Genomic DNA, 52,651 nt, shown 5'->3' with positions numbered 1-52,651 from the left:
AATAACTATATGTCTTCTAGATTAAGCTATTGCCGATTAAGTCTAGTGGATGTCTGAGGCAATAGCGGTTCCGTCTGTGTTGCGCGAAGCGCGAAGCGCTGCCTCTAAGGGTTGAAACCCTGCCTGTTTCAAGCTGCTGGCATAGGCATAGCCGAGGGAATTTTTGGGATAGCGCACCAATGCCTCTAAATCGTGAGGGGGAGTTACGTAGCGTTCTGCCAGGAGCGCGGCAACTTCTGGCGTTGCTTTCATGGCTACAACCGCCGCTTCAAAGGCATGGCTGTCAACCAGACTGTTGCTCAATTCCCAAACAGGCTCTAGAAGATTACCGCTCTCATCAAACAAGAGGGTGACAAAGGCTTTTATGCCTCTCATTGTTTGCACCACAGATTGCAGCGTTTTTCCTAGGAATTTGCTTAAGGGCGATAGCTGAGCAGGACGATCAGTAAATGGCATGAGATGACCTTCCGTGGGTGAAACTCAAGTAAAATACGAACATTGTTCATATTCATATCTATAAAATACGAACAACGTTCATGTTTTGTCAAGGAAGAGGGTGCAAACAGTGGCAAACGACCGCCAAAAAGCCTCAACGATGCGACGGCAACCCAAGCAGGCACGCAGTCAAGAGCGAGTACACCACATTCTCGATGTTGCCGAACAGCTTTTTATCGAGTCGGGGTATGAGCAAGCCACAACACGGGCGATCGCATCCCGTGCAAAGGTTCCAGTCGGGTCACTCTACCAGTTTTTTCCCGACAAAGAAGCGATCGTGCGGGCACTTGCCAATCGGTATTTTGAGCAGGAATATCACTTGTTTGTGCAACTCCATGCAGAACTGGCTAATACAGATATTGCAACCTATGTCGATCAGATGATAGATGCGTTTAAGCAGTTTGCCGATGATCATCCCGGTTATTGTGCGGTGATGAAACCGTTGATTGACCTAATGACTGTTGCTGATGCTAGTGCATTTGATGAGTACGACCAGTTAATTCTGACTGAACTTGCAAAGTTTCTATCGCAGCGAAATTCTCAACTAGGTTTCGCCCGGTGCGAAATGATTGCAACAACGGTACTCAAAGCCTCGAATGAAATACTGTGGCTGGCATTTAGCCGCGATGAACACGATCGACAACAACTGATAGCAGAAACTAAGACCTTGATTACGGCGTATCTACAAACTTACCGAATTTGAGCCTCTTTGTTCAATTCTTTTTGAAATGAGCGGAGCCGTTCGAGGAAATTGAATTCCCTATTTCCACAGGTCTAGTCCACTACTACCCAACTAATCAAATTCAGGGATTGGTTTACAACTGAGCGAGTTTCTGTCTAACCCAAGCTCGGAAATTGGATTCTGCTGCAATTTCGTCTTGCTGACAGGCTTCTAGAAAGTGATAGAGGTCTGTTTTCTCGACAATTGGAAACGTTGGCGGGAGATCGCACTCCACATAGGTTTGTCCTTGAAGCTGATAAATTCGCCATTCGCGACCGTTAAACCGCCAGAATTCAGGAACTCCCATGCTGGCATAAAATTCATTCTTATCGATGTCTGTGTTGGTAATATCGACTTCAACAATTAAATCTGGGGCTGGATCAGTCGCTAAATCGACCGTTCTACCTGCGACAATTTGCTGATTTTGAATGTAGAACCCTTTGTCAGGTTCCGCCCCCCTCTTCAGGTCTTCTCTGTCCAGCGTTGTCGATCCCATTGACTTGAGTTTTAAGCCCATCTCAGTCACCAGGACACGGACAAACAAGGCAATCATTTCTGAAGCAAATTCGTGTTCTTCAAGAGGCATGGTGATTTCTAGAGTGCCACGATCGTAGGTTAGGCGGGCATGAGTGCGATGCTCTAACAGCGATCGCAGTTGTTGATAGGCTGGCCAGTCTAAATTCCGAACCGTAACCCGTTTTTCGCCGATGGGCGGCGCGACTCGTTTAGTAATGAGCATAGTTTAGACACCGTAAGTTGAGACGGTAGGATTAATCGGGAAAGGCAAACCCAGTCATGGGATCGCGAATGTAGAGACCAAGAACCAGCGATCGCAGCACTTCATCCCAAACGGGGGTTAGTTTTTCAGCATCATCTACCCAATAGTCAAACGTAATTAAGCATTGAACGTTCGAGCCTAATCCGATGCAGATTCGAGAATAGGCCTCTCGCTGCTCCTGGTCGTCCAGAAACTTGATCTCAGCCCAAACAAGTCGTGCCGTCTGCCGTTTTTCAGTAAAGATCTCGCCTGTCGAGATCACATTCCGCTTTTCGTCAGCCAGAATTTGCTTCAGCATGTGCTTGAGGGGAAACATACTCCAATCGGCTTGCGGCAGCCGATTGAATGAGACTTCTAGGCGACAGTTATCGTCAGGCGGCTCAACGTCTAAGAATCGAAAGGATTTCGTGTCAGGTTCAAAGAACCAATTTTGAGGCACATCAAAGCGAACGGCTCCGCGATCGGCAACAAAGATTTTATAACCGGGCTTTGATTGCCAGCGATGATCGTCTTTGAGGTCGAGCGTTTCTTTGATCCATTCTGGTTTGCCTTTTTTGTGCTTTGCCATGATGTCTGATCGATAAGCTTATGTTTATGGTAAGCCATTAGAATTTTCTCGAAGACACCGCAGTTTGCCATTTTGCTGGATTGTTTTGAAGATGATTTGTGCAATGAAATCACGGGTATGAAACCGAACAACGATCGCGTCTAGTGAGCCTAATTCGTTAAACTCTTAGAATCAAGGTTGCGTAATTTAAATAGTTTCACCAGAAAAAGCATCTACTAAGGCAAGAGCAAGCATTCATTCTGTGATACCAATGGACACGTGGACTGGCAAAACCCTTCAAGATGGAAAATATATCTTGGGTGAAGAGTTAGGGCGAGGAGGCTTTGGTGTCACCTATCTAGCAACCCACTCCTACCTCAACCAAACTTTTGTCATCAAGACTCTAAACGCATCTTTGCGAAACACCTCCGCGTTTCCAGACTCCCAGCAAAAGTTTCAGGATGAAGCACGGCGGTTAGCTTTGTGTACCCATCCCAACATCGTCCGAATCAGTGACTTTTTCATCGAAGATGAGCAAGCCTACATTGTCATGGATTACATACCAGGGCAAACGCTGGATCGGGTGGTGTTGCCAAACAATCCTTTACCAGAAGCGATCGCAATTCATTACATTCGCCAGATTGGATTAGCGTTGCGAGTGGTTCACCATCATGGATTGCTTCACCGCGACATCAAGCCACAAAACATTATTTTGCACCAAGGGACTCAAACGGTCGTACTCATCGATTTCGGCATCGCCAGAGAGTTTGCTGCCGATATTATTCAAACTCACACCAGCATGATTTCGTCGGGATATGCACCGATTGAGCAATATTTGCCTCAAGCCAAGCGCACACCCGCTACCGATATCTATGCTCTGGCAGCAACCCTCTATGCGCTGCTGACTGCACACACTCCAATGGCTTCCATTTTGCGCTGCCAGATTGAAGCCCGTAACCAGAAAATCACAACCTCCGTTACCAATGCAACCGAGGTACTTTCAAGGGAGAACCAGCCGATGCTGTCTCTGCGGCAGTTGCGTCCAGAATTGAGTGAGGCGGTAGATCAAGCAGTGATGCAAGGCATGGCGTTAGAAGCGCACGATCGTCCTGCTGATGTGAATGAGTGGTTAGACCTCTTGCCTGGTGCTCAAGATGAAACCGTCCTCTGGACGCCGGTAGCAGGAATGGCAACAACGCGACCCATCACTGCGCCTGCTGCCTCAGAGGGAATGGCAAGCGATCGCGATTCGACTTCTGAGGGTTGGTTGAGCAGACGCAACACTCGTCGGCTAGGCGCGATCGCAGGTATAACGGGCGCAACTCTAGGTGCGATCGCCATCGGCTCCGCATCACTTAAAGAACCACAGCCTAAAGAATCACAACCACCAACTCCGATACAATCCACTCGTGCCGCTTCTCCTTCACCTAAACCATCCGTCTCTCCTTCACCACTGGCCAAACCCGCCACGGCTGCATCTCCCCCTGTCGAGCTGATTACACCTACTCCAGCCTCTTCTGCCCCTCCCTCTCCTATCCCAGCTTCTCCTGTTCCTCCATTGTCTGTCTCTCCCTCGTCTGCACCTGTTCGTACGCCGTCTGCCATTCCTTCTCCATCATCCGCACCCGCTTCGTCTGCCATTCAAACGGTTCCTGTACCCTTACCCAGCCAGCCAGCGGAGATGCCATCACAAGCCGTCCCTCAGGCAGAACCACAAGTGGTGCAAGAAAAGCCGCCTAAGGAAGACAAAGGTCATGGAAAAAAGAGAGGACAAGATAAAGGTGGAAAAGGACAGGATAAGGAAGATAAAGGTAATGGAAAAGGAAAAGGCAGGAAATAGAGTTGTGTTGAAAAACGTGTAGTGACAGATTTATCTCAATTGAGTTTTTCTTTCACAATTTTGTCAATAATTTTATGAACAGCTGACACTACTGATTCCACTAAGATTTCATTGACGCAAGTATCCCACTCAAACGGGCACTCACCGCTATACCAACACTCCTGCACAGTGAAATTCTCAATGCGTCGTTCTGAACAGTTTAGATAGCCTTGCAGGTTGATGTGAGGAACGGGCTGTCCATAGCGCTGATGCCAAGACGGGCCAAATAGCGTAATTGTTGGAACATTTACAGCAGCGGCAATTCGGGCAGGGCCTGTATCGGGAGCGATCATAACATCAGCTTGAGAGAGCATGGCAGCAAGCGATCGCAGGCTTCCCGGTTGCCAAAGTCGCGATCGCTCACCAATGCTCTCCACAATGCGGGTAGCTTGTTCTGCGTCCGAGCCAACCAAAACAACGATTGACGCCTCGTATTTCTCCTGCAACACTTGGCCCAACCGGACGAAATTCTGCTCTGACCAACGCTTGATCTGCATTCCAGCATCAGGACAGAGAACAACGATCGGCCGGTTTGGGTTGTCTAATTTGGCTTGAGCAAGTTGAATTTCTTCTAGCGTTGGATGTAGCGTTGGCGGTTTGATTGATTCTGGTGTGATGAGTTTTTCAGCGAGGAGAATTTCTAGAAAGCGATCGCTCACAAACTGCTCTGGAGGTGGAGAGCGCCATAAATTTGTAACAACCTGTTTAGCATTGCTAGTTTGAATGATTTTATCAATGCGATCGTAGTTGGTATCAGAAACAATTAAATTGAATGGTTGAGTATTCAATAGCTGCTGGACTGTGTGATCCGCCTTACCCTTTTCGGCATAAATGACTCGATCAATGAGTGGATCAGTTTCGAGCAGTTGTCCTCCTGGCGCAAAGGTAAGAACGGTGACACTTGCTTGAGGATGAGAGCGCGCTAACGCTTGAATAGCGGGCAATGCAATCAGTACATCACCAATGCCACCTAACAGTTCAACAAATAGAATATGCTGCATAGCTCTCATCAATCTTTTCATCTCTCTATTACCGGAATTTGGCGTGCTCTGTCATTCTTCTAAAGAAAGAGTGACTAACATTCCATCAATCTAAGAATCTGAAACGCGATCGCTGCACTAAGAAATGTGACAGTTGTTGTGACAATGTAAGAAATGGGTGATTTCAGCATTGTTTAGATCACAAGCGCGAGTAAAGTAAAACCTATCTTTACTGGTCGGTAGAATAACTACCTGGAGGCTGGAATGAACCCACCAGACCGCTTCACACTAGAACTTGATGCTGATCATCCTAATTTGCTGCGCGGGCTTGATGTATTGCTGGATCTTGGCTTGCTGACTCAGCAGCAAATCGAGCAGTTAAGCCGTCAGCATCTAACCTGCCTACTGCCTGAAGCCGTAGAGTCTCCTACCCGTCCGATCGCAGCGCTAGGGCGTTCCTCGTCTCCTGATTTTGTGACTTCCACTCCTGATTTTGTGACTTCTACCAGGGCCGAGCGCCCCGAACGAGTAGCGCCTTCAGAGAATGTGATTACTCGAATTCTGCGATCGCTGCAACAGGAACTCAGTGTTGTTTGGTTACTGGTGTTGGGTGTGTTTTTGGTGGTGGTTTCTTCGGCAGTGCTGGCAGCAAGCCAGTGGCAGGCTGTTTCACCAACCGGACAGTATCTTGTGCTGTTGGGCTACACGGTCAGCTTTTGGGGCGCTTCGTTTTGGGCGAATCGCCGACCAAATTTAAGGCTGACGGCAACAACATTACAAACGCTAACATTACTGCTGGTTCCGGTTAATTTTTGGGCGATCGATCGATTTCTTTTACAGTTTCCTCAGGTTCAATCCATCAGCATAGCTGCCGTTGCTGCGATAGTTCTAAGTGCGATCGCAGTTTTGTTGTTAAAAGCGTCCTCAAATTTTAATTCTCGATTCGTCTTAAGTTATCTAGGCTTGAGTTATCTTCAGTTAGGCTGGTCGGTTTCGGTGATTCCGCCTATCGCTATTTATTTAGGATCGCTGCTTCTGGTCATTGCTCCGATTCTGGCGTTGTCTCGATTTGCGCTTTTAGGAAGTGCGATCGCATTACTATTTTTACGAGCCGTCTTTGTGACCAATGTTGATGTCGCGCAGTTGGGGCTTGCGGTCGCGCTCTGCGGCGGTGGAGTGGCTAGACTTGCCCACCGTCGAACCGGATCAACGGGATGGAGATTGAGCGGCGCGTTGCTATTGCTGGGTTGGCTTGTGTCCGTTGGCTCGGTTCCATGGCAAGCCTTGGCCGCGAGTTGTATCGCAATTTTCGTAAGCTACCAAGCGTTGCAACGATTTTGGCGACGGTTTGATGTAGCTTTATTATTGGCAATTGAGTTACAAATGCTCTGGCTGGTTTGGAGACTCATTCCTGCCTCGCTTCAAACTCAAATCGTTGATAGTGTCACCCGCATTACAGATACCGAATTGTCCCCAATTGCGCTATTGGGAATTGCTTTATTTCCATACTTGATCGTCATTCTGGCGTTTTCACTGTGGTTGCAACGACGACAGCAACCACAGTTAGCGAACTTTTCAGAAGGTATTGCGCTAGGCTTTGGAGTGTTGCTGTTTGCGATCAGTGCGATCGCGCCTGCGACTCGAACGCTCAATCTCTTTGCATCTACCGTTACACTAGCCTGGTTGCTACGCCAACGCCGCTCGCGGCAGCAAGATATCGTATCTCTGGTTTATGCAACTCATTTAGGCGGATTAGCAACAATAATTTCAGCCATTCAATACCGATTTCCGGCGCTAAACAGTTCAACGTGGGCGCTTCTGTTTTTGAGTATTGCGATCGCGCAATGGATGATCAGCGCAATTGGGTCGCGATCGATTTGGCAGCGTAGCGCGTGGCATGTTGGGCCAGGATTTGCAACTTTATCCTATGTTCTGTGGGTTGAACCCCTTGGCTCTGCGCCGCCAATCGCTAGCAGCTGGCTCGCGGTTCCACTCGCATTAACGCTAATTGCAGCCAGGCGACCTGAGCAACAGCAAATCGCGGCTCAACTTAGCGCGATCGCGCTTGGCATGGCGCAACTGCTGACGCTCAACCGCCCTGAAACTGGATTACTAGGATTGGTGTGTGCCACCGTACTGATGGTGGGCAACACTCGCTTATTGCCGCACCCGCTATTTGCCAATCTCACGATTGGATACGGGTTGACAGCTTTGGGCTGGGGATTGTGGCATCAGTTGCCTGGAATGCGTCAGATTGATGTGTGGCTGCTTGTTGGCGCAACGGTACTTTTGCTGCTATGGCTGGGCACGCGTTGGGGACAGACACAATTAACCCAAGGGGAAACTGCGCAACAACCGTCTCGCTTAATCGCGCTTTTTGTCCAGGTGGCCAACCGTTGGGCGGCAGTGCTAAGTGCGCTCCTCTTATTCGGTTCTGGTCTCCAAGTGTTGAGAAAATACGCCGATATGCAGGCTCCAACGTTGATAGGGCTGGCTGCGATCGCGCTAACAACAGGTGTCTTAGCAGCGCGGGCTTGGCGAACGACTTCTATGAGTGCGGTGATCGGGTTAGGACTTGGAATCGAACTGTTGGTTGCTCACAGTTTGGCGTGGGGAGACCCTTCCATCATTCGGCTTAGCGTCGCAAATGTAGGATTGGGGTTAGCCACGCAGCTTGCAGATGAAATTCGACGCCGACAGGCTCCTTCAGAATCGATATTTGGAGGATGGTATGGCTTGCCATTGGCCTACGGAATCGGTGCGATCGGGCTTCGCCTGGGAACCTTTGAAGCGTGGACAGGGTGCATTTCTCTTGGTGTTGCATTGATCTTCATCGGTGTCGGACGGCAGCGATCCGCGTTCAGATCTCTCACGTTTTTAGGACTATTTGGACTGTCAATCGGACTGAGCGAATTAGTGTTATACCCTCTTCGCAACGAATCGCTCAGCAATCAGTTAATGGCGATCGCGGCATTAGGCACCGTGTTAACGCTAGTCTATCGCTATCTATTAATAGAAAAGCTAAATTATCTACATCTCAGTGCAGTAGAAATTAAATCTGTTGCTCATGGACATTGGGCAATCAGTAGCGTTGTTCTGAGCGTTGCCGCAAGTTTAACCCTACTGATTTCTGCTCCCGGAACATTAGCCTTGATCGGATTTATTACTGGAGTTGGCTTATCGCTGTATGCCATTTTTCAGGCACGTCGCCATCCAAACCTACGAAGCGCAGAAATTTGGCTTTACGCAGGGCTTCTAGAAGCGGCGGCTCTGGTTTGGTATCTCAGTACAAAACCGTGGTTTAGCGGAGTTTTTGCCCAATTGCGTCCGTATGCAGTGGCAATCGCCGCGATCGTAGCATTCGTGATATTTGTCCTACCGTGGGAACGGCTAGGCTGGATGCGTCGGCCTTGGCAACGGGTATCGATCGTTGTTCCACTGTTAGCTTTAGCTGGAACCGCTACGATCGTTCATGGGCTAAGTCTGATTGTTTTGGCTGTTTTCTACAGCTTAATCGCTTCTATTCGTCGAGAAATTCGCTGGACTTATCTCAGCATGGCGTTGCTGAATTGGGTTGTATTCAAGCAACTTGATCAACTCAACTTAAATATTTTATTTTGGCAAGTGTTGCCAGTCGGATTGTCAATTCTATACTTCGCAGCCGTTGAGCCGTCGCTTAAGCTGGCTCAGGCCCAATCATCAAAGCATTACGTTAGGCTGTGCGGAACGAGCTTAATTTGTATTACTGCATTGCTCACTCAAAATAACTACGGCATTCTACCAGGCCTAGTTAGTTTGATTGCAATTTTTGCTGGATTAGGATTAAAAATCCGAGCATTTTTATATGTGGGAACAATCGTTTTTTGTCTCAACGTCTTGTATCAACTCGTTGTTTTAGCAACTACTTATTCGCTCCTCAAGTGGGTCATTGGCTTGTGCATTGGCATTGTCCTGATTTGGATTGCCGCAAACTTTGAAACTCGTCGTGGGCAAGTAACGACGCTGATGCAAACCTGGCTAGAGCAACTGCAAGCGTGGGAGTAATCCAATGGGATGAGCAAATTAACGGCTTCCTTGGTCAGAAAGGGAGATTTTTGTAGTTTTTGCTACAGAATATAATATGATTATAGAGGTGAAATTTAGTTTCCCTCTTAGCAATACCGCTTGCAAAACCCGACTGTCATGGCAAACACATCTTATTCCTACAGCACGCTCGATCAGCATCTAAACAACATTCTGACTTCCCTTGCGCATCGTCTAGAAGCGGCCAAAGCTGCCAATAATGTTCAACTGATTAAGCTACTGGAACGAGAGAAGGAAGAAGTGACGGCCCCTATCGCTACGCAGAAAGCGACTTTGACTTGGCAAGCGCTGATCCAATCCTTTTTCAACCGTTCTGCTCAGTCTATCCATCGATTTGAGAATGGCAGCGATCGCTGGTGGTATACCATTGATCCCCAAACTGGACAAGAGATTTGTGCAGACTCTGAAGCGGAACTGAGGCTATGGATTCAACAGCATAGCAAGTAGAACTTCTCGCTAGTTATTTTTATACAATGACCCACAGCCCTGTTTAGATCAGGGCTATTTTTATGATTTGATGAGGCTTGTGTGCCTGTAGATGGGCACTCAAAGTCACAGTTTGACTTATTCTAAAAGCTAGAAATCGTCCGCTAGAATCACTGGTCACACGTTGTTAATAATGAATTAATTATGAATGCGGAAGATATGAATGCGGAAGAACTAATCCGTCGGTACGAAGCAGGTGAGCGTGAGTTCAGTGCAATTAGCCTAAACGAGTCTCAGTTAGAGGGGGTGGATTTAAGCGGAGCCGTTTTGAGCGCTGCCTCGCTAAACAGAGCAAATTTGAAGCGCGCTAACCTAAGCGGGGCAGATCTCAGTGGCGCTGATCTTGCTGAAGCAGACTTAAGTGGAGCAGACCTAAGCGGCGCAGATTTAAGTAATGCCGTGCTGGATGGAGCTGTGCTAGAGGGAGCAATTTTAGAGCGAGCCAATTTAAGTCAAGCCGATCTTAAAGTGACTAATCTGTCTCAGGCAGCGCTGTCACAAGCTGAACTGGTTCAGGCAGATTTAAGCGGCGCGAATTTAGAATCCGCTGATTTGAGCGGATCAGATCTGACGGTAGCTGACTTGCACCAAGCCAACCTAAGTGAGGCCGAATTAATTCGAGCCACGATGAGCGGTGCAAATTTGCAAGACACGAATCTAGACGGAACTATTTTAGAAGGCGGTGATGGTCGCCTTGCCACTTAAAGCGTGCTATTGAAGAACGGACGTTAAGGACGGATAGCCGCCTCTAGCTTCCTAGTTTGAACGCTTCTAAAAACAAACTGTAACTCACACCAATTTTTAGAACGTTTAAGAATTCGGCACCTAGCGATCGCCCGAATCGTTCGCGACTGCCATAGAAGATGCGGCTGATAACTTCGGTCGCTGCCACGATCAGCAGCGCCGCCACTACATCTAATTCTGAGCGCTGTCCGGCGGTTGTAGACATCACATTGCCGATAAAAAAACCGAGGAGCAGACCAATCACTAAAAGCGAGATGCGCCGCCACGGATTGCGAAACAGTTGATCGACCTGTCTCGTCGTCGTTTGTACCAATGTATTAAGGCGAGTGTTTTGCATGGCGGTTAGAGGCAACTTACAACTACTTTACTCAAAAATTTACTCAAAAAATCTTCCCACAATCGCCTTAAAGCTTGTTATCACTAAAGTACAACGATTGATCAAAGGTTGCGGGGTCTGATGAAACCGATAAATGACAAACTGCACCCTGCGCTTAAGGCCGCGATCGCGGCGGCGGTTTTGCTAATTCCTGGGTGGCTACTCCTCCAACGATTTCAGATTGGTATTGAGTTTTTACCGTCTGAATCGGATCGAGTTCCGGTGATCAAAACTCAACCTTCAGACGCTCCAGCCACCCGTGCTTCTACAAATTCTAAGGCGACGACTGCGGCTAAGCCTGATCCCGCAGACGCTGCCGCTCGCCAAGGTAAGTTGCGAATCCGCAACCGCTCAGATCACCCGCTCAGAGTGGCGTTGCTCTCTCGCCAAAAAGAAGTGAATAAAGGAGCATCGACCGGATTTGCGACTCCGGCCCATTGGGATTTTGCGCCAGGAGAGGGAAGTACAGAAGGATTGCTCGTTTCGTTGCCCGATCGCGAGGTTAAGTTGAAGAAAGGGGATGTGGTCGTTGCCTTTGCTCAGGATGGATCGCAACGGTACTGGGGGCCGTTTGTGGTGGGTGAAACTGATGGCCTAGCTTGGAACGCTGGGGCAGCAGAATGGGAATTAGTGTTGGATGAATAAGATGAATAAGTAGATAGCCAAAGTTGGTTACGCAACTTGTGGCCTCTATCCCCGGTTCTCTAAGAACTTGGGACTTGATATTTACATCCACTTACTGATGACATATAGGTTCACAACTGAATGAGAAAGCTATCTCTGCGGTGAAAATCGGCTTCTGGTTCAGGATGGGTTAGTGCCCAGTACGTGATCTCACCGCTCTTAGATTCAATTACAGATGCGATCGCAACGTCCAAACCTTGCTCAGCTACCTCAAGCTGCTCCAAACTCAGCGCGATCGTCAGCATTAGCGCGTCAGAGGTCTGCCGCACCTCCACTGGAAGCGCTGCGATCGCTAGTTCCTCTTGCATTCCTTGTCGATAGCCATCAAATCGGTAAACATTCCAATGTCCGGCAGGGGAGAGATTGAATTCCCAATACTGCTTGGAATGCTTGAGACCCAGAAAGAATTCGAAACACGTAGTCTTCCAGAGGTCATGTTGACGCACAGCCGAGGCAGGAATTGGAATCACAACTGCCGTTAGGTCACCACGCAGATCATAACGAATCGTGAGGTAACCACTGCGACGTTCAATGCTACCTGTAATGGTTAGATCAATGCTAGGTGAAGAGAAAGGCTTCAGTAAAAACTCGTTCATCGCATCTCCGCAATGAGAGAGCGGATCACTGTTTCTTGAGATTCAATACTCTGAGTCAGTTGAAACTGAACCAGGGCTCGCATCAAATTGTGATCCCGATGCTTGACTTTGAAATAGACGTTGCCCGCTAGATGATCGGTTAAAAATCTTAGCCCTAGCTCAAACGCAATGAGTCGAATTGCATCAAATAGATAATCGTAATCGTGATTAGTCAGAAAGGCTTTTGCCACTGAAAGATAGCCTTGTAAAATACCTTGGCAAAGGTCAGGCTCGAAGTAAACCGTCTCCCACTGCTCCGTTTCCTCACCGATCGGATTGCAACCCGATCGCAGGCAATCGCCAATATCGTAATGCACCAGTCCAGGTTTCACGGTGTCGAGATCGATGACGCTAACGGCTTTTCCAGTTGAGCAATCAAACATAACATTGTTCACCTTTGGATCACCATGCATCAGTCGAAGCGGCAGTTTACCACCCGCTTTAGCGTGTTCAAGAACCGAACACCACTCCGCGCGATCGCGCACAAACTGCAATCCGTAAGTCACTTCTGAAGACAGGTTCACCGTTGTGGTTGCTAACACTTGCTCGTAGTGCTGAAGATAGCGCGGCGTGATGTGAAAGCCTTCTAAGGTATCGGCTAACTGATCAGGCGGCAAGTCGCTGATCAAACTGTGAAACGTGCCCAAGGCATAGCCAACTTCTCTGGCGTGGTCTACGTCATGCATCGCGTCAAATGATTCTGACCCTTCAATAAAACTAATCGCTCGCCAAACTGACTCATCAGACTCAATCCAATGGTCGTCTCCTTCATGGGTTAACAGCACACGCGGCACTTCCCAACGACGAGCAAGCGGAGAACGCTGTAAACGATCGCGAACATGGCAAGTGAAAATGCTCATGTTTTGCATGACCAATTGAGGCTGGCGAAAGACGTGAGTATTGATGCGTTGCAGCACAAAGCGCGGTTGACTGATATTCTTAACCGTTACAAGAAATGTGTCGTTAATATTGCCACTGCCAAACGCTTCCACCGCAGTAATGTCAGCTCCAGAAGAAAATTGAGCTGCGATCCTTTGGAGCTTGGCAACGCCAACCGCACTTAGGCAATTTGAAGATTGACCGACAGGAGTTTGATCAGTTGTTTGATGATGGGTCATGTCCTCACACTTAGCTCCTCACACTTAGAATAATTGCCTTGAATAATTGCCTTGAATAATTGCCTTGCGACAAAATGCTTCTGGTCATTATCCGACACCTAGGCGCATTCTATAAAAGCAAGCTCGAGATGGCACATTAGTAGATGGATACAGTTGTTTCGTAGATTTTATTGGAAGCGAGCATCTCGAACGAGCATCCCACTTTCAATAGAATCGGCGGATCGGCTATTTAACACGGTTGTACTGTAGCTGAAATGTTTGCAATACAACTCCATTTCTTGATTTTCCATAAGCGTTTGTTGATTTTGGGTTTGGGTTTGTCGATTTCACATAAGAATTACTTTACTCACAAGGGCGTTCTTTGATTTTCCATAAGCGTTTGTTGATTTTAGGTTTGCGTTTGTCGATTTCACATAAGAATTACTTTATTTACAAAAGCGTTTATTAGTTTCAGGTTTGTGTTTCTTAGGTTTGCATTCCTCACGAAGCTAATTTTGTGCGCTAGACACTAAAAAAACGCCCATTTAGAAGAATCTAAACAGGCGTTTAACCATGACTAGCGAACAGAAACGCAAAGGCAAAACGCTTTTGCGGTTGCCACTCCTTGAGGCAACGGGTTATTTGGCAAGTTCTAAAACGCCTAACTGACTCAGAACAGCATCCGCATTTTTCTTTGCATCACCAAAAAGCATTCGAGTGTTTTCTTTGTAGAAAAGTGGGTTCTCAACGCCTGCATAGCCGCTTGCCATACTGCGCTTTAGCACAATGACTTGCTTGGCTTTCCACACTTCCAGAACGGGCATTCCGGCGATCGCACTTCCGGGTTCCATCGCACTTGGATTCACTGTGTCGTTAGCTCCAATTACTAACACCACATCGGTTTGAGGAAAGTCATCATTGATTTCTTCCATCTCTAACACGATGTCGTAAGGCACATTCGCTTCAGCCAACAGGACGTTCATGTGTCCCGGCAAGCGACCTGCGACGGGGTGAATGCCAAAGCGGACATTGACGCCGCGATCGCGCAATCGTTTTGTAATTTCGGAAATCGGATGCTGCGCTTGTGCCACGGCCATTCCATAACCGGGAACGATGATGACGCTATTTGCGTTTTCTAGCGCCTCGATCGTTTCGTCTACAGAAATTGATTTTGCTTCGCCTGCGATCGCTTCTGTAGCGCTCGATCCACCTGTGCCAAAGCCGCCGAGAATGACGCTGATAAACGATCGATTCATCGCTTTGCACATGATGTAACTTAGAATCGCGCCACTGCTGCCAACTAATGCGCCCGTAATGATCAACAGATCGTTAGAGAGCATAAAGCCGGCGGCGGCAGCAGCCCAGCCCGAATAGCTATTGAGCATTGAAATGACAACAGGCATATCTGCGCCGCCAATTCCCAAGACGAGATGGAGTCCTAGCACACCTGCGATCGCGCTCATGATCACTAATGCTTGAAGTCCAGATAGGATTCCTTCTCCTAGAAACTGCTGCCCCAGCCAAACACAAGCGATTAACATGCCAATGTTAAGAAGGTGTCGAGCAGGCAACGTGAGCGGCTTACTGCTAATCAATCCGCGCAGTTTTCCAAAAGCAATGATCGATCCGGTAAACGTGACCGCACCAATAAACACACCCACAAAAATTTCAACTTCGTGAATTGTGGCTTCCGCTCCGGTCAGCGATTGCGGGCTGAGGTAATTAGCAATGCCTACCAGAACTGCCGCCAGTCCGACAAAACTATGCAGCATTGCCACAAGTTCCGGCATTTCGGTCATGGCAACGCGTGCAGCAAGAATCGCCCCAACGATCGCCCCCGGAAGAATTGCTGTGGCGAGAATTCCATAGCCAGTGACATCACTTCTAATAATCGTGGCGATGAAGGCAACGATCATTCCAGCGATGCCATAAATGTTGCCTTTCTTGGCAGTTTCCTGATTTGACAAGCCACCCAAACTCATAATGAAGAGGGCACTCGCCGCAATATAAGCGACGTTAGAAATACTATCGGTCATTGTCCTCTCCCTATCTTTGGAACATTTTGAGCATTCGTTGTGTGACCAAGAAACCACCCACGATATTGATGGTTCCAACCAGAATTGCGATCGCGCCTAAAATTGTCGTTGCTGACGTCAGCGCTCCTGAAATTTGCAGCATTCCCCCGATGATGATGATGCCGCTAATGGCGTTCGTGACGCTCATCAAAGGCGTGTGGAGCGCGGGTTTAACGTTCCAAATCACCTGCCAACCAATAAAGCAGGCGAGAACAAAGACGGTGAAGTGAGACAGGAATGAAGGAGGTGCGATCGCGCCGATTCCTACTACCACTGCACCAATCAGAATTGCCCAGATCCACTGAGGCGTCTTCCGACTCACTTGAGGCGTTTCGACCTGAGACGAAACGGTAGCGGGTTTGGGTGCAGGCGGGGCAGCAGGTCTTGGCGGCGGCGGCATAACTTCGCCCTGATGCACCACCAACGCGCCTCGAATCACTTCGTCGGCGAGATCAACCCGGTAGTTTTCGTTTCTGCCCATATCATCCAATAGGTGACATAGGTTTTTGCCATAAAGCTGACTCGACTGCGACGCCATCCGACTCGGCAGATCGGTTAATCCAATAATCGTGACGCCATGATACTTGTAGATTTCATTAGGCTTGGTCACTTCGCAGTTGCCGCCCTGCTCTGCCGCCATATCGACGATCACAGAGCCGTCTTTCATGCTCTCGACCATTTCTCTCGTGATCAATGTCGGAGCTTTTTTGCCCGGAATCAGTGCCGTGGTGATGATGATATCTACGTCTTTTGCTTGATCCGCAAACAGTTCCATCTCGGCTTTGATAAATTCGGGACTCATGGTTTTGGCATAACCCCCTTCCCCAGAGCCGTCTTCCTCAAACTGAAGCTCTAAAAACTCTGCACCCATGCTTTGAACTTGCTCTTTCACCACCGGACGGGTATCAAAAGCTCTAACGATCGCACCCAATCCTCTTGCGGTTCCGATCGCAGCCAATCCGGCCACACCTGCACCGATAATCAGCACTTTCGCGGGCGGCACTTTTCCGGCAGCGGTAATCTGCCCTGTAAAGAAGCGTCCAAAATGCTCGGCGGCTTCGATTACAGCACGATAGCCTGCAATATTCGCCATTGAACTGAGAGCATCCAATTTTTGTGCCCGACTAATGCGCGGCACTGCATCCATCGCTAAAACGGTTGCCTTGCGACTCGCAAGTTGCTGCACCAGTTCAGCATTTTGGGCAGCCCAAATAAAACTAATTAATGTCCCGTTTTCTCGCAGCAATTCTGTTTCGTGCTTGTTCACACCAGAATGCCAAGCGGGAGGACGAACTTTGAGAATTAAATCTGATTCTGCCCATAGCGTTTGGGGATCAGAAACAATGTGACAGCCAGCTTCTTCAAAAGCCTGATCAGAAAAATTAGCGGCATCTCCTGCCCCAGATTCAACCCATACTTCAAACCCATATTTTTGAAGAATCTTTGCGGTATCGGGCGTTGCTGCGACTCGACATTCGTTGGTCGCAATCTCTTTAGGAATGCCGATTTTTCGACAAGGTTTTGAAGGGTCAATTGAAGGATGCTCACTATGCGTTTGCTGATCCAGCGCGATCGTCATGAACTTCTCCTGATAATGGATCTTGATGTACTGGAGTGCTGACCAATAAACTTCATCAACGAAATATTACTCGTCAAATTTTTGCAGCAATTCACAGATCAATAGGGACAATACCCGCATCCTAGAACTATTTTCAAGAGTTAGGAATTATTTCCAAATTTCTTAGGATCTAAACTCTAAAATGAATCGAAACTTAATATAAAAGGATCAATGAAGCGCTAACTATCAGTCTCTAGTAAAATCAGGTAAATATGCTTCATTTAAGTTGAGTTTCTGTTACAAACTGCTACACATCAATCCACCTCAAATTTGCGTTTGAGGTGGATTGATCCTTCCATTTTCTGAAGTTCATAGTTCTTGCCGAATGCAAAAAAATACCTATTTTCAACAGGATTTTAAGTAGAACGACTACGACAAAGAGGATCGATTCAAACGCCCCATAGTGAGCTACTCTTCAACGCGGTAGCCAAACTCCGCAAGGCGCGTACGAGACTGACGCCATTTCGGTTGCACCTTCACAAATAGTTCTAGATGCACTTTGCCCTCGATCAGTTTTTGGATTTGTTCACGGGCCGCAGACCCGACCGTTTTTAACATCGTTCCTCCTTTGCCAATCAGAATGCCTTTCTGAGAGGAACGCTCGACATTGATGGCAGCAGAGACGCGAGTGATATGGGGTTCTTCCTGGACACGCTCGATCGCGATCGCAACGGAATGCGGCACTTCTTCGCGGGTATGTAGCAGAATTTGCTCCCGAATCAGTTCGCCCATGATAAAACGTTCGGGCTGATCGGTGACGAGATCCGGCGGATAGTAATAGGGTCCGGGTTCTAAGTTCTCAATCAAGGTAGCTTGGAGTGGCTCGACCCCTTCACCTGTGAGCGCTGAGAATTTAGCAACTGTCCAACCTTGAGATTCTGCCAAGTCAATATAGTCTTGATCAAGCGAAGGGTAGCCTTGCTGATCGGCTTTGTTGAGTCCGAGAATCACAGGACTTTTGATATCTGTCAGCAGGTTGACGATGAAGCGATCGCCCCCACCCAACTCAACCGAGCAATCGACCAAAAAAAGCACGATATCCACCGATGCGATCGCGCCCCTCGCATTCTTGACCAAGACTTCGCCCAACTGATGGTGAGGTTTATGAATTCCGGGCGTATCGACAAAAATAATCTGTGCTTCTGGCGTGGTCAGAATGCCCCGCAAGCGGTTGCGAGTCGTTTGCGCCACGGGAGAGGTAATCGCAACTTTCTGTCCGACCAAATAATTCATCAGCGTAGACTTGCCCACGTTTGGGCGACCAATAATGCCGACGAACCCTGATTTAAATCCCTCCGGCGCGACTGGAATAGAACTTACCCAGCCATCTGTTGTTTCGTTCTCTGTCATGTCGTCCTCTTCTGACAGTTCTAAATCAATTCTGTAGTTTTCATTACTCTTTCTCAAAGTGCGATTAGCTGTTAGCCATTACAACTTATTCAGTGTAATCGACATGGACGGGACAAAGCGGATTGGCATCTTGACCAGTGGCGGGGATTGTTCAGGCTTAAATGCAGTCATTCGAGCGGTGGTCTTTCGAGCGATCGGAACGTATGGCTGGAAGGTCTTAGGAATTTGTCGAGCCACCAATGGCTTAATGGAGCGCCCCCCTGACATTGTGGCGTTAGATATTGAGCGCGTCGATCGCATTCTGACCGCAGGCGGAACGTTTCTTGGCACAACCAATAAGGGCAATCCGTTTGCGTTTCCGATGCCCGACGGAGAACTCCTCGATCGCTCCTCCGAGATTATCGACGGCTACCATATGCTGGGCTTAGACGCCATGATTGGCATCGGCGGGGATGGCAGCATGGCGATTCTGCGAAAGCTGGCACAGCAAGGCGGCATGAATTTAGTCACAATTCCTAAAACGATTGATAACGATGTTGGCATCACCGAATGCTCGATCGGCTTTGATACGGCCGTCAACATTGCTACAGAAGCCGTCGATCGCTTGCACTTCACCGCAGCAAGCCATTCTCGCGCCATGATTCTCGAAGTCATGGGACGCGATGCTGGACACATTGCCATTAGCGCAGGCATTGCAGGCGGTGCAGATGTGATTTTAATTCCAGAAATCCCCTATACGATCGCGAATCTCTGTCACAAGCTCAAAGAACGCCAAGAGCAAGGCAAAAACTATTCGCTGATTGTTGTGTCGGAAGCGGTGCGCACCGAAGAAGGTAAGACCGTCAGTTCAACCGATCCCTCTGGAGAATCGCGCTACGGCGGAATTGGGCAATATCTTGCCAATAGAATCTCCGCCTGTAGCGGTGTAGAAACTCGCGTTACTGTACTGGGGCACATTCAGCGCGGCGGCACGCCTTCGCCCTTGGATCGGCTGCTCGGCTCAATGTTTGGCGTGGCGGCAGTCGATTTGATTGCTCAAGAAAAATACGATCGCATGGTGGCATGGCGCGATCGCCGCGTGATTGATGTACCGATTGCGGATGCGATCGCACAGTATTGCACTGTTGATCCAGGCAGTGCTGCTGTTCAAACTGCACGCGGACTCGGAATCTATTTAGGAGATTGAGCCATCCTTTGGCGTCGCAGTAAGGCTTTGAAGGATGGTGGCAGCGAATTTTGTAACAGATGTAGCGAATGAACAGATGAATGAATCACCCATTTACATATCTGTTATGTCCGTTACTCGATTCGCTGCCTAGCTTAACTCGCTGCCCCCTGAAGTTAGCAATTCCTCTACGACTGAACAACGCCCCATCAAGCTAAGCTCAAGCGGATTTCCACGTACCGTGAAATCCAAGTGGAATCACTTCCGGCAATGCTAAACGGCAAACTGGTTCATCATCTAAGCGATCGCTATCAAATACCCAAACTTCACTAGTATCGGTATTACCGTCATATACAACCGTCACGATCCAACCTTGATCCAGATTTTGAGCATCGGGCGCGTAAATCGGCTCCATTGCATAGCGGTTTTCGCCCAAATTTGCTTGCATCAGGTCGCCCGTTTGTTGATCGAAGCGTGCGATCGCCTCAAACACACCGGGACTCTCATGACCGGGACGGTAAACTGAAAGGTAAGTGTATCGCCACGCTTGCCCCACATCCGCTTGTTTCACAATTGGAAACTCACAGTCACGATTCAACATCCGATTTATCTCAGAAACGGTTCCTGATATCGGATCTAATCGAATTTGCCATAAAGAAGAACTTGCTTTTGTAGTTGCATGACCTGTTGCAACTTCTTTCAAAAGCTGATTGGTGTTGAAGTCTTCGTATCGCACCACATCTACAACAGCATGACCGTCTTTATCAACTGCACCGTTGCCAAAGTGCCATTGATACCAAGGTTCTGTCTCCCCTCGACTGACCACTTCTAGCGAATCCCGATCAATCACTAGAATTTGCGTTCCCTTTTCGGGCTTCCACTCAAACGATTCTCCAAACCCTTTGAGGCGAGATAAGACCAGCAGAGGATTTAATCGAATAGGCGAGACGAAAAATAGCAGATATTGCCCTGCCATAACGAAATCATGAATCAGTGGAAAGCCATCTAGCGGCACCTGATTTCGCTGCTTTAAATTGCCCGTCGCATCAAGGCGATAGAGGTTAAGCATGGCGTTCTTACCAAAGCTCACCCCAAAGTTGTAAACCTCTCCAGTTCTATCATCGCGCTTCGGATGAGCCGAAAATGGCATCAAAGGTGGTAAACCGTTTAGATCCGTTTGACCTTCAGTGTTTAACGTCTCTGGATTTAAAGCATAGGGATGTCCGCCCTCCCACAATGCCAGCACGCGATCGTCAAACGCAAGGACTGAAGTATTGCCTGCGTTTTTTGGCCCCTTCGTAAACCGATTCCAAATTCCTCCAGGGGGGAGCATTCCATACCCACCATAGAGAAAGTGTCCTGCCTTTTCTTCTTCCTGAAATTCTTTGCCCTGCACATAGCGATACACTCCCGTTGCGCCTGCATCGGTGAAATGAACTCCTAGTACAGCACCGTCCCCATCAAACCAATGAGAAACCCGCGTATTGCCCCGCTCTAATCGCGCTGGGCCGTTTCGATAGAGCGACCCTCTTAACCTTGTAGGAATCTTGCCAGACAGAACTGCTAAAGCTGTTGGAGCAAAACCGTTAGCGGTATGTAAAACTGACCCTACCCAATCTTTAGGTCGTGTTGCAATAACCATACATTCCTTCCTTATCAGTCTGTATTCAAACTTACGAAATCTAGTGCAACATCTGCCGTAAGCCGTTTACTTCTAGTTTAGAAGTATGACCACCGATGCAACGGATCGCATTACCTAAATTTTATTCACTAATTTGAATATGTCAATAAGTGAATAAAAGCCGTCTGTTGCCTGTGGTCACGGAGGCAAGCTCACAATCTGTGCCAGTCCCACAATTCACTAGCAGAACTACTGACTGATGAAACTTAGATCAGCGCTAAGTGGGAATGCATTGCCGTTCCCGAAAGCTAATCGCAGCATCGTTGCTAGACACAATAAAATTCTTCAACTAATTACAATCACCCGCAGGTCAAGAGCGTCTGATACAATTACGGCGTTGTTAATATAAAGCACGTCTCTTGAGTCAGTCGATCGATCTCCCTCAAGTCGATGATTTTTTACAAGAACTCGCCACGATTCAGCAAACGGGTTCTAAGCGGATCGCTCTATTAGGGTCACGCCACGTTCCTATCACCCATCAAACTCTAATTGAGTTGATGAGTTATGCACTGGTTCTAGAAGGCAATCGAATCATTACTTCAGGGTCAACCGGAACTAATTTTGCTGCAATTCGTGGTGCTTTACGGGCTGATCCAAGTATGCTAACGGTGATTCTGCCGCAGAGTATGGAGCGCCAACCTCGCGAATCTCGTGAGCAGTTAGAAAGTGTGATGCACTTGGTCGAATCGCCAGAGAACAATAGTCTTTCTCTAGCTGAAGCCAGTGCCTTGTGCAATCAAGAGATTGTGTCTCGCTGTCAGCAACTCATTAGCTTTGCGTTTCATGACAGCCATACTCTTCTGCGAACTTGCCGCGATGCCGAAGACCAGCGCAAAATTGTGACAATATTCTATTTTGATTAGGACATGACACTGTTCGGATTCTCTGTGCCGACCATTTTGCTAATCGCGATCGCGGCGACTGCTGTTCTCGTGTATCTTCCATTTGCTCTCGTGGGGGTTGCCCGCGTGCAGGTTGGCTACAATCGAGATATGAGGTCGTCTCCTCGGGCAACGCTCGATAAACTCCCCGAATACGGCAAACGTGCAACCTGGGCACACCAAAATTCCTTAGAAGCGTTTTCGCTGTTTAGTGTTGCGGCATTAATGGCGTATGTGACACAGCAGGATTCCGCAACGGTCGCTTGGGCTGCGATCGCGTTTGTGCCGATTCGCTTCCTCTACTCGGTGTTTTATATTCTGGATGTTCCGCTGCTGCGATCGCTGATGTTTGCCCTTGGTTCAACCTGCATCATTACCTTGATCGGATCGAGCATCACTAGCACTATGAGGTAGGAGACAACTGTTCTTTAAATAACCCCTATTTTTTCTATGGCTTCTACATTTTCGTTTGATATCGTCAGTGAATTTGACCGTCAAGAACTCGTCAACGCCGTCGATCAGACCAAGCGAGACGTGAGCAGTCGCTATGATCTCAAAGACACCAATACTGAGATTGATTTGAACGACGATGCGATCGTCATCAACACCGATAGTGAGTTTACGCTCGATGCAGTCCACAACCTATTGCAGCTAAAAGCCTCAAAGCGCAATTTGTCTTTGAAAATCTTTGACTACGGCAAAGTAGAATCGGCAAGCGGCAGCCGTGTCCGGCAAGAAATTAAGCTCAAAAAAGGCATCAGCCAAGACATCGCGAAGCAAATTACCAAAATCATTCGCGACGAATTTAAAAAAATTCAAGGGTCAATTCAGGGCGATGCCGTTCGGGTATCGGCAAAATCGAAGGATGAATTACAAGCCGTAATGCAACGCATGAAGCAAGAAGATTTCCCGGTTGCACTGCAATTCACAAATTATCGATAGAGTTCAGTGGCAAATTGAATAACGCTGTAGCAAATCTATCCAGCTTGATCAGTGAGATTTAGAGTGTGAGCATCTTGCACACGCTCAGATATTTTTGCAAAGCCCAGAGGCAACAGCCGTTCTCATCACTTGAATAGTGGACTTGGAGAATAGGCGATCCACTGTACAAATCTTCTATATCTGAACATCTGTTCATATGTTACGATGAATTTAACCTCTATAAGAGTCACATCATGGCTACTGCAACTCAAATGAAATGCGCGTGCGAACCTTGTCTTTGCATCGTTACCCCCGACGATAGCGCTACTGAGAAAGATGGCAAATACTATTGCAGCCAAGTCTGCGCCGATGGTCATCCCGATGGACACGGTGACTGTGGACACAAAGGTTGTAATTGCTAACAAAAAGCGAGGCTCAAGGATGGAAGATCCTTGAGCCTCTATTCAAGTTATGCACCCTCATCGAATTGCCTTTACTGATGCCTGATTACCAGATCGTCTCCACTAACTGAGACCTTGGTAATTTGGCGAATTCCAAACTGATTTAAGACAGGTTGTACGGCGTTAGCAACCCGCCCTTGCAGCGTTGGATCATTTAGACGAGTGCGAACCTGAGTTTCAACCAGAGATACGATCGTATTTTTATAGCCAAATAGCGGATTACAAATATCGACTCCAAAAATTCGGCAAGCGCCCGTTGCTTGAATGTTGGCATTAAAGTCAACCCGGGTCACTGTATAGGAGAGCCGCCCATTCGCTGCGATCGGGCGCAGAAAGACATCCATCCGAGCATTATTAATTTCCACGTCGGGGACACCGTTATCTCCTAGAGATACAGCGCCTGTATGAAATCCTTTAATCTCTCGTCCAGCACTTTCCATCAATAAACTCAGCTTAAAAGTCGGGCTCTGCCAGCCTACCTGAGGCGTGCTGAGATTCCAGTCTTGGACATAGAACTTAGCATCCCCGGCATCCGGACAGAAGAAACCGCAGTCTAGATCTTTGACCCCTTCCGGAACGTTGAATGGAAACTGATTTCCGCCTAACGCTTGCGGTAAACGGACAAAAGAATCGTTTGGTTTATGCCAACTCTTGCCCTGCTTAGGGCCAAAGTTATTGAGATGAAGTTGCGTTCCTTGAACAGCGTTATTTACGAGGGCAGTAATTAACTGTACTGGAACCCGCACATCTTGACCTGGTGGTTCAGGTTGAGGCGGCACAGGAGGTCTAGGAGGACGTCCTTCACAGATGGGAGGTGGGTTATCGCCAGTACAGTCAGGAATCGCCCTGACTGCGTTCTGAGGAATAAGCGCGATCGCACTGGCTACACAAGTTACTGAAACTGCACTCATCACAGCAGACAGCAAAGCAGGTCGAGTCATGTCAGGAACTCCTTTCTCAGGGTGGAGAAGGGGAGCCGCTTTACTTCAGTTCTTTAGATACAAGTTCTTTAGATACAAAGATAAATTGCGGAATCTTAAGCAACAACCTATCCTGAGTTCGTTACTGTAGCGCTATAAATGAACATCTCAAGGGAGTTACCAGTCCCCCCTTATGAAATTAATCATAAGTCAGTTTCTATGTTCTTGATATTACCCAGTAGGGTACTCTTCACCTGTATTTTTATCTAGAGAAAAGAGGGCACGATATCATGCCCTCTTTTCTCTAGATTTGGATAGATTTAGAGATTTGACATCACAGCTTTTGCCGCTTCGATCGTGCGATCGACCTCTTCATCGGTATGCGCCAATGATGTAAAGCCTGCCTCAAACTGCGACGGAGCAAGGTAGACGCCTTGCTCCAACATGCCACGATGAAACTTGCTGAACTTCACGAGATCTGACTTCTTCGCATCCTCGTAGTTGTGCACCGGACCTTCGGCAAAAAACAGCCCAAACATGCCGCTAATTGAGCCGCCGCTCGCCGCGTGCCCTGTTTCTTTCGCCACATCCAGCAATCCTGCAATCAGGCGGGACGTCACGCGATCGAGGTGTTCATAGCTTCCAGGACGGCGCAGTAGTTCTAGCGTTTTAATCCCGGCAGTCATAGCTAGCGGATTTCCTGACAGCGTACCTGCTTGGTACATCGGACCTGCGGGAGCTACCATCGCCATAATGTCTTTGCGTCCACCATAGGCTCCAACAGGCAAGCCGCCACCGATCACCTTGCCAAGCGTCGTAAGATCAGGCGTAATCCCAAATTTCTCCTGTGCCCCACCGTAAGAAATTCGGAAGCCCGTCATCACTTCGTCAAACACCAGCAGCGCGCCGTGTTCTTGCGTTAGTTCCCGTAATCCTGCCAAAAATCCAGCTTCCGGCACAATAAACCCAGCATTTCCTACCACAGGTTCTAAAATCAGACCTGCAATTTCCCCCGGATTCTCTTCAAACAACTGGCGCACCGCGTCCAAATCGTTATAGGGAGCGGTGAGCGTGCTTGCCGTTGTGGATTTGGGAACGCCTGGAGAATCGGGTAACCCCAACGTTGCCACACCCGAACCTGCTTTCACCAAAAACATGTCTGCGTGTCCGTGGTAGCAGCCCTCAAACTTGATCACCTTTTCCCGCCCAGTAAAGGCGCGCATCAAGCGTAGAACCGCCATACATGCTTCAGTTCCAGAATTGACAAAGCGCACCATTTCGACGCTGGGAACGGCATCAATGACCATTTCAGCCAGCACATTTTCTAAGGCGCAGGGTGCACCAAAACTAGTGCCTTTCTCCGCCGCCTCCTGAATGGCTCGAATCACATCGGGATGAGCGTGCCCACAAATCGCTGGACCCCATGTGCCTACGTAGTCGATGTACTGATTGCCGTCTACATCCCAAGCGTATGCGCCTTTGACGCGATCGAAGACGATGGGCTGTCCGCCGACCGATTTAAATGCCCGCACCGGAGAACTGACTCCCCCCGGCATTAACTGCTGAGCTGCTGCAAAAATTTCTTCTGATTTGGATGTTCTCAAAGTACCCGTAATCAAAGCTCTCTCCTTATAAATTCTGAAGATATTCCGTAGGACAGGCGCATTTCCTGACCTAAGCCGCAATACTGGAAAATTATCTCACTTACTGGAGGCGGCTAGAATGTCGTACCAAAGTAATTGCGAATTGCCCGAAGGTATTCGCGAGCAACTTTCTGAGACTGCACAACACTTCTATAGGGTAGCGTTTAACTCTGCCCTTCAGTGGTATGGGGAAGAGGCAAAAGCCCACCACGTGGCTTGGAGTGCAGTCCGAAGTCAAACAGTGAGCCTCAATAGCGCCATTTCATAAAGCTATCAAGGCTAAGATAAGCTGCCCTAGCGATCGCATTTCTTAAGCTTTTTAACCTTTGTTTTTCCCCATTAATTTCTTAGTTATCAGAATCTGATTCAATCGAAGCAATTTTAATTAAGGGCGCTCTCCGGTAGAGCGCCTTCTGAGGATTTGGGATTCGTCCTGGGAATTTGTCCTGATTTGAATCAGTCCTGAGAGTTGGGAATTTGCTCTGAAAGAGGTAGCATAATTGGGATCTTGCTGGGGAGTGTCAAATGAAACTACAACCGGGTGCAACCCTTCAGAACGGGAAATACCTGCTCAGCCAGGCGCTAGGTGATGAAGGCGTTGGAGCAACTTACCTAGCGACCCAAACTCTGCTTAATCAGGGAGTCGTCATCAAGACACTAGACCCCAGTTTGCAGGTGACTCGCAGTTTTCCTCAGCTCAAGGCTGAATTTATCGAAGAAGTCCGGCTGTTGGCGAGAACTCAGCATCCCAGCATCGTTCGAGTCTTAGACTTCTTTGAAGAAGACCAGCTTCCTTGTCTGGTGATGGAATTTGTGTCAGGTCAAGCGTTAGCGACGCTGGTTTCTGTGCATGGAGCGCTTGCAGAAGCCGAAGCAATTCATTACATTCGGCAAGCTGGCTCTGCGGTGAGTGTTGCACATGGGAATGGACTGATTCACCGAAATATTCAACCGCGATCGCTGATTCGGCGTCAGGGAACAAATCTTGCCATCCTGGTTGGCTTTGGATTCGCTCATGATCTAGCTAGTCCCAGCCTACCCCCCACTCAAATCAATCCATTTACTCCAGATTGGGACGTTGAGAGTCAGACGGCGATCGATCGCTATGGTCTCGCGGTTACTCTGTATTACTTATTATCGGGTCAGGCTCCGACCGCGCAGATGTCGCTCGATCAGCATTCGTGGAGTGACACGACTAAAGAAGCAATTTTGCAAGGGATGAATCCAGCCTTGCGATCGCAATCTGTGGAGGAGTGGCTGCGTTTTCTACCCAATACGACGCTGCCGTTGCTCGGAGTGTCTTCCCCTGCTGCATCTGCGCCCACATCCTCCCCTCGTCCTGTCTCACAGCCCATACCCCTTCCCATGGCGACACCACGAGAAGCGTCTCCTAAAGTTGTAGAACGTGACGTGGTAAAACAGAATGCACCCAGTAATGCACCCAGTGTCGTAAAAGCACCTCAAACTCCTCCCCCACCGCCGCCCCTAAAAATTACCCAACCAGCGGCGACGCTCAACGTTTCACCCAAACCGACCCTTCCACCTGTTGCCAGACCTCTCACTCAAAAACCGATTGCGGCTTACTCTGGAATGAGCCCTCACTTTCCGAAATTTTTGGTGATTACAGGAGCTACTGCCACCGCTTTAGGTTTGGGCTTTGGCTTAGCCCTACGAATTAGTGCTGCTAAAGCGCCTGGAGCCAGCATTTTTCATCCCGCGCAAACCTTTAGCGATCGCGCCTGGAAAGGCACCCTTTCTCCAAGCGTCGATCAAGGCGATATTCCTGTAGAGAAGATGCCGGGGAGCTATGGCAGCAAGCCGCCTACCACCACAGATTGGACAATGCCAGCAAATTCAGCTGAGCAAGGTTCAGTAGACGTTCCAGCAACCCAACTGGCTCCTATCCAGCGCGCACCAGAACTAGAGCGATCGTTGCCTTCATCTCCACAGACCGAACTTGCTCCGCTTGACAGCGCTCCCGTTCCTGTAGAAACACCCCGCTACCGTCCAGTCGAACCCGCTCCAGTCAAGCCTATTCCTAAAGCTGTTTCTCCTGTGGAACCGCCATTGCCAACGGCTCCCGAAGTGCCTGCGGTTGCTCCTGTTTCGCCTGCTACCAATCCTTCTAATTTGGAGTCGCGCGAGAGCGCACCAGAACCCCCCACGAGGAGCGTGACTGGAAACTGAAGAAGACTTTTAGAGGTCGATTAAACTAGACATAAGGGATGAAAGAATGGTTTTGCTTACTTTAGCCTTCATCCCTTTCCTAAGCGGGAACAAGCTATAATTTGGGCAGCGCTGGAATAATTTTTATGAATAATAGTTCTTTACTTCGTGCCTTTTTTGTGGGTCGCGCGATCGCAGAGGTCGTGTATGAGCAGGTTGAGGCTGGCGTCACAGAAGCGCTCAGCGAATTGGGCAAGTTTGACGCCGAGCAGCGAGAAAATCTACGGAATTTTGTCGATGATGTGATGGAGCGAGCTGCTCGCGAAGAAGAAATCGCGATGCAATCTCGCTCTGCAACTGCTACTCCAGGCACAACCGTCGTCGACTTTGCCGGAACCCCGTCGAGTGACTTACAGGCCACAATTGATGACCTAAGAGCTGAGATTGCCGAACTGCGATCGCAGTTACAACTTTACCGCAGTCGCTCAGAACAGCCTTAGCGGGTTCTACCGCAAGGGGCTGGGCAGCCCCTCTATATAGCGTTGATAATCAAACAAAAGTTAGTTGGAAAGTCGAGTGTCTGTTTCTTCTAATGACTCCAGCCCCTCTCAGCACTCAGCAGATCTGCCTGTGAGCGCTGACTCGCAGCTTAAGCATGCCGAAGACAATGGCAAGCACCTCAGAGTAACGCCGCCGTTTGAAACAGTGGAGCAAGATCTGCTGACTGAGCCACAAGTGCCACTATCGGATTACCCCAGCGGATTGCCCACCAAACGCCAAGTGAGGGGTCAAGCTCGTCGTGCGAAGGCTTATCGTTGGAGTCGAGAAAGCTACTCCAAACAGCGTCGGTATATCGATATTTGGTCGTTTGTGCTGAAACTGATGGCGGCTAGATGGCTCTACAACAAGTCTTGGAGCTATCGGGGAGGCATGACTGACGCTAGCAAAGCTGAGCGGCGACGAACCTTAGCTAGTTGGATTCGAGAAACGTTGCTTGATCTTGGACCAACTTTCATTAAGCTTGGACAACTCTTCTCAACTCGTGCTGACTTATTTTCCATTGAGTTTGTTGAAGAACTGTCTAAACTACAAGATCGGGTGCCTGCCTTCAGCTACGAGCAGGCGGCGGCAATCATTGAGCAAGATTTAGGAAAATCTGTTGAGGATCTGTATCGCAGCTTCGACCCGATTCCTTTAGCTGCCGCTAGTCTAGGACAGGTGCACCGAACGCAGTTACATTCTGGTGAAGAAGTCGTTGTCAAGGTTCAACGCCCCGGACTCCGAAAATTATTCGAGATTGACCTCCAGATTCTCAAAGGCATTGCTCGCTATTTTCAGAGTCACCCAGAGTGGGGCAAAGGTCGCGACTGGTCAGGCATTTATGAGGAATGCTGCAAAATTCTTTGGCAAGAAATTGACTACTTGAATGAAGGTCGCAACGCAGATACCTTCCGACGCAACTTCCGAGGGCATGACTGGGTACATGTGCCAAGAGTGTACTGGCGCTATGCTTCGCCGCGAGTCTTGACGCTGGAATACCTACCGGGGATTAAAATTAGTCACTACGAAGCTTTAGAAGCAGCAGGGCTCGATCGCAGCCGCCTTGCGAACCTGGGAGCAGAAGCCTATCTCCATCAATTATTAACTAATGGGTTCTTTCACGCCGATCCCCACCCTGGCAACATTGCCGTCAGTCCCGATGGCAATCTGATTTTCTACGACTTCGGCATGATGGGACAGATTCAACCCGTCACTCGCGAACGCCTATTGGATACCTTTTTTGGCGTTGCTCAGAAAGATGCTGACCGTGTGGTGCGATCGCTAATCGATCTCGGCGCGCTGGCTCCTGCCGAGGATATGGGTCCGGTGCGTCGTTCTGTCCAGTTTATGCTGGACAATTTCATGGACAAGCCTTTTGAAGACCAGTCCATTTCAGCCATTAGCGATGATTTGTATGAAGTTGCCTACGGTCAGCCGTTCCGGTTTCCAGCGACGTTTACCTTCGTCATGAGAGCGTTCTCCACCCTTGAAGGGGTAGGCAAAGGGCTAGATCCAAAATTCAACTTTATGGAGGTTGCAAGACCATTTGCAATGCAGCTTATGACCAATGGAAATTCTTCAGAAGCCGGAAGTAGCATCATCAACGAGTTAGGTCGGCAAGCCGTGCAGGTTGGCAACACGGCGTTTGGATTACCGCGTCGGATCGAAGACACGCTTGATAAGTTAGAGCGGGGGGATATCCGGGTGCGGGTGCGATCGACGGAAACTGACCGGGTGTTGCGCCGCATCAGTGGGGTCAACATGGGCACAAACTACACGCTGTTGACTTGTGCTTTTACGATATCAGCGACCATCTTGCTTGTGAGCCAGCTTGCCTGGGCCGCGACGATTCCCGCCGTTGCTGCCTTGATTAGCGGGGTAGCGCTTATTCGACTGATGCTGAAGCTAGATCGTTACGATCGAATGCCCTAGTTAGGGTATGGCTCAAGTGAAGTTTTCGCCCACTTGGGTACGAATCGAGTTGAATAGTATTTAGGAAGCTCAACCTTTTTCACCCAAGTTTCTTGCTGATCGAATCATGAAACGCCTTTTTACCGGGATGACCGATACCGGGTTAGTCCGCTCTGCCAATCAAGATTCCTACGTTATTGACTCTGATGGGCGCTTTTTTGTGGTGGCAGATGGTATGGGTGGACACGCAGGGGGGCAAGAAGCTAGCCGCATTGCTACAGAAGTCATTCAAACGTTTCTTACCCAGTATTGGAATTCTGAGATTCCGTCTGAACAACTCCTGGAAAAAGCGATTTTAGAGGCAAATCAAGCCATTCTAAACGATCAAACTCAGCATCCAGAGCGCGCTGATATGGGTACGACGCTGGTTGTTCTGATGTTTCGAGATGAGCAACCGCTCTGCGCTCATGTTGGAGATTCTCGGCTATATCGGCTGCGAGACGCGACATTACAGCAACTGACAGAAGACCATACCTGGGTGGCACGGGCGGTGCAGCTAGGAGAACTCACCCCTGAGCAAGCGCGATCGCATCCGTGGCGGCATGTGTTAGCCCAATGTTTGGGGCGAGAAGACCTCCAGCCCGTCGCCATTCAGCCGATTGAGGTGCAGCCCTGCGATCGCATCCTGCTGTGTACAGACGGACTGACTGAAGAACTGTCTGATCAAATCATCGCCACCCAATTAGAGTCGATTCGGGTCTGTGAGAAAGCAGCATTGGCTCTGATTGACGCGGCTAAAGACCGGGGCGGACGCGATAACATCACCGTTATTGTTATTTCGATCGACGCTGGAAGGTGAAAGATGAATCGAAACGAAACGTCTACTTAGCCGGTAAAAGCGTTTTAGCCGGTAGAAGCGTTGCGCTTAGCAAAGCACATTGGCATTGAATAGGAAAACAGTAGGGCAGACATAACGGATAGTGCCTCTATCTGTTACCTCTACTCAACTATCTGTTACCTCTACTCAAAAATTCTCTGGCAAAGTGAGGCATTAAGGTAGATGCAGTAGTTCGCCCTGCCAGTGAAAACAGGATGTACTTTTGTATCATTCTTGACTCTTTAACTCTATCGTAACCCAGCGAAACTGGCAGTTTCAGCTTTTCCTCACTCACAGGGAATATCGCTCATACTCCTCCTCTCTCCTCTAGACAGAAGAGGGAGTCTGTCTTAGTGCAAACTCTGAATAATGAATTGCAGCTTTAAATCACTCCAAGGGGGGTATGGCCATTTTGTCAAATGCTTGTTATCTTTGTTAACAACAAACGATAAATGCCTTCCCACATTCATTGGGTGTTTTTAAGGAATCAACCTCGTTTGCCAGAATCCACTGTTGACAATATCAGCCGTTGATTCTGTAATCTGTCTACTCTCTTACATTGTCGTCTACTCTCTTACATTGGAGTTTGTTATGAGTCAACCTGTAGAGCTAAGCTTGGAACAACAATTCAACATCCGCTCTTTCGAGACCCAAGTGCAGAAGATGAGCCGTGAACAAGCCCAAGATTTCTTGGTCAAGATGTACGAGCAAATGCTGATGCGCGAAACGATGTACCGCCACTTCCTGAAGCATCAGTGGGGCTTAGAACCCGAGATGCCGTAAGGTCAATCCCATCTGTATGGGCGACCTCGATCTCTTGCTTTGTTCTTGCGAGTGAGAAAGAAGCTGGGGTGTGGGGCGTTCAGCACAATGGTTCAATTCAATTAGGCGTAGTGCCATTGACAATGCAAGCTTGCCGTTCTCCGTTTAATATTCAGTTTGATTCAGTAGAAAGAGCCAGTTTACGAGTTCCATCGAACAGTTTCTCTTACTGCCTTAGCAATTGTTGCGCAACGCTTTTACGAGTTCTGACGCATACTTCTGAGATAGAGTGTCCAGAACTGAAAATCTAATAAACTAGCACGTTAGCCTTGCGACCAGACTGACAAATCTTTTATTCCTGACTTGTTGCCTTTAGACTCGTACGACTAAAGAACGAGGCAACAACAATTAAAGCCGCTAAGCCTAGCAGTAGGCGACCAATCACTCCGTAGGCAAGCCCTAAACCAAAGCGACTGGCGATCGGTTGCACCACGATAGGCGAGAAAAACTGTCCCAAGAACATGGCAGAGGTCACGCCGCCTAGTAGCCGTCCTCGAATTTGAACAGGAGCGATCGCATTAATCCAAACATTCATATTTGGCATCAGTAGCCCTAGTCCAAGTCCGGCGATCGATAGACTCAAGACGACGAATACGTAGTTCCCGGACAGAGAAACGGCAATGTAGCCAAGTCCCATCAATAAGTAGACGCAGACCAAGATTCCTTGAAAGCTGAGCGTGCTTTTGACGCTTCTATAGCGGGTAGACATCGTTGCACTGGCTAAGGTACACGCCGCAATTGCAAGTCCGCTTTCCTTACCGCCGCCCTGACCCAGGCTTTGAAGATAGAATGGTAGCTGCACTGGGATCATGTAAAAAGCAACCATCGTAATGAATGTCAACAGAAAAATTATCGCCACCGTTGCAATGGGCAACCGCTCGACGGGTTTATTGCTATTACTAGAAGCCACAGTTTGAGGTGTTCTAGGCTCAGTCAGGGTAAAGATAGCAAGAGGAGCGATCGCAAACGCCACCAGATAAATGAGGAACGGCAATCGCCAACTGGCATCTGCCAAAAACCCTCCCAAGGTTAGAAAGGCAACTCCTCCGTATCCCATAAAAGCTGCCTGAGTCCCCATCACCTGATTGCGTTTGATCCCTTGGTAATAGTCAGCGACCAGTGCTGTTGCCGTAGTCATAATTGCGCCGACCGATAAGCCAAGCAGTGCCCGTCCAATCAACAGACCCTTGAGAGAACTGAGAACTAATCCAGAACCACCCGCTAAGCCGTAGAGGATGACTGCGCCAATCAACAGTGGCTTTCGACCAAAGCGATCGATGATTGCGCCAGCAAACGGTGCGCTAATTGCCGTAAATAATGCAGGCATGGTCAGCAGCAGCTTGACCCAAAATTCAGCGTCTGATTCGGTGCGAAAGAAATCTTGAATTTTAGGCAAGGCAGGAGAAATGGTTGCACCCGCCATGACCGTCATGCTGCTGAGTAATAGAAGCGTGACCAGTTTGAGCAAGAGGGTTTCCTCCTAAAGGGAGCGACTTTCTCGTAATCCTAAAGCAACTTGGACTAAATAAGCGAGGGCGATCAGTCCGACAAACAGGACTGGAGAAAAGTTTTGTCCTACGATCGCCACCCCTAACACTGCTAACGCTGATCCCAGTCGGTACTTTGCTAATCTGATCTTTCTCTCACCGGAAGCACAGGTGAGGTAGTGAATCAGCGCTAACGCTCCTAAACTCAACATCGCGCCCACGGCTAAAAGCCAGCGATCGTTCTCTGGAATTGCTGTAGTCGCATACTTAATCGCATGTCCTATCCCAATGCCGGTAGCGCTAAGTCCAATCACAAATGGCAGGTGCCCGTATAGCCAAACTAAACCCGGCAGTGGGTGACCGGCCCTCATTGCTTGAAGGGGAGAGCCATCAACACTATCAAAATAGAGCCACCAAGCGCTAAATGCCGTACTTAGTCCTAGAAGTGAAATAGCAACTGTAGGAGCAGTCCACACTTGCCCAGAGATGCCCCGCACCACGGATAAGACCGATTCGCCCAATACAATAATCACGAACAGCCCCATCCGTTCTGGAATGTGGGATAGGCTAGGCGGAACTTGTCGAATTAACCGTCCTGCCGTCAAGGGCGTCACAAAGTCGATGAACAATCCGACGATCCATAGCAAAAATCGCCACGGCGTGGGGACAGCAATCGACAGGAGCCAGCAAAGCATTCCTAAACTAAATCCAGTCGCATACCAGCGGGTCAACGGTCGAGCTATGGGGATGTGATGACCAGCATTTAAATATTGAATAATTAAAACGCTCCGAAATGCGGCATAGGATAGCGCAAATGCGATCGCGGTTTTGCCCAATCCGTAGTGCACATTGACCGCTAATGACGCCACGATCGCCATTTGCGTGAACGTCAGCAGGCGTTGACCCAGATCATCGGTATCAAACCGAGTGGCGTAGAACGTTGCACCTACCCAGCACCACCAGACAGGCGCGAACAGAACCACGAAGCCAATGAAGCCGTTGACCGAAACATCTTCACTAAGGGTGTGACCCAGTTCTGCGATCGCCACCACAAAGATTAGATCGAAAAATAATTCCAGCCAGGTAGCACGACGTTCTTCTTCAAGGTCTTGACCGACTCGTAACCGAGGAGGCTCCCACAAATTTTTAGACATAGGACAGTCCCTTGAGGATTAACTGCTGTTACCGTTCTGCCGTCTCTCTATTTATTTAGATCAATTAATTGGATCAATGCTAATCAGATCACATTAGATGTGGTTCCTTGGAGTTAGATGTTGAAGTAGCGCTCTATGCTGATCGAGCTAAAGCTGTGGAACCCGCTTGTGCCATTCTGTGGCCTGCTCATAGGCATAGGCAACCTGAAACACTTGGTCTTCGCGCAACACATTACCAACAATTTGTAAGCCGATCGGCAGCCCCTGCGAGTCGAATCCACAGGGAACACTCATTCCGGGTAGGCCGGCTAGATTCACCGGAATCGTCATCAAATCGATGAGATACATGCTGAGCGGATCGGCAGATTTATCCCCAATTTTAAAGGCAGTCGTGGGCGCAGTCGGAGACACCAACACATCTACACTTTCAAATGCGTTCTCAAAATCTTGCTTGATCAACGTTCGGACTTTCTGAGCTTTAATATAGTACGCGTCGTAATATCCGGCTGAAAGCGCATACGTTCCAATCATGATGCGGCGCTTGACTTCTGCACCAAAACCTTCTGCACGGGTGCGAGTATACATGTCCATCAAATCTTCAGCATTTTCGATGCGCTTGCCGTATCTCACCCCGTCATATCGCGCCAAATTTGCTGAGGCTTCAGACGGCGCGATGATGTAGTAGGCGGCGATTCCGTAGCGGAAACGAGGACAGGAGATTTCTCGAACTTCTGCACCAAGCGCCTTTAACTGCTCGATCGCGGCTCTCACAGCTTTCTCCACGTCCGGATCAAGCCCTTCGCCAAAGGTTTCTGTAATAATGCCGACTTTCTTTCCTTTCAAGTCGGGGATGAGAAACTGGGTGTAGTCTGGGATTTCGACTTTTAAACTGGTGGAATCTTTGGGATCATAGCCCGCGATCGCACTCAACAAAATTGCTGCATCTTCAACCGATCGCCCAAACGGCCCGATCTGATCAAGCGAGGACGCAAACGCGACTAGGCCATAGCGCGAAACCAAGCCATAGGTCGGCTTCATGCCCACAATGCCACAAAACGACGCCGGCTGCCGAATCGAGCCGCCTGTATCCGAGCCGAGCGACACGACGCATTCTCCGCCTGCTACCGCCGCCGCCGATCCGCCGGATGATCCGCCTGGAACTCGTGCTGTATCCCACGGATTAGCCGTTTTTGCAAAGGCAGAGGTTTCTGTCGAACCGCCCATCGCAAACTCATCAAGATTGGTTTTACCCACCATTACTGCCCCTGCATCCCGGAGCTTCTGCGTCACCGTAGATTCATAGGGCGGAACGAAGTTTTGCAAAATTTTAGAGGCGCACGTGGTCGGGATGCCTTGCGTGCAGAGGTTGTCTTTGATGCCAATCGGAATCCCGGCTAGCAGCCCAATTTCTTCTCCGGCGGCGAGTTTAGCGTCTACTTGGTTGGCTTGCTCTAAGGCGCGATCGCGAGTGATGTGCAAAAAGCTGTGCAACTTTGGCTCCAAGGCGTCAATCTGATTTAGCGACTCTTGAGCGATTTCCACAGCCGATCGTTCTTTGCGAAGAAGTTGTTGATGCAACTCGCGAATGGATGCCATACACTGCCCTCTTTCTGTTTAGCGCGTTCTTCAAAGTAACAGTATACGGGTTGGAGTATAGGGTATGGAGTTATTTTTCTTGCGGCTCAACTTGTTCCAGCGCACTCCCTTTCCTGATTTGAGCTATATTTCAAATGCACCACGCGCAACCAAGGCTGGGACGATGAAGAGAATCAAACAGTGGGCAGCACTAGTGTTGATTGGTTTGGCATTGTTTAGCTGGCCGGATTCGGTCAGAGCCGATAACATGACCACTCCTCAACTAGAGGAACAAGTGCTGCAAATTATTCGGGCGCATCCGGAAGTCATTTTAGAATCCGTGCAATCCTATCAAAAACAGCAACAGGATGAACAACGCAAAATACAACAGTCTTTTATACAAAACTTACAACGCAATCCAAAAGCGGTAATTGGAAAATCTCCAACCAAAGGAGCAAAGCAAGGGAAAGCCGTTTTGGTTGAGTTTTCCGATTTTCAGTGCCCCTACTGTGCCTCCGCTTCCAAAACGCTAAGAGAATTTATGGCGAAACATAGCAGTGAAGTGACATTAACCTATAAAAATTTCCCCTTGACGGGTATTCATGATCAGGCGTTGCCTGCCGCTAAGGCAGCCTGGGCAGCTGGGGAGCAAGGAAAGTTTTGGGAGTTTCACGATGCGCTGTTTGATGGTCAGAAGAGAATGGGTGAAGCATTCTACCTGGAGACTGCTAAGAGGTTAGGCTTGGATGTCGATCGGTTTAATCGCGATCGCACAAGTCAAGCCGCTGCTGCCGCGATCGCAACCGATGTTGATCTGGCCGAAAAACTGGGGATCGAAGGCACACCGTTCTTTGTCATGAATGGGCGAACATTCTCTGGGGCAGTCGAGCTATCCGATCTCGAAGCCACGCTTATTTCAACTAAATAAGAGTTTCAACCAAATAAGCTTCACTGACCTAAGACGATGATCATGAAACGACTGACTGCTTTACTGTCTGTTCTACCCGCTTTAGTTCTGTTGCCTGCTCAAGCTCAACCGTCGAAACTTGCTCAAGCCCAACCATCGAAACCTGCTCAAAGCCGGATTTATACGCCCATTCCTCTCACATCGGGGCAGGAGATCAGCGATCGCTTGTCAGAATCTGATATTCCTACAGGCCAAGGAAATTTTGCGCGGGATTACGCAATTCAACTACAAACCGGCGATCAAATTTCGGTGGATTTGGTCTCCAACACCTTTGATACGATCGTGACGTTGATGACCAATCGAGGCTCAACGGTGGCTGAAAATGATGATGGTTTAGATGGCACAACCAATTCACTGTTGTTTACCCGCATCGCGAAAACTGGAGATTACATTATTCGAGTCAAGGCGTTCGGAGAAACGACAGGCGGACCTTTCAAACTGAAACTTACGAAGCTAAGACCAGCCAATTAGAGGGGCGTCTCTCATCGGTTCGTGTACCTCACAAATTCACTCTTAATTAACTAGATTCAGACATTAGAGCATTTCCAGTTTGCGTTGGAACGTGCCTCTGGTGTCTTTATTTAATGGTTTCTTCGGGGATCTGCGGCTCGATGCTTTCCTTAAAGGATGCGCTCGACAGGAACCGCTTAGGGTTTGGTAGAGGGTTTCCTCCAAGACCGCACCATTGGAAGAGAGGGCGCGATCGCAAGGTGGAGTTCGATTAGTTCAGTTTGATCAGTTTATAGCTCAAGTTAATCAAGAACAAACATGAGTCAATATAGCCGACCTAAACAGGTTCTGTGCTTAAGCAATTGGATAGTGATATTCAAGTCAAGCTCGTGAAATGATCGGAAATCTTCTCAAAGCGATTAGCTACAAAGATAGGGCGCGATTCGTTATTGCAAAGCTCTTAGTGATTGTTACCGAGTTGCGCTTTGCAACAATCGCACCCTATTTTGCTGAAATGCCTCAATGACCTGAATGACGCATTATTTCGGCGGTCCGGCGGTAACAACTACGATTTTGTCGGGATGCAGCAGGTCTTGAGCCGCTTGATTGACTTGCGCTTGAGTCACCCCTTCAATTTGTTTCGGATATCGGCGCAACTCTGACACATTCAAACCATAGACTTCATTGAGCAGAATTGCGCTTGCCAAACTATCCGGATTTGCTAGGTCAACCGGATAGCCACTGGTGAGCGATCGCTGGGCAGTCGTCAATTCTGCGTTGCTAATGCCCTGGTTGCGGAATTCGCCTAGCAACTTCAGCGTACTTGCGATCGCTTTGTCAGCATCTTCCGGCGCAGTTTGCATCGACACTAAGAATGGGCCCTGCCGATTCCCCGCTTGGAAGTAGCTGTAGATACCGTAGGTCAAACCTTGGCGATCGCGCACCTCTCCTCCCAAGCGGCTCGACAGCGTATCGCCTCCCAAAATTTGGTTCATCACAGAGGCATTATAGAAACGCGGATCTTGACGATTGATTCCCACGTTTCCAATCAGCGTCACCGATTGAGTTTTACCCGGAATGCCTTGATAGCGACGCACGACCTGAGTCGGTTGGGCAACGCTTGGGAATACCAGAGTAGGGGCTTTACCTTCTACTTTCCAGCCTCCTAGTTCTTGTTGCAATAGCGTCCTTACCTGCGCTGGGTCAAAATCGCCAACCAAGGAAATAATGGTCCTATCAGGACGATAGTGCGATTTGTAAAAGTTCACGACATCCTGACGCGCAATCGCCTTCAAGCTTGCCTCGGTTGGGAAGCTGTGGAAGGGATGATTTTCAGGATAAACCGTTTGCTGAAAGACTTGTCTCGCCACGTATTGTGGGTTGTCCAACTGCACTTTTAAGGCGGTCAGTGCCCGTTGACGGCTCAGTTCCAGTTCTTTGTCTGGAAACGATGCATTTTGCGACACATCTGCCATTGTCTGAATCAAAGTTGGCAGGTTTTCAACTAATGCACTTCCATTCATCAACACGCCTTCACGGTTAGCGCTGATGCTAAAGTTGATCCCGCGATCCTCTAGCGTTTTTGCTAGTGTTAGCGCATCTTTGGTCGTTGTGCCATTGGTTAAATTGTCAGCGGTGAGTTTAGCAAGACCCGCTTTAGCGATCGTATCAAACTCCTGCCCTGCAAATACGTGGGCACTCAAAGATACGGTCGGGGTACTCGAATCTCTGAGCAGCAGCACCCGTAAGCCGTTCGGAAGCACAACTTTCTCAGGCAGAGCTTGAGCAGGTTGGTTGGTCTGTTGGGTCGTCGCGGGGAGATACTTTGCAACTTGAGAGGGATCAACGGGCGGACCAGCGTTAAACTGCTCCGTCGTTTGTCCAGAATTCACCGCGCCGCCTGCTTTTTTGTCGAGCGTACTCGGCTCAAAATAGCCTAACGTTAGCTTCTGAGGTGCAAAATAGGTTTTTGCGACGCGCTCAATATCGGCAACTGTAACCTGGTCGATCGCCGCTAAGAGGCGATCGGTACGACGGTAATCTCCTGTCGTCGTCTGGTCATCGCCTAGCTGAAAGGCTTGGCTAGTGACATCCCGGTTGCGCAGCAGAATGTACGATCGCAACTGAGTTTTCGCACGTTTCAATTCTTCTGGTGTGACTCCCTTGCTACGAATATCGGCGAACACCGCTTCAACCGTCTGACTGAGCTTAGCCAACTCTTGCCCTGGTGTAGCGGTAGCAGAGAGTTGATACCATCCGCCGGAGATCATGTTGGCAGCGTAACCGCTATAGTCGCTGGCAAGTCCGCCTTCGACTAACGTTTGATAGAAACGAGAGCTGCGTCCTTGCGTCAAAATCGAATCGAGAACGTTCAGCGCGGGTACGTCAGGGTGCTTGGCATCGGGTAAGGGGTAAACCGCTTGCATTAAAAAGGCGCTCCCTGGCTCACGCAGCACGATTGGCGATGCAGACTTCTGGGTCGCGTTTAAGTTCGCTCCGTCTGTCTTAAATGCGCTCTGGGGAGTTGGCGCTTCGGCAGCTTTACCGCGATTCGGCACTTTGCCAAACAGTTCTTGAACTGCCTTTAAAGTCGGCTCAGTTTGAAAGTCACCCACGATCAGCAGGGTTGCATTGTTGGGGCTGTAATAATTTTGGTAGTAAGACCGGATTTGCTCGATCGTAAATTTCTCAACATCGGCTTTCGTGCCGCCAACGGGCAAACCGTAGGGAGACGTTGGCATTGCGGCTTTCATCACTGCGCGGCTGAGGCGATAACTTGGGCTATTTTCATAGCCTTGCAACTCAGAAATCACGACACGATTTTCGCTTTTCAGCGCATCTGCGGTCATCAGTGCACCCTGCATTCGATCGGCTTCAAGAGCAAGGAGCGATCGCAGCTTATCGCGCTCCACAGTGCCAAAGTAGGCAGTTTGGTCATAGCTGGTGAACGCGTTGGATTGGCTGCCTAGCGCATTAAACAATCGACCAAACTGAATCGGGCGATCTTTCGTGCCCTTAAACATGAGATGTTCAAGTTGGTGGGCAATGCCATTCACCCCCGGCGCTTCGTTGCGCGACCCAACCCGATACCAAACTTGCACCGTGACAACTGGTGCAGTAGGCACTTCTTTGGTCAGAACAGTCAACCCATTTTGAAGTACGGTTTTGCGGACTGTTGCTGTAGTTGATTCCGTTACGGGAGCTTCAACGGCATTGGCTGCTTGCAATAAGGAAACGTTTCCTGCTAGTAGAACCCCACTGAAACAGAGGGCAAATAGTAAACCAGAGAGACGATATCGTCGTAGAAAAGTCAGAAAAGACATAAGACGATGAAACACCTTTCAAAAGAGGATTGGAATCTTCGATCTGAAGATCCCCGCATAGAGTGCAAATTCCACTGTAGCGCCTACTCAGAGGCTTTAACAGCCGTTCTGCAATTTAACTTTATCCGAAGTTATATGGAAGAGTAGCGATCGCGGATTAAGGAGAATGTTCAATTTGGCAATAGGGACGGCTATAGCTAAGCGGCGATTCTAAAGCATGTCTTTCGAGCAGTTCTGGATCGCTCATCACGCGATGCGTATTGCCATCGTAAACAATTTCTCCTTCGCTAAGAACAATGGTGCGATCGCACAACTCCAACGCTAGATCTAAATCATGAGTGGCAATCAGTTGGGTCAGAGGCAATGAATCTAATAACTCAATTAATCGCCTCCGCGATCGCGGATCGAGTTGAGCAGAGGGTTCATCTAACACCAGCACCTGGGGCTGCATCGCCAGAACCCCGGCGATCGCTACTCGTTTTTTCTCACCTCCAGATAGCCCTGTGGCGTTTCGAGACCCAAAAAGTTCTGGATCAAGCTCTACCGATCGCAAGGCGTGAGCGGCTCGATGTTCTAGTTCTTCACCCCGAATGCCTTGGTTGAGCAACCCGAAGGTCACATCTTCCCAAACCGTTGGCATAAAAATTTGATCGTCGGGATTTTGAAACACTAACCCGACAAAATTGCGAATCTGCTTCAAATTTTGAGGCTCAACCGTCAACTCTCCGACGACCACTTCTCCCACTTGAGGCGAAATTAAACCATTAAAATGCATCAATAGCGTTGATTTCCCTGAGCCGTTTGCGCCCACCAATGCTACTCGCTCAGTTGCTCGAATGGATAAACTAATCGAGTTTAAAGCTTGTGTGCCATCTGTGTAGCGATAGCTGAGGTTATAAATCGTGATCGGATTATGATGCATGAATTACAGATAAATAGCTTGACCAATCAACAAAATAACAATAGTGAGCGTGAGAAGGGCAACATCGAGGCGCGAGGGTTGAGGCATTTTTGCAACGGGAGGCAGCCCTGAATAACCCCGCGCTAACATCGCCTGATGAACGCGATCGCCTCGCTCATACGTTCTTATAAATAAAGATCCAATCATATTTCCAATCACAGTACGCTGCCGCCTCGGATCGCTCATGAGATTACGCGATCGCGCCGCTCTTTGCATAGAATTAAACTCATCCACTAAAACATTAATGTAGCGGTACATAGACGAAAAAATAGCGACTAATAATGGTGGAGTCCTCAGTTCAGCCAACGCATGAAGCAATGCTGTAATCGATGTAGTGAGAATTAGAACGTTTACGGTTAACAGCGATAAAAAGGCTTTTAGGGTAACGCTACCCAAAACCGTAACGCCCTCAGTGGTGATCTGGATCCACCCCCACTGAAACAATACGTCTCCGCCCTGACGAAATAACGTGCCGATTAGCACAACACCCACAAATACTAGTTCGACGGCGACCCGTTTCAACAGAGGCAGCAACGGGACTCGGCTGATCAAAATGAGCAGTGCGATCGAGATCGCATACACTGCCCATGTCCACCACCGCCCATTTGGGGTGAGGGCCGTTGCGAACACAATGAGCAGCGTGCATAAAAGCCGCGATCGCGCCGTTAACCGTGTCCAAATCGTGTTCGTCTGACTTTCGGTTGCGAGGAGGACAGCTCCAAGATGTAAAAGCATTAAGGAATAATCGGTAAGTAAATAGGGCTGGATCGAAGGCAAGTTTTAGAATGGAATTTGTAAGAGCAATCTGTTGGAGTTGCCTAGACAAATTTTTTGGAGTTATTTACGCACTTGTTATGCAAACACGAAGCAGCAGGCACAAGCCTGTGCCAAGACTCCTCTCTGTGATTAACATCTCTGTGATTAGCACCGTTAAAAAAAGCTGATAGAGAACCTTAACGTCCATCAGCTTATCTATTACCTGTCTTGCACATCACTCCCTTCAGACTTGTTCCGAATCAATGCCTTTCCCGCTACCCAAGCTAAACCAAAGGTTGCCAAAGTTCCAACCAATCCCGCGATTGGAGTTGCCACCTGCTCTGGTACACCTCGTAGCGCATACTCATCGAATACCTGATAGAACGGCAGCTTGTGTGCGACGGGTTCTTCCGATGCTTTATTCTCAAAGCCTTGATCTTGCGATACGCGATCGAGACCATCGGGATCTTGGCTCGCAAACGGTGACAGAAATACTGCAATTAGTAGTGCAATTCCCAATCCACTCAGCAGAAACGCACGATTTCTAGTTCTAGAAGCATTACTCATAAGTTAAAGCTTTCCTTTTTTAACGACGGATAAGGCTGTTTTAATGCCGCAAGTCTAACGCGATGAATAAGAACGAGAGGTGTCTGCTACCGCATGGCGAGGCGGATGATACATCAAGTCTGGGCGAGTGCGCCAAATGTAGCTCACGGCTACTACTGTAATCACCGCTTCTCCAATCGCAATCATGAAATGCCAGAACGCCATTGCAGAAATGGCGACATTGAGCGGAACGGTTCCAGAGAAAGCAAGCTGAAAGGCACAAACAATTGACGAAACAAATACACTCGTCCACGCGGCGATCGCTGCCCCAATCAAAACACTCCGCAGCGAATCTCGTCCTAGAGCATACCGAATCGATCTGTAGAGGTAATAGCCGCCAAATGTACCAATCAGCCCCATATTTACAATGTTGGCTCCCAATACCGTCAAGCCACCATCTTGAAACAAAACGCTCTGCACAATAAACACGACTGCCATCACTAGCGATCCTGCCCACGGCCCCAATAAAACCCCTGCCAGCGTACCACCCAGCAAGTGACCCGACGTACCCCCCGGAATCGGGAAGTTAATCATTTGGGCTGCAAAAATAAAGGCAGCACATACACCCATCAGGGGAACGGCTCGTTCTTGATAAGTCGCTTGGACACGCTGAAGACAGATTGCAATCAGTGCGATCGCCAGTATCCAGGTTACTAGAATGATGGGCAAACTCAGAAAGCCATCGGGAATGTGCAGAGCTAACTGAGGTTGGAATAGGGAAACAGTTACGGACATTTAATGAGTTCCTTTGGCTGCGGCTTTATGTAGATGAAGTGTGTTTGTCATAAAGCTCAGTAAAGCTACCTAGGTAGTTGAATTCAATCCCCATGGGGGGCATGGGAGCGGGAATTTAAGTGTGACTTAACGATTGTTGCAAAAGTTTTTACAGTGAACCTAGACGAAATGCCCCTTCATAAGCTAAAGTGAGCAATTGTGAGTTTTGAAGCCTTATTATGAAAGCGCAAGAAATTATTCGCTCAATTGAAGCGGAGCAAATGAAGTCAGATTTGCCGAACATCCAGATCGGCGATACCGTCAAAGTTGGTGTGATCATCCAAGAAGGCGAGAAAGAACGCACTCAGCCTTATGAAGGCGTCGTAATCGCGATGGCAAGCACAGGCATTTCTAAGACTGTTACGGTTCGCAAGACCTTTCAAGGCGTTGGCGTGGAGCGAGTCTTCTTGCTACATTCTCCCCGAATTGAGAGCGTCAAAATCTTGCGTCGCTCCAGAGTGCGTCGGGCAAAGCTCTACTACTTGCGCGATCGCGTCGGAAAAGCAACTCGCTTGAAGCAGCGCTTCGATCGTGCCCTCACCTAAGAAAGAGGGATGAAGGACGCCGCGAGGCAACCCTAACGCGATGAGGGGTGGAAAACTATCAAAACTCACAAGACCCATCCCAATACCTGTTAAACTATATAGAGGATAGCAATCAGAGTTCATTCAGCTTGTGCGCTCTTAGTTCAGTTGGTAGAACGCAGGTCTCCAAAACCTGATGTCGGGGGTTCAAGTCCTCCAGGGCGCGCTGAATACTCTGATTTGTTTTAACCGTTGTATTTTTACGGTATACCACTCATCGGTTGATTCATACCTCAAGGACACACTCCACCCCTTGTACGAGATTGTGTCCTCTTTTAGCTGAGAGCGGTAGATCAGCCTAGAATAGAGATCTCTGATTTCTGTGGATATCTTCCATACAGTCGGAAATTTCTACCAGGCAGATGGCTCAATACCTGAGTATCTGTCGTTACTTGCAATGATGGAGCGCTGAACGCTGTGGCAAAGAAAGAAGAAGCGGCTATCCAAGAGCAAAAAGCTGGATTTAATCCTAGTTCGTTTATTAACGAAACAAAAGAAGAACTCAACAAAGTGGTTTGGCCCAGCCGTCAACAACTCATTAGCGAATCGGTCGCCGTGATTTTGATGGTGACGCTCTCGGCAACGCTGATCTACTTAGTTGACCAGTTGTTCCAATGGGGACAAGTGAAGGTGTTCGGATGACGTTTACCTCAGACGAGACTCAATTTGACGATCGCTCCCCTGAGGGCAACCCAGAAGAGACGGCTGAGCTCGGCAAAGCACGCTGGTATGCTGTCCAGGTTGCTTCAGGCTGCGAGAAGCGCGTCAAAGCCAACCTAGAGCAACGAATCGACACCCTCGACGTTGCCAACCGAATTTTGGAAGTTCAGATTCCTGAAACTCCCATTCTCAAGCATCAGAAAGACGGACGCTCGAAGGAAGGCGCTGAGAAAGTGTTTCCTGGCTATGTTTTAATTCGGATGCTGATGGACGATGAGAGTTGGCAGGTGGTCAAAAACACTCCCAACGTGATCAATTTCGTGGGCGCAGAGCAGAAGCGTCGCTACGGACGCGGGCGCGGTCACGTCAAACCAATGCCCTTGGGACATGCAGAAGTGGAACGCATCTTCAAGCATTCTCAAGAGCAGGAGCCAGTCAGAAAAATTGATCTGGCGGCGGGCGAGAAGATTACAGTGCTTTCAGGTCCGTTTAAGGAATTTGAAGGCGAAGTGATCGAAGTTAGCCCAGAGCGCAGTAAACTCAAGGCGCTGCTTTCGATCTTCGGGCGCGATACGCCTGTGGAATTGGAAGTGAACCAAGTTGAGAAGATCTAATCGATAGAGAGTAACCGATGGCTAAGAAAGTCACCGCCGTGATTAAGCTGGCAATTAATGCTGGCAAAGCAAACCCCGCGCCGCCGATCGGTCCTGCCCTCGGTCAGCACGGGGTCAACATCATGATGTTCTGCAAGGAATATAACGCTAGAACTGCAGATCAAGCAGGGATGGTGGTTCCGGTAGAAATCTCGGTGTATGAAGACCGCAGTTTTACCTTCATTCTGAAAACGCCGCCAGCGTCTAAGCTGATTGCTCAAGCCGCAGGCATTTCAACGGGTTCTGGCGAACCAAACAAGAAGAAAGTGGGCAGTATCAGCCGCGCTCAGCTTGAAGACATCGCTAAAACCAAGTTGCCTGATCTCAATGCTAATGACATTGAGGCGGCGATGAAGATCATTGAAGGAACGGCTCGCAACATGGGTGTCACCGTTAAATAGTTCCGTTAAGTCATCGTTCAGTAATCTAGTGTTCGGGGGAGAGGATTTCCTCGCAATTACCCCAGGAGTAACCTATGGCAAAAGTATCAAAGCGATTGAGAGAATTGCTGGCAAAGGTAGAGGATCGTCCTTATGAACCTTTGGAAGCGTTGAATTTACTGAAAGAAACTGCAACTGCGAAGTTTCCTGAGTCCGCCGAAGCGCACATTCGGTTGGGCATTGATCCAAAATACACCGATCAGCAGCTTAGAACCACGGTGGCACTTCCGAAAGGGACAGGTCAAGACGTCCGGGTTGCCGTCATTGCTCGTGGTGAGAAAGTTGCGGAAGCGACTGGTGCAGGGGCTAATATTGCCGGTTCTGAAGAATTGATCGAACAGATCGGCAAAGGCATGATGGATTTTGATTTGCTGATTGCGACGCCGGACATGATGCCGCAAGTGGCAAAGTTAGGTCGGGTTTTGGGTCCTCGTGGTTTGATGCCGTCTCCGAAAGGCGGTACAGTCACGTTTGATTTACCGCAAGCGATCGCTGAGTTCAAAGCGGGTAAACTCGAATTTCGGGCAGACCGGACTGGCATCGTTCACGTCATGTTTGGTAAAGCTGGGTTCGCTGCCAATGATCTATTGGTCAACCTGAAGGCGCTTCAGGAAACCATCGATCGCAACCGCCCCTCTGGCGCAAAAGGTCGCTACTGGCGTACGATGTATGTATCTTCTACCATGGGTCCGTCGATCCAGGTTGACATCAATACCCTGCGCGATCTTAAAATCGAAGCAGCCTAATTCGTTTCAGAGGCACGATATCGAAGAATTTTGCTCTAACTGAATATTCCAAACCAAAGACAGCGGGCGCTTTAAGCTTAATGTCCTGCCGAGGTTTGATTTCTGGTCTGCCCTGATTGCAGGGGCACATCGAAATTAAGCGACCTCGGTTTACCAAAATCGAGGTTTTTGTTTGGAATGGAAGAGTAATTCAAGTTTGTCTCACAGATCCCAATGTAAGGAGGTGAAATCGAATGGGAAAAACGTTGCAAGACAAGAAAAATGCGGTTGCGGAAATTCAAGAATCGCTTAGCACGGCTCAGTTAATGTTTATCGTTAACTACAGCGGTCTAACAGTTTCTGAAATTTCTGATCTGCGCAACCGTCTACGCCCGAAAGGTGCGGTTTGTACGGTGTCGAAGAACACGCTGATGAATATTGCGATCGCGAACGATGAGCGATGGCAGCCGATTAGCGAAATTCTCAAAGGCGATTCAGCATTTGTGATTGTTCAAGACGATCTTGGGGGTGCAATCAAGGCATACCAAGACTTCCAGAAAGCCGTCAAAAAGACCGAAATGCGCGGCGGCGTCATGGAAGGCAAGTTGCTGAGAGAAGCGGATCTCAAAGCGATCGCAGATCTTCCGTCTAGAGAGCAGCTTATCGCTCAGATTGCAGGCGCGATCAATGGCGTGGCAACGCAACTGGCAGTCGCAATCAACGAAGTTCCGTCCGGCTTGGCGCGAACAATCCAACAAATTTCCGAGAAGGAAGACGCTGCTTAGAGTGGCGCTACAGTCCAATTTCACTCACTATTTTCTAGGAGTTAACTCATGTCTGCTGTTACCGATGAAATCGTTGAAAAGTTGAAGGGTTTGTCCCTTCTAGAAGCTTCTGAACTCGTAAAGCAAATCGAAGAGACCTTTGGCGTGAGTGCGGCGGCTCCGGCTGGCGGTATGATGATGATGGCTCCGGGCGCGGGTGGCGGTGCTGCGGCTGAAGAAGTCGAAGAGAAGACCGAATTCGATGCGATTCTGGAAGAAGTCCCAGCTGATAAGAAGATTGCAATTCTTAAGGTCGTTCGGACGATCACAGGATTGGGTCTGAAGGAAGCGAAAGACCTCGTGGAAGCCGCTCCTAAAGCCATCAAAGAAGGCGCAGCGAAGGCTGAAGCAGAAGATATTAAGAAGCAAATCGAGGAAGCTGGCGGTAAGGTTTCGGTTAAATAAGCCAAACCACCCTACCTTTTCTGATAATTGTTGGAGTCACGATCTAAATCTACGATCGCGGCTCCTTTTTTGTGCAACTTATATTTCTGATGACAGGAAGGTTTGGTGCAATTACTTGAAAGCGAAAACCTGAAATTAGAGAGAGTCCAAGTCGCCCTAACCTCGTTAACCTGAAAGAGTAAGTTAGGAAAAAGCATATGCAAGGCTCCCAGCAGGGTTCTTCTCAGAAGATGTGGCAAAGCGCTGTCGTCGTTTCGATTCTGACCGCGATCGCTGTCAACGCGATATCTAATTTCTTTCCGATTGGCGGACAAAACATCGGGCAGATTTCTAACACGATTCTTGCTCCAGTTTTAGTTACACCTGCAAATTATGCCTTTGCGATTTGGGGCTTAATTTACATTGGGCTAATCGCGTTTGGTATTTATCAAGCATCACCGGCCCAGCGGAACAATCCGCGTCTAGAAAAAGTTCGCGCTCCGATTGTGGCAGCTTGCGTCTTTCAAATGATTTGGGTGTTTGCGTTTACAGCCAAACAGTTTTGGTTATCTGTTGTGCTGATGTTCGGAATTCTTTTGAGCTTAATTGCAGCATATGCATGGAGCCGTTTTGATCGCGTGGCGCGAGACGAGAAGATTTTTAGTCAAATTCCGATCAGCATTTATCTAGGATGGATTAGCGTTGCGTCGATCGTGAACGTTGCATCAGCGTTATATATTTCCGAGTGGAATGGCTGGGGAATTGATCCCGTGGTGTGGACAGGAATCATGTTGGCGATCGCTGCTGCAATTACCGCAACCATCACCTTTCAATTCCACGATGCCGCCTTTGGCTTTGTGATTGTGTGGGCGCTGATTGCGATCGCAGTGCGGCACATAGGTCAACCGGCCCTATCCATCGTCGCGGTTGGACTCGCGATCGCGCTGACGCTACTCATTCTATTTACACAGTACAAATCTAGAAAGATGAGTTAGTCCAACCTTTTATCCGGCTTTGCCGCCGCCCATCAAGTACAGCAATGCCATCCGTACCGCCACGCCACTAGTGACCTGCTGCGAGATCAAACTAAACTCCGGATCATCCATCAGATCCGAACTGATTTCAACGCCGCGATTGACCGGGCCTGGATGCAGCACTTTCACATCAGGCTGAGATAATTTCAGACGATCGCGAGTAATACCAAACTGCTGATGATACTCCCGCAAACTTGGCAACAGATGAGTTGCCATCCGCTCTTTCTGTAAGCGCAATGTCATGACAAAATCGGCATCCGCGATCGCGGGATCAAGCGACCAATGCAGGGATAATTTTCGAGGTAGCGCATCGTCTGCCACAAAATTCGTAAACCACTTTGGAAGTAAGGTTGGTGGCGCAGCGAGATGCACGTCGGCTCCGCTGGCCGTCAAACTCCATATGTTGGAGCGAGCAACCCGCGAATGCAGAATGTCCCCAACGATCGCAATTTTTTTATTCTGTAAAAGCTCTAACCGAGGATTATTTGGATCGAGCAACGAACAGATGGTAAACAAGTCGAGCAATCCTTGCGATGGATGTTCATGCTGCCCATCGCCTGCGTTGAGAACTCCGACCTTCACCCCCAAGCGATCCATTTCATCTGCGATCGCTTGCGGCACTCCCGCTTCTTTATGGCGAATGACCATCATATCGGTTCCCATCGCCAGGTAAGTTTTTGCCGTGTCGAGAATCGTTTCTCCCTTTGTAAGCGATGACGATCCGGGTGCAAAATTTAGCGTATCCGCCGACAAGCGTTTTGCAGCAAGCTCAAAGCTACTGCGTGTCCGAGTGGATGGCTCAAAAAACAGATTCGCCACAACCTGCCCCTGAAGCGTTGGAACCTTTTTTGTCCGGCGAGATAGCACCTCACGAAAACTACTCGCTGTTTGCAGAACAGTGTCGTATTCCTCGGGCGTAAACTCCGCAAGCGACAAAACGTGGTGACGAGTCCAGATCATGAGATTGTAAGGGCAGTGAATTGATGATTCATTGAGATGATTCAAGCTGAATTACTCATAATGAATTATTCACAGTGTAAAACATGAGTGTAAAACATGCCCTTTGACACACAATCAGATTTGCTTGAAATAAATCATTTGAAATAAATGAATTGAGTAAATCAATCAATTGAGCAACGCTTCAACAAGAACAAACATTAAAAAGAACAAAAATTGAAAGCGCAAGTAGATGATTAAACGGAGGAAATAGCGAATTTCGAGTGAATGCGTTATCGCCAGAACACATTGCTCTGAGAAGTAACGTACGGGAAGACTAACGCAAAGCATCCTCCACATAGCAATGCGGTAATTAGTGCTCCAATGATGACACCTTTCACAAATTCAAACCGTCGCCGGGCCGTCAGCCAAACGATCAGGGGACTGATGTGAAGCGCTTGAGAAAAGCCAATTCCATAAGACAGATAAACCAGTGCATTGTGAAGCGCACGAATTGGTGGAGCAACGCCTCCAGGCTGCCAAGCTTCGGGAGAAAAATACCCTTCCATACCTGACAAGCAGACGCTGTAGAACCCCCAAGCAATTAGATTCAATCCAACGGCAGTGAAAATTCCTCGACTGATCGCAGACATTACACCTGCTCCTGCACAGCGTGATTCGCGTCTCGAAGTTCTGAAGGATCAACAAGATGATGTCCTGCGCTACCTTTGTGATAGAACATGTTGTAAGTATCAAACGGAATGATTCGACCATCGGGATGAGCAATGTGAATGCAAGACCGTTTTACAGAACGAACATCAAAATTAAACGGATCGAGAAATTGCATAATCACAACCCGAAACACATTCTCGTATGTAATCCCTGTTGGAACCGGAATTAGGGGTAGACAACACAATAGTTGCTTCAGCGTCGTCGCGGATGAATCGGGAGAATGATTGGTCGAAAACAACTTGAAGATCTGTTTTTTTAATTCTGCGTTCTGTTCATATAGAACCGAGTTTGGCATCACATCGAGAAACGCAGTAGGATCGAGCAATCCTGTTAGAGGAATGACTTGACCTTTCACTTTAAGCGCATAGGCCATGGCTAGACAGTCAGGATGACACGGCACAGGTAAAAGATCTTTTGGCTGAAAGTGAGGACTCTGATCTAAAATAGCCCGGCGAACTTCGGTCAAAGTATAGCGATCGCGCTTCGGCTCAAAATTCTCTAGCCGTCCTGTCGCCTGAATGGGCTGAAAACTGACCCCACGAACGCATCGTTGCTGTAAGGCAAAGTCAATGGTCTTACCAATTTCGTGATCATTCAGTCCTTTTTTAACCGTTGACACCAGCGTTGTGGAGATATTGAACTCGTTGAGATGTGCGATCGCGCGTGCTCTCACCTGCCGCAAGTCTGCGCCCCGCAATTCTCGCAGCGCTTTTTCTTCAAAACTATCGAACTGCAAATAAATCTCGATTCCCGGCATATATTGGCTCAAGCGATCGCAGAACGCTCGATCTTGAGCAATTCGTAGCCCGTTTGTATTGATCATCAGATGCTTGATCGGCTTGCGTTTTGCGATGTCTAGAATCTCAAAAAATTCTGGATGAATCGTGGGTTCGCCGCCGCTAATCTGAACAATATCAGGTTCAACCTCGTTGGCAACGATGTTATCCAGTAGGCGTTCAACGACCTCTAAACTACGGTGACGCCGGGGTTGATTAGTGCTTGAAACCTCTTCTGCTCCAGAATCGGCATAGCAAATTGGGGTCGTGTTCTAGACATGGGGACGAGGATCAGGGAGAATAGGACGACTTGA

At 48.6% G+C, this 52,651-nt stretch carries 51 protein-coding genes, 1 tRNA gene and 1 other annotated feature; of the genes, 28 read left to right on the top strand and 24 right to left on the bottom strand.

What is annotated here, in order from left to right; all coding sequences use genetic code 11:
- Positions 1-42 precede the first annotated feature (42 nt).
- Positions 43-456, bottom strand: a complete 414-nt coding sequence (locus AC5I6P_RS04395) for a hypothetical protein (RefSeq protein ID WP_495692543.1) — start codon at positions 454-456, stop codon at positions 43-45.
- 109 nt (positions 457-565) lie between these two features.
- On the opposite strand from AC5I6P_RS04395, the gene AC5I6P_RS04390 reads away from it, so the two are divergent.
- Positions 566-1,198 (top strand): TetR/AcrR family transcriptional regulator, encoded by a 633-nt coding sequence (locus AC5I6P_RS04390; RefSeq protein ID WP_495692542.1) that lies wholly within the window; start codon positions 566-568, stop codon positions 1,196-1,198.
- A gap of 112 nt (positions 1,199-1,310) precedes the next feature.
- Here the strand turns inward: AC5I6P_RS04390 and AC5I6P_RS04385 are convergent, their stop codons facing one another.
- Both AC5I6P_RS04385 and AC5I6P_RS04380 read right to left on the bottom strand, forming a co-directional pair.
- Entirely contained in the window at positions 1,311-1,955 is a 645-nt protein-coding gene (locus AC5I6P_RS04385) for a Uma2 family endonuclease (RefSeq protein WP_495692541.1), read from the bottom strand.
- Positions 1,956-1,986: 31 nt separating this feature from the next.
- Entirely contained in the window at positions 1,987-2,562 is a 576-nt protein-coding gene (locus AC5I6P_RS04380; RefSeq protein WP_495692540.1) for an Alr1449 family protein, read from the bottom strand.
- Positions 2,563-2,812: 250 nt separating this feature from the next.
- Here AC5I6P_RS04380 and AC5I6P_RS04375 point away from each other — a divergent pair, with 250 nt between their 5' ends.
- Positions 2,813-4,381 carry a serine/threonine protein kinase gene (locus tag AC5I6P_RS04375; RefSeq protein WP_495692539.1) on the top strand — a complete coding sequence of 523 codons (1,569 nt, stop codon included), beginning with the start codon at positions 2,813-2,815 and terminating at the stop codon, positions 4,379-4,381.
- A gap of 35 nt (positions 4,382-4,416) precedes the next feature.
- Here the strand turns inward: AC5I6P_RS04375 and AC5I6P_RS04370 are convergent, their stop codons facing one another.
- Positions 4,417-5,421: a glycosyltransferase family 9 protein gene (locus tag AC5I6P_RS04370; protein ID WP_495692538.1), complete on the bottom strand. Its 1,005-nt coding sequence runs from the start codon at positions 5,419-5,421 to the stop codon at positions 4,417-4,419.
- 243 nt (positions 5,422-5,664) lie between these two features.
- Between AC5I6P_RS04370 and AC5I6P_RS04365 the strand changes: the two genes are divergently transcribed.
- The 3 genes from AC5I6P_RS04365 to AC5I6P_RS04355 all read left to right on the top strand — a co-directional run bounded on the left by AC5I6P_RS04365 (position 5,665) and on the right by AC5I6P_RS04355 (position 10,674).
- Entirely contained in the window at positions 5,665-9,444 is a 3,780-nt protein-coding gene (locus AC5I6P_RS04365) for a DUF2339 domain-containing protein (protein ID WP_495692537.1), read from the top strand.
- Between the two features lie 138 nt (positions 9,445-9,582).
- Positions 9,583-9,930, top strand: coding sequence for a hypothetical protein (locus AC5I6P_RS04360; RefSeq protein WP_495692536.1), 348 nt, complete (start codon positions 9,583-9,585; stop codon positions 9,928-9,930).
- A gap of 183 nt (positions 9,931-10,113) precedes the next feature.
- A complete protein-coding gene (locus tag AC5I6P_RS04355; protein WP_495692535.1) occupies positions 10,114-10,674 on the top strand; it encodes a pentapeptide repeat-containing protein in 561 nt (186 codons plus the stop codon).
- Positions 10,675-10,717: 43 nt separating this feature from the next.
- On the opposite strand, the gene AC5I6P_RS04350 is transcribed toward AC5I6P_RS04355, so the two are convergent.
- Positions 10,718-11,050 carry a DUF565 domain-containing protein gene (locus AC5I6P_RS04350; RefSeq protein ID WP_495692534.1) on the bottom strand — a complete coding sequence of 111 codons (333 nt, stop codon included), beginning with the start codon at positions 11,048-11,050 and terminating at the stop codon, positions 10,718-10,720.
- 120 nt (positions 11,051-11,170) lie between these two features.
- Here AC5I6P_RS04350 and AC5I6P_RS04345 point away from each other — a divergent pair, with 120 nt between their 5' ends.
- Positions 11,171-11,734: a hypothetical protein gene (locus tag AC5I6P_RS04345; protein ID WP_495692533.1), complete on the top strand. Its 564-nt coding sequence runs from the start codon at positions 11,171-11,173 to the stop codon at positions 11,732-11,734.
- A 110-nt stretch (positions 11,735-11,844) separates the two neighbouring features.
- On the opposite strand, the gene AC5I6P_RS04340 is transcribed toward AC5I6P_RS04345, so the two are convergent.
- The 5 genes from AC5I6P_RS04340 to era form a co-directional block, all read right to left on the bottom strand.
- Positions 11,845-12,369 (bottom strand): DOMON-like domain-containing protein, encoded by a 525-nt coding sequence (locus AC5I6P_RS04340; protein ID WP_495692532.1) that lies wholly within the window; start codon positions 12,367-12,369, stop codon positions 11,845-11,847.
- Positions 12,366-13,526, bottom strand: a complete 1,161-nt coding sequence (locus AC5I6P_RS04335) for a phosphotransferase enzyme family protein (protein WP_495692531.1) — start codon at positions 13,524-13,526, stop codon at positions 12,366-12,368. Before AC5I6P_RS04335 ends, AC5I6P_RS04340 begins: the two co-directional genes overlap by 4 nt.
- 617 nt (positions 13,527-14,143) lie before the next feature.
- Entirely contained in the window at positions 14,144-15,541 is a 1,398-nt protein-coding gene (gene pntB, locus AC5I6P_RS04330) for a Re/Si-specific NAD(P)(+) transhydrogenase subunit beta (protein WP_495692530.1), read from the bottom strand.
- A 10-nt stretch (positions 15,542-15,551) separates the two neighbouring features.
- Positions 15,552-17,159 carry a Re/Si-specific NAD(P)(+) transhydrogenase subunit alpha gene (pntA, locus tag AC5I6P_RS04325; protein ID WP_495692529.1) on the bottom strand — a complete coding sequence of 536 codons (1,608 nt, stop codon included), beginning with the start codon at positions 17,157-17,159 and terminating at the stop codon, positions 15,552-15,554.
- A gap of 447 nt (positions 17,160-17,606) precedes the next feature.
- Positions 17,607-18,548, bottom strand: coding sequence for a GTPase Era (gene era / locus AC5I6P_RS04320; protein WP_495692528.1), 942 nt, complete (start codon positions 18,546-18,548; stop codon positions 17,607-17,609).
- Between the two features lie 103 nt (positions 18,549-18,651).
- On the opposite strand from era, the gene AC5I6P_RS04315 reads away from it, so the two are divergent.
- A complete protein-coding gene (locus AC5I6P_RS04315; RefSeq protein WP_495692527.1) occupies positions 18,652-19,734 on the top strand; it encodes an ATP-dependent 6-phosphofructokinase in 1,083 nt (360 codons plus the stop codon).
- 199 nt (positions 19,735-19,933) lie between these two features.
- On the opposite strand, the gene AC5I6P_RS04310 is transcribed toward AC5I6P_RS04315, so the two are convergent.
- On the bottom strand, positions 19,934-21,355 hold the full coding sequence (locus AC5I6P_RS04310) for a carotenoid oxygenase family protein (RefSeq protein ID WP_495692526.1): 1,422 nt from the start codon (positions 21,353-21,355) through the stop codon (positions 19,934-19,936).
- A 398-nt stretch (positions 21,356-21,753) separates the two neighbouring features.
- On the opposite strand from AC5I6P_RS04310, the gene AC5I6P_RS04305 reads away from it, so the two are divergent.
- The 4 genes from AC5I6P_RS04305 (at position 21,754) to AC5I6P_RS04290 (ending at position 23,618) form a co-directional block, all read left to right on the top strand.
- Positions 21,754-22,257: a DNA recombination-mediator protein A gene (locus AC5I6P_RS04305; protein ID WP_495692525.1), complete on the top strand. Its 504-nt coding sequence runs from the start codon at positions 21,754-21,756 to the stop codon at positions 22,255-22,257.
- A 3-nt stretch (positions 22,258-22,260) separates the two neighbouring features.
- Entirely contained in the window at positions 22,261-22,689 is a 429-nt protein-coding gene (locus AC5I6P_RS04300; RefSeq protein WP_495692524.1) for an MAPEG family protein, read from the top strand.
- A gap of 36 nt (positions 22,690-22,725) precedes the next feature.
- Complete coding sequence (locus AC5I6P_RS04295) at positions 22,726-23,217, top strand: YajQ family cyclic di-GMP-binding protein (RefSeq protein WP_495692523.1); 492 nt, start codon at positions 22,726-22,728, stop codon at positions 23,215-23,217.
- Between the two features lie 233 nt (positions 23,218-23,450).
- Positions 23,451-23,618, top strand: coding sequence for a metallothionein (locus AC5I6P_RS04290; RefSeq protein WP_495692522.1), 168 nt, complete (start codon positions 23,451-23,453; stop codon positions 23,616-23,618).
- A 71-nt stretch (positions 23,619-23,689) separates the two neighbouring features.
- On the opposite strand, the gene AC5I6P_RS04285 is transcribed toward AC5I6P_RS04290, so the two are convergent.
- Both AC5I6P_RS04285 and hemL read right to left on the bottom strand, forming a co-directional pair.
- A complete protein-coding gene (locus tag AC5I6P_RS04285) occupies positions 23,690-24,598 on the bottom strand; it encodes a hypothetical protein (protein WP_495692521.1) in 909 nt (302 codons plus the stop codon).
- 299 nt (positions 24,599-24,897) lie between these two features.
- On the bottom strand, positions 24,898-26,196 hold the full coding sequence (gene hemL / locus AC5I6P_RS04280; RefSeq protein WP_495692520.1) for a glutamate-1-semialdehyde 2,1-aminomutase: 1,299 nt from the start codon (positions 26,194-26,196) through the stop codon (positions 24,898-24,900).
- A gap of 103 nt (positions 26,197-26,299) precedes the next feature.
- Between hemL and AC5I6P_RS04275 the strand changes: the two genes are divergently transcribed.
- The 6 genes from AC5I6P_RS04275 (at position 26,300) to AC5I6P_RS04250 (ending at position 32,497) form a co-directional block, all read left to right on the top strand.
- A complete protein-coding gene (locus AC5I6P_RS04275) occupies positions 26,300-26,488 on the top strand; it encodes a ChaB family protein (RefSeq protein WP_495692519.1) in 189 nt (62 codons plus the stop codon).
- Between the two features lie 257 nt (positions 26,489-26,745).
- Complete coding sequence (locus tag AC5I6P_RS04270; RefSeq protein WP_495692518.1) at positions 26,746-28,407, top strand: serine/threonine-protein kinase; 1,662 nt, start codon at positions 26,746-26,748, stop codon at positions 28,405-28,407.
- 125 nt (positions 28,408-28,532) lie between these two features.
- Complete coding sequence (locus AC5I6P_RS04265) at positions 28,533-28,886, top strand: DUF6825 family protein (protein ID WP_495692517.1); 354 nt, start codon at positions 28,533-28,535, stop codon at positions 28,884-28,886.
- A gap of 76 nt (positions 28,887-28,962) precedes the next feature.
- Positions 28,963-30,858, top strand: coding sequence for an ABC1 kinase family protein (locus AC5I6P_RS04260; RefSeq protein WP_495692516.1), 1,896 nt, complete (start codon positions 28,963-28,965; stop codon positions 30,856-30,858).
- A 106-nt stretch (positions 30,859-30,964) separates the two neighbouring features.
- Positions 30,965-31,696 (top strand): Stp1/IreP family PP2C-type Ser/Thr phosphatase, encoded by a 732-nt coding sequence (locus tag AC5I6P_RS04255; protein ID WP_495692515.1) that lies wholly within the window; start codon positions 30,965-30,967, stop codon positions 31,694-31,696.
- A 609-nt stretch (positions 31,697-32,305) separates the two neighbouring features.
- Positions 32,306-32,497: an NblA/ycf18 family protein gene (locus tag AC5I6P_RS04250; RefSeq protein ID WP_162423724.1), complete on the top strand. Its 192-nt coding sequence runs from the start codon at positions 32,306-32,308 to the stop codon at positions 32,495-32,497.
- Positions 32,498-32,828: 331 nt separating this feature from the next.
- On the opposite strand, the gene AC5I6P_RS04245 is transcribed toward AC5I6P_RS04250, so the two are convergent.
- The 3 genes from AC5I6P_RS04245 to gatA all read right to left on the bottom strand — a co-directional run bounded on the left by AC5I6P_RS04245 (position 32,829) and on the right by gatA (position 36,773).
- Positions 32,829-34,004, bottom strand: coding sequence for an MFS transporter (locus AC5I6P_RS04245; RefSeq protein ID WP_495692514.1), 1,176 nt, complete (start codon positions 34,002-34,004; stop codon positions 32,829-32,831).
- Positions 34,005-34,016: 12 nt separating this feature from the next.
- Complete coding sequence (locus AC5I6P_RS04240; protein WP_495692513.1) at positions 34,017-35,177, bottom strand: low temperature requirement protein A; 1,161 nt, start codon at positions 35,175-35,177, stop codon at positions 34,017-34,019.
- 147 nt (positions 35,178-35,324) lie between these two features.
- Positions 35,325-36,773: an Asp-tRNA(Asn)/Glu-tRNA(Gln) amidotransferase subunit GatA gene (gene gatA, locus AC5I6P_RS04235; protein WP_495692512.1), complete on the bottom strand. Its 1,449-nt coding sequence runs from the start codon at positions 36,771-36,773 to the stop codon at positions 35,325-35,327.
- A gap of 64 nt (positions 36,774-36,837) precedes the next feature.
- On the opposite strand from gatA, the gene AC5I6P_RS04230 reads away from it, so the two are divergent.
- Positions 36,838-37,680 (top strand): DsbA family protein, encoded by an 843-nt coding sequence (locus AC5I6P_RS04230; RefSeq protein WP_495692511.1) that lies wholly within the window; start codon positions 36,838-36,840, stop codon positions 37,678-37,680.
- Positions 37,681-37,722: 42 nt separating this feature from the next.
- Positions 37,723-38,190 carry a PPC domain-containing protein gene (locus AC5I6P_RS04225; RefSeq protein ID WP_495692510.1) on the top strand — a complete coding sequence of 156 codons (468 nt, stop codon included), beginning with the start codon at positions 37,723-37,725 and terminating at the stop codon, positions 38,188-38,190.
- Positions 38,191-38,708: 518 nt separating this feature from the next.
- Here the strand turns inward: AC5I6P_RS04225 and AC5I6P_RS04220 are convergent.
- The 5 genes from AC5I6P_RS04220 to AC5I6P_RS04200 form a co-directional block, all read right to left on the bottom strand.
- A complete protein-coding gene (locus AC5I6P_RS04220; RefSeq protein ID WP_495692509.1) occupies positions 38,709-41,492 on the bottom strand; it encodes a M16 family metallopeptidase in 2,784 nt (927 codons plus the stop codon).
- A 157-nt stretch (positions 41,493-41,649) separates the two neighbouring features.
- Positions 41,650-42,414, bottom strand: coding sequence for an energy-coupling factor ABC transporter ATP-binding protein (locus AC5I6P_RS04215; protein ID WP_495692508.1), 765 nt, complete (start codon positions 42,412-42,414; stop codon positions 41,650-41,652).
- A gap of 3 nt (positions 42,415-42,417) precedes the next feature.
- Entirely contained in the window at positions 42,418-43,188 is a 771-nt protein-coding gene (gene cbiQ, locus AC5I6P_RS04210; RefSeq protein ID WP_495692507.1) for a cobalt ECF transporter T component CbiQ, read from the bottom strand.
- Positions 43,189-43,428: 240 nt separating this feature from the next.
- Positions 43,429-43,776 (bottom strand): PDGLE domain-containing protein, encoded by a 348-nt coding sequence (locus AC5I6P_RS04205; RefSeq protein ID WP_495692506.1) that lies wholly within the window; start codon positions 43,774-43,776, stop codon positions 43,429-43,431.
- A gap of 54 nt (positions 43,777-43,830) precedes the next feature.
- The gene (locus AC5I6P_RS04200) at positions 43,831-44,550 is read right to left on the bottom strand and encodes an energy-coupling factor ABC transporter permease (protein ID WP_495692505.1); all 720 of its coding nucleotides are present in this window, start codon (positions 44,548-44,550) and stop codon (positions 43,831-43,833) included.
- Positions 44,551-44,768: 218 nt separating this feature from the next.
- Here AC5I6P_RS04200 and rplS point away from each other — a divergent pair, with 218 nt between their 5' ends.
- The 9 genes from rplS (at position 44,769) to AC5I6P_RS04155 (ending at position 49,854) form a co-directional block, all read left to right on the top strand.
- Positions 44,769-45,134 (top strand): 50S ribosomal protein L19, encoded by a 366-nt coding sequence (gene rplS / locus AC5I6P_RS04195; RefSeq protein ID WP_495692504.1) that lies wholly within the window; start codon positions 44,769-44,771, stop codon positions 45,132-45,134.
- A 132-nt stretch (positions 45,135-45,266) separates the two neighbouring features.
- Positions 45,267-45,339: transfer RNA gene (locus AC5I6P_RS04190), tRNA-Trp, on the top strand.
- A 251-nt stretch (positions 45,340-45,590) separates the two neighbouring features.
- Positions 45,591-45,815 (top strand): preprotein translocase subunit SecE, encoded by a 225-nt coding sequence (gene secE / locus AC5I6P_RS04185; protein ID WP_495692503.1) that lies wholly within the window; start codon positions 45,591-45,593, stop codon positions 45,813-45,815.
- Positions 45,812-46,447, top strand: coding sequence for a transcription termination/antitermination protein NusG (nusG, locus tag AC5I6P_RS04180; protein WP_495692502.1), 636 nt, complete (start codon positions 45,812-45,814; stop codon positions 46,445-46,447). Before secE ends, nusG begins: the two co-directional genes overlap by 4 nt.
- A 17-nt stretch (positions 46,448-46,464) precedes the next feature.
- Entirely contained in the window at positions 46,465-46,887 is a 423-nt protein-coding gene (gene rplK, locus AC5I6P_RS04175; protein WP_495692501.1) for a 50S ribosomal protein L11, read from the top strand.
- Between the two features lie 74 nt (positions 46,888-46,961).
- On the top strand, positions 46,962-47,672 hold the full coding sequence (gene rplA, locus AC5I6P_RS04170; protein ID WP_495692500.1) for a 50S ribosomal protein L1: 711 nt from the start codon (positions 46,962-46,964) through the stop codon (positions 47,670-47,672).
- 35 nt (positions 47,673-47,707) lie between these two features.
- Positions 47,708-47,852, top strand: a sequence feature (ribosomal protein L10 leader region).
- Positions 47,853-47,905: 53 nt separating this feature from the next.
- On the top strand, positions 47,906-48,436 hold the full coding sequence (gene rplJ, locus AC5I6P_RS04165; RefSeq protein ID WP_495692499.1) for a 50S ribosomal protein L10: 531 nt from the start codon (positions 47,906-47,908) through the stop codon (positions 48,434-48,436).
- A 48-nt stretch (positions 48,437-48,484) separates the two neighbouring features.
- The gene (rplL, locus tag AC5I6P_RS04160) at positions 48,485-48,880 is read left to right on the top strand and encodes a 50S ribosomal protein L7/L12 (protein ID WP_495692498.1); all 396 of its coding nucleotides are present in this window, start codon (positions 48,485-48,487) and stop codon (positions 48,878-48,880) included.
- A 197-nt stretch (positions 48,881-49,077) separates the two neighbouring features.
- Entirely contained in the window at positions 49,078-49,854 is a 777-nt protein-coding gene (locus AC5I6P_RS04155) for a TspO/MBR family protein (protein ID WP_495692497.1), read from the top strand.
- A gap of 9 nt (positions 49,855-49,863) precedes the next feature.
- Here the strand turns inward: AC5I6P_RS04155 and AC5I6P_RS04150 are convergent, their stop codons facing one another.
- The 3 genes from AC5I6P_RS04150 to AC5I6P_RS04140 form a co-directional block, all read right to left on the bottom strand.
- Positions 49,864-50,853 (bottom strand): aspartate carbamoyltransferase catalytic subunit, encoded by a 990-nt coding sequence (locus AC5I6P_RS04150; RefSeq protein WP_495692496.1) that lies wholly within the window; start codon positions 50,851-50,853, stop codon positions 49,864-49,866.
- 269 nt (positions 50,854-51,122) lie between these two features.
- Positions 51,123-51,482: a hypothetical protein gene (locus AC5I6P_RS04145; protein ID WP_495692495.1), complete on the bottom strand. Its 360-nt coding sequence runs from the start codon at positions 51,480-51,482 to the stop codon at positions 51,123-51,125.
- Positions 51,482-52,597, bottom strand: a complete 1,116-nt coding sequence (locus AC5I6P_RS04140) for a radical SAM protein (protein WP_495692544.1) — start codon at positions 52,595-52,597, stop codon at positions 51,482-51,484. The genes AC5I6P_RS04145 and AC5I6P_RS04140 overlap by 1 nt, the downstream gene beginning before the upstream one ends.
- Positions 52,598-52,651 lie beyond the last annotated feature (54 nt).

The organism is Myxacorys sp., from assembly GCF_059501405.1.
Note: the sequence above shows the minus strand (reverse complement) of the source record. Positions and strands in the feature narration are given on the sequence as shown.

Coding starts and splice junctions, on each gene's coding strand:
- cbiQ (WP_495692507.1), bottom strand. CDS start 43,188: ATGCTTTTACATCTTGGAGCTGTCCTCCTCGCAACCGAAAGTCAGACG.
- rplS (WP_495692504.1), top strand. CDS start 44,769: ATGAAAGCGCAAGAAATTATTCGCTCAATTGAAGCGGAGCAAATGAAG.
- AC5I6P_RS04150 (WP_495692496.1), bottom strand. CDS start 50,853: ATGATCTGGACTCGTCACCACGTTTTGTCGCTTGCGGAGTTTACGCCC.
- AC5I6P_RS04395 (WP_495692543.1), bottom strand. CDS start 456: ATGCCATTTACTGATCGTCCTGCTCAGCTATCGCCCTTAAGCAAATTC.
- AC5I6P_RS04200 (WP_495692505.1), bottom strand. CDS start 44,550: ATGTCCGTAACTGTTTCCCTATTCCAACCTCAGTTAGCTCTGCACATT.
- AC5I6P_RS04275 (WP_495692519.1), top strand. CDS start 26,300: ATGTCGTACCAAAGTAATTGCGAATTGCCCGAAGGTATTCGCGAGCAA.
- AC5I6P_RS04350 (WP_495692534.1), bottom strand. CDS start 11,050: ATGCAAAACACTCGCCTTAATACATTGGTACAAACGACGACGAGACAG.
- nusG (WP_495692502.1), top strand. CDS start 45,812: ATGACGTTTACCTCAGACGAGACTCAATTTGACGATCGCTCCCCTGAG.
- AC5I6P_RS04375 (WP_495692539.1), top strand. CDS start 2,813: ATGGACACGTGGACTGGCAAAACCCTTCAAGATGGAAAATATATCTTG.
- AC5I6P_RS04155 (WP_495692497.1), top strand. CDS start 49,078: ATGCAAGGCTCCCAGCAGGGTTCTTCTCAGAAGATGTGGCAAAGCGCT.
- AC5I6P_RS04290 (WP_495692522.1), top strand. CDS start 23,451: ATGGCTACTGCAACTCAAATGAAATGCGCGTGCGAACCTTGTCTTTGC.
- AC5I6P_RS04145 (WP_495692495.1), bottom strand. CDS start 51,482: ATGTCTGCGATCAGTCGAGGAATTTTCACTGCCGTTGGATTGAATCTA.
- AC5I6P_RS04270 (WP_495692518.1), top strand. CDS start 26,746: ATGAAACTACAACCGGGTGCAACCCTTCAGAACGGGAAATACCTGCTC.
- AC5I6P_RS04310 (WP_495692526.1), bottom strand. CDS start 21,355: ATGGTTATTGCAACACGACCTAAAGATTGGGTAGGGTCAGTTTTACAT.
- AC5I6P_RS04285 (WP_495692521.1), bottom strand. CDS start 24,598: ATGACTCGACCTGCTTTGCTGTCTGCTGTGATGAGTGCAGTTTCAGTA.
- AC5I6P_RS04335 (WP_495692531.1), bottom strand. CDS start 13,526: ATGACCCATCATCAAACAACTGATCAAACTCCTGTCGGTCAATCTTCA.
- rplA (WP_495692500.1), top strand. CDS start 46,962: ATGGCAAAAGTATCAAAGCGATTGAGAGAATTGCTGGCAAAGGTAGAG.
- rplJ (WP_495692499.1), top strand. CDS start 47,906: ATGGGAAAAACGTTGCAAGACAAGAAAAATGCGGTTGCGGAAATTCAA.
- AC5I6P_RS04240 (WP_495692513.1), bottom strand. CDS start 35,177: ATGTCTAAAAATTTGTGGGAGCCTCCTCGGTTACGAGTCGGTCAAGAC.
- AC5I6P_RS04380 (WP_495692540.1), bottom strand. CDS start 2,562: ATGGCAAAGCACAAAAAAGGCAAACCAGAATGGATCAAAGAAACGCTC.
- era (WP_495692528.1), bottom strand. CDS start 18,548: ATGACAGAGAACGAAACAACAGATGGCTGGGTAAGTTCTATTCCAGTC.
- AC5I6P_RS04220 (WP_495692509.1), bottom strand. CDS start 41,492: ATGTCTTTTCTGACTTTTCTACGACGATATCGTCTCTCTGGTTTACTA.
- AC5I6P_RS04365 (WP_495692537.1), top strand. CDS start 5,665: ATGAACCCACCAGACCGCTTCACACTAGAACTTGATGCTGATCATCCT.
- AC5I6P_RS04385 (WP_495692541.1), bottom strand. CDS start 1,955: ATGCTCATTACTAAACGAGTCGCGCCGCCCATCGGCGAAAAACGGGTT.
- rplK (WP_495692501.1), top strand. CDS start 46,465: ATGGCTAAGAAAGTCACCGCCGTGATTAAGCTGGCAATTAATGCTGGC.
- AC5I6P_RS04315 (WP_495692527.1), top strand. CDS start 18,652: ATGGACGGGACAAAGCGGATTGGCATCTTGACCAGTGGCGGGGATTGT.
- AC5I6P_RS04215 (WP_495692508.1), bottom strand. CDS start 42,414: ATGCATCATAATCCGATCACGATTTATAACCTCAGCTATCGCTACACA.
- AC5I6P_RS04300 (WP_495692524.1), top strand. CDS start 22,261: ATGACACTGTTCGGATTCTCTGTGCCGACCATTTTGCTAATCGCGATC.
- AC5I6P_RS04250 (WP_162423724.1), top strand. CDS start 32,306: ATGAGTCAACCTGTAGAGCTAAGCTTGGAACAACAATTCAACATCCGC.
- AC5I6P_RS04355 (WP_495692535.1), top strand. CDS start 10,114: ATGAATGCGGAAGATATGAATGCGGAAGAACTAATCCGTCGGTACGAA.
- AC5I6P_RS04340 (WP_495692532.1), bottom strand. CDS start 12,369: ATGAACGAGTTTTTACTGAAGCCTTTCTCTTCACCTAGCATTGATCTA.
- AC5I6P_RS04370 (WP_495692538.1), bottom strand. CDS start 5,421: ATGCAGCATATTCTATTTGTTGAACTGTTAGGTGGCATTGGTGATGTA.
- AC5I6P_RS04230 (WP_495692511.1), top strand. CDS start 36,838: ATGGAGTTATTTTTCTTGCGGCTCAACTTGTTCCAGCGCACTCCCTTT.
- AC5I6P_RS04295 (WP_495692523.1), top strand. CDS start 22,726: ATGGCTTCTACATTTTCGTTTGATATCGTCAGTGAATTTGACCGTCAA.
- gatA (WP_495692512.1), bottom strand. CDS start 36,773: ATGGCATCCATTCGCGAGTTGCATCAACAACTTCTTCGCAAAGAACGA.
- AC5I6P_RS04360 (WP_495692536.1), top strand. CDS start 9,583: ATGGCAAACACATCTTATTCCTACAGCACGCTCGATCAGCATCTAAAC.
- rplL (WP_495692498.1), top strand. CDS start 48,485: ATGTCTGCTGTTACCGATGAAATCGTTGAAAAGTTGAAGGGTTTGTCC.
- AC5I6P_RS04265 (WP_495692517.1), top strand. CDS start 28,533: ATGAATAATAGTTCTTTACTTCGTGCCTTTTTTGTGGGTCGCGCGATC.
- AC5I6P_RS04225 (WP_495692510.1), top strand. CDS start 37,723: ATGAAACGACTGACTGCTTTACTGTCTGTTCTACCCGCTTTAGTTCTG.
- AC5I6P_RS04205 (WP_495692506.1), bottom strand. CDS start 43,776: ATGAGTAATGCTTCTAGAACTAGAAATCGTGCGTTTCTGCTGAGTGGA.
- AC5I6P_RS04255 (WP_495692515.1), top strand. CDS start 30,965: ATGAAACGCCTTTTTACCGGGATGACCGATACCGGGTTAGTCCGCTCT.
- pntB (WP_495692530.1), bottom strand. CDS start 15,541: ATGACCGATAGTATTTCTAACGTCGCTTATATTGCGGCGAGTGCCCTC.
- pntA (WP_495692529.1), bottom strand. CDS start 17,159: ATGACGATCGCGCTGGATCAGCAAACGCATAGTGAGCATCCTTCAATT.
- AC5I6P_RS04345 (WP_495692533.1), top strand. CDS start 11,171: ATGAAACCGATAAATGACAAACTGCACCCTGCGCTTAAGGCCGCGATC.